General features: G+C 68.7%; 52 protein-coding genes and 1 pseudogene (2 of these 53 only partly in view). 18 read left to right on the forward strand and 35 right to left on the reverse strand.

Going from position 1 to position 57671, the window contains the following annotated elements; all coding sequences use genetic code 11:
- The 3 genes from K5L49_RS10780 to K5L49_RS10790 form a co-directional block, all read left to right on the forward strand.
- Positions 1-744, forward strand: partial view of an ABC transporter ATP-binding protein gene (locus K5L49_RS10780; RefSeq protein ID WP_223692650.1) — the 3' portion only. The gene continues 123 nt to the left of window position 1, outside the view; only the last 744 of its 867 coding nucleotides appear in the window; its start codon lies off the left edge, out of view; the stop codon is at positions 742-744.
- A 94-nt stretch (positions 745-838) separates the two neighbouring features.
- The gene (locus tag K5L49_RS10785) at positions 839-1870 is read left to right on the forward strand and encodes an aliphatic sulfonate ABC transporter substrate-binding protein (protein ID WP_223692651.1); all 1032 of its coding nucleotides are present in this window, start codon (positions 839-841) and stop codon (positions 1868-1870) included.
- Positions 1871-1955: 85 nt separating this feature from the next.
- On the forward strand, positions 1956-2774 hold the full coding sequence (locus tag K5L49_RS10790; RefSeq protein WP_223695285.1) for an ABC transporter permease: 819 nt from the start codon (positions 1956-1958) through the stop codon (positions 2772-2774).
- 40 nt (positions 2775-2814) lie between these two features.
- Here K5L49_RS10790 and K5L49_RS10795 read toward each other — a convergent pair whose 3' ends face one another.
- A complete protein-coding gene (locus K5L49_RS10795; RefSeq protein ID WP_223692653.1) occupies positions 2815-3714 on the reverse strand; it encodes an SDR family NAD(P)-dependent oxidoreductase in 900 nt (299 codons plus the stop codon).
- A gap of 48 nt (positions 3715-3762) precedes the next feature.
- Positions 3763-4536 (reverse strand): DNA alkylation repair protein, encoded by a 774-nt coding sequence (locus K5L49_RS10800; protein WP_223692655.1) that lies wholly within the window; start codon positions 4534-4536, stop codon positions 3763-3765.
- Between the two features lie 221 nt (positions 4537-4757).
- On the opposite strand from K5L49_RS10800, the gene K5L49_RS10805 reads away from it, so the two are divergent.
- From K5L49_RS10805 to K5L49_RS10825, 5 genes are all read left to right on the forward strand, one after another.
- On the forward strand, positions 4758-6203 hold the full coding sequence (locus K5L49_RS10805; protein ID WP_223692657.1) for a DUF6421 family protein: 1446 nt from the start codon (positions 4758-4760) through the stop codon (positions 6201-6203).
- Entirely contained in the window at positions 6200-6940 is a 741-nt protein-coding gene (locus K5L49_RS10810; RefSeq protein ID WP_374107683.1) for an SDR family NAD(P)-dependent oxidoreductase, read from the forward strand. The genes K5L49_RS10805 and K5L49_RS10810 overlap by 4 nt, the downstream gene beginning before the upstream one ends.
- Positions 6937-8007 carry a threonine aldolase family protein gene (locus tag K5L49_RS10815; RefSeq protein WP_223692659.1) on the forward strand — a complete coding sequence of 357 codons (1071 nt, stop codon included), beginning with the start codon at positions 6937-6939 and terminating at the stop codon, positions 8005-8007. The genes K5L49_RS10810 and K5L49_RS10815 overlap by 4 nt, the downstream gene beginning before the upstream one ends.
- A 322-nt stretch (positions 8008-8329) precedes the next feature.
- On the forward strand, positions 8330-9229 hold the full coding sequence (locus tag K5L49_RS10820) for an alpha/beta hydrolase family esterase (RefSeq protein ID WP_223692661.1): 900 nt from the start codon (positions 8330-8332) through the stop codon (positions 9227-9229).
- A gap of 36 nt (positions 9230-9265) precedes the next feature.
- Complete coding sequence (locus tag K5L49_RS10825; protein ID WP_223692662.1) at positions 9266-9775, forward strand: Lrp/AsnC family transcriptional regulator; 510 nt, start codon at positions 9266-9268, stop codon at positions 9773-9775.
- A gap of 25 nt (positions 9776-9800) precedes the next feature.
- Here the strand turns inward: K5L49_RS10825 and K5L49_RS10830 are convergent, their stop codons facing one another.
- The 12 genes from K5L49_RS10830 to K5L49_RS10885 all read right to left on the reverse strand — a co-directional run bounded on the left by K5L49_RS10830 (position 9801) and on the right by K5L49_RS10885 (position 22453).
- The gene (locus K5L49_RS10830) at positions 9801-10265 is read right to left on the reverse strand and encodes an Lrp/AsnC family transcriptional regulator (RefSeq protein ID WP_223692664.1); all 465 of its coding nucleotides are present in this window, start codon (positions 10263-10265) and stop codon (positions 9801-9803) included.
- Between the two features lie 33 nt (positions 10266-10298).
- Complete coding sequence (locus tag K5L49_RS10835; RefSeq protein WP_223692666.1) at positions 10299-11057, reverse strand: 3-keto-5-aminohexanoate cleavage protein; 759 nt, start codon at positions 11055-11057, stop codon at positions 10299-10301.
- A 58-nt stretch (positions 11058-11115) separates the two neighbouring features.
- Entirely contained in the window at positions 11116-11790 is a 675-nt protein-coding gene (locus tag K5L49_RS10840) for an RraA family protein (RefSeq protein ID WP_223692668.1), read from the reverse strand.
- A 51-nt stretch (positions 11791-11841) separates the two neighbouring features.
- Positions 11842-12636, reverse strand: coding sequence for a carbon-nitrogen hydrolase family protein (locus tag K5L49_RS10845; RefSeq protein ID WP_223692670.1), 795 nt, complete (start codon positions 12634-12636; stop codon positions 11842-11844).
- Positions 12637-12675: 39 nt separating this feature from the next.
- Positions 12676-13791: an ABC transporter ATP-binding protein gene (locus K5L49_RS10850; protein ID WP_223692672.1), complete on the reverse strand. Its 1116-nt coding sequence runs from the start codon at positions 13789-13791 to the stop codon at positions 12676-12678.
- Between the two features lie 29 nt (positions 13792-13820).
- On the reverse strand, positions 13821-14891 hold the full coding sequence (locus K5L49_RS10855; protein WP_223692673.1) for an ABC transporter substrate-binding protein: 1071 nt from the start codon (positions 14889-14891) through the stop codon (positions 13821-13823).
- A 46-nt stretch (positions 14892-14937) separates the two neighbouring features.
- Positions 14938-15741 carry an ABC transporter permease gene (locus K5L49_RS10860; RefSeq protein ID WP_223692674.1) on the reverse strand — a complete coding sequence of 268 codons (804 nt, stop codon included), beginning with the start codon at positions 15739-15741 and terminating at the stop codon, positions 14938-14940.
- On the reverse strand, positions 15741-16715 hold the full coding sequence (locus K5L49_RS10865; protein WP_223692675.1) for an ABC transporter permease: 975 nt from the start codon (positions 16713-16715) through the stop codon (positions 15741-15743). Before K5L49_RS10865 ends, K5L49_RS10860 begins: the two co-directional genes overlap by 1 nt.
- 244 nt (positions 16716-16959) lie before the next feature.
- A complete protein-coding gene (locus K5L49_RS10870; RefSeq protein ID WP_223692676.1) occupies positions 16960-17970 on the reverse strand; it encodes a UTP--glucose-1-phosphate uridylyltransferase in 1011 nt (336 codons plus the stop codon).
- Positions 17971-18035: 65 nt separating this feature from the next.
- Complete coding sequence (locus tag K5L49_RS10875) at positions 18036-19427, reverse strand: UDP-glucose dehydrogenase family protein (protein ID WP_223692677.1); 1392 nt, start codon at positions 19425-19427, stop codon at positions 18036-18038.
- 25 nt (positions 19428-19452) lie between these two features.
- Positions 19453-20898, reverse strand: coding sequence for a glycoside hydrolase family 26 protein (locus K5L49_RS10880; protein ID WP_223692678.1), 1446 nt, complete (start codon positions 20896-20898; stop codon positions 19453-19455).
- Positions 20891-22453, reverse strand: coding sequence for a glycosyltransferase family 2 protein (locus K5L49_RS10885; protein WP_223692679.1), 1563 nt, complete (start codon positions 22451-22453; stop codon positions 20891-20893). The genes K5L49_RS10880 and K5L49_RS10885 overlap by 8 nt, the downstream gene beginning before the upstream one ends.
- A 553-nt stretch (positions 22454-23006) precedes the next feature.
- On the opposite strand from K5L49_RS10885, the gene K5L49_RS10890 reads away from it, so the two are divergent.
- The gene (locus K5L49_RS10890; RefSeq protein ID WP_223692680.1) at positions 23007-23594 is read left to right on the forward strand and encodes a nitroreductase family protein; all 588 of its coding nucleotides are present in this window, start codon (positions 23007-23009) and stop codon (positions 23592-23594) included.
- Between the two features lie 42 nt (positions 23595-23636).
- On the opposite strand, the gene K5L49_RS10895 is transcribed toward K5L49_RS10890, so the two are convergent.
- Together K5L49_RS10895 and K5L49_RS10900 are read right to left on the reverse strand one after the other, a co-directional pair.
- Positions 23637-24686 (reverse strand): zinc-dependent alcohol dehydrogenase family protein, encoded by a 1050-nt coding sequence (locus K5L49_RS10895; RefSeq protein ID WP_223692681.1) that lies wholly within the window; start codon positions 24684-24686, stop codon positions 23637-23639.
- A gap of 51 nt (positions 24687-24737) precedes the next feature.
- On the reverse strand, positions 24738-28610 hold the full coding sequence (locus K5L49_RS10900; protein WP_223692683.1) for a beta strand repeat-containing protein: 3873 nt from the start codon (positions 28608-28610) through the stop codon (positions 24738-24740).
- Between the two features lie 193 nt (positions 28611-28803).
- Here K5L49_RS10900 and K5L49_RS10905 point away from each other — a divergent pair, with 193 nt between their 5' ends.
- From K5L49_RS10905 to K5L49_RS10930, 6 genes are read left to right on the forward strand one after another with little or no spacing between them, the layout of a single operon-like run.
- On the forward strand, positions 28804-29241 hold the full coding sequence (locus tag K5L49_RS10905; RefSeq protein ID WP_223692684.1) for a DUF6916 family protein: 438 nt from the start codon (positions 28804-28806) through the stop codon (positions 29239-29241).
- The gene (locus K5L49_RS10910) at positions 29238-29723 is read left to right on the forward strand and encodes a GNAT family N-acetyltransferase (RefSeq protein ID WP_223692686.1); all 486 of its coding nucleotides are present in this window, start codon (positions 29238-29240) and stop codon (positions 29721-29723) included. Before K5L49_RS10905 ends, K5L49_RS10910 begins: the two co-directional genes overlap by 4 nt.
- Entirely contained in the window at positions 29720-30037 is a 318-nt protein-coding gene (locus tag K5L49_RS10915; protein ID WP_223692688.1) for a DUF6916 family protein, read from the forward strand. Before K5L49_RS10910 ends, K5L49_RS10915 begins: the two co-directional genes overlap by 4 nt.
- The gene (locus tag K5L49_RS10920) at positions 30034-30543 is read left to right on the forward strand and encodes a phage tail protein (RefSeq protein WP_223692690.1); all 510 of its coding nucleotides are present in this window, start codon (positions 30034-30036) and stop codon (positions 30541-30543) included. The genes K5L49_RS10915 and K5L49_RS10920 overlap by 4 nt, the downstream gene beginning before the upstream one ends.
- 16 nt (positions 30544-30559) lie before the next feature.
- A complete protein-coding gene (locus K5L49_RS10925; protein WP_223692693.1) occupies positions 30560-31054 on the forward strand; it encodes a phage tail protein in 495 nt (164 codons plus the stop codon).
- A 17-nt stretch (positions 31055-31071) separates the two neighbouring features.
- Entirely contained in the window at positions 31072-31608 is a 537-nt protein-coding gene (locus tag K5L49_RS10930; RefSeq protein WP_223692695.1) for a phage tail protein, read from the forward strand.
- 50 nt (positions 31609-31658) lie between these two features.
- Here K5L49_RS10930 and K5L49_RS10935 read toward each other — a convergent pair whose 3' ends face one another.
- From K5L49_RS10935 to K5L49_RS10955, 5 genes are all read right to left on the reverse strand, one after another.
- On the reverse strand, positions 31659-33809 hold the full coding sequence (locus tag K5L49_RS10935; RefSeq protein WP_445158948.1) for an ATP-dependent Clp protease ATP-binding subunit: 2151 nt from the start codon (positions 33807-33809) through the stop codon (positions 31659-31661).
- A gap of 170 nt (positions 33810-33979) precedes the next feature.
- On the reverse strand, positions 33980-37822 hold the full coding sequence (locus K5L49_RS10940) for a DUF7927 domain-containing protein (protein WP_223692698.1): 3843 nt from the start codon (positions 37820-37822) through the stop codon (positions 33980-33982).
- A 153-nt stretch (positions 37823-37975) separates the two neighbouring features.
- The gene (locus K5L49_RS10945; protein WP_223692700.1) at positions 37976-38641 is read right to left on the reverse strand and encodes a hypothetical protein; all 666 of its coding nucleotides are present in this window, start codon (positions 38639-38641) and stop codon (positions 37976-37978) included.
- Between the two features lie 6 nt (positions 38642-38647).
- Complete coding sequence (locus tag K5L49_RS20450) at positions 38648-40270, reverse strand: helix-turn-helix transcriptional regulator (protein WP_223692701.1); 1623 nt, start codon at positions 40268-40270, stop codon at positions 38648-38650.
- A gap of 140 nt (positions 40271-40410) precedes the next feature.
- Entirely contained in the window at positions 40411-41295 is an 885-nt protein-coding gene (locus K5L49_RS10955) for an SDR family oxidoreductase (protein WP_223692703.1), read from the reverse strand.
- A gap of 118 nt (positions 41296-41413) precedes the next feature.
- On the opposite strand from K5L49_RS10955, the gene K5L49_RS10960 reads away from it, so the two are divergent.
- On the forward strand, positions 41414-41977 hold the full coding sequence (locus K5L49_RS10960; protein ID WP_223692704.1) for a TetR family transcriptional regulator: 564 nt from the start codon (positions 41414-41416) through the stop codon (positions 41975-41977).
- Between the two features lie 21 nt (positions 41978-41998).
- Here K5L49_RS10960 and K5L49_RS10965 read toward each other — a convergent pair whose 3' ends face one another.
- From K5L49_RS10965 to kdpF, 6 genes and pseudogenes are all read right to left on the reverse strand, one after another.
- Positions 41999-42706, reverse strand: a complete 708-nt coding sequence (locus K5L49_RS10965; RefSeq protein WP_223692706.1) for a response regulator — start codon at positions 42704-42706, stop codon at positions 41999-42001.
- Positions 42703-45192, reverse strand: a complete 2490-nt coding sequence (locus K5L49_RS10970) for a DUF4118 domain-containing protein (protein WP_223692708.1) — start codon at positions 45190-45192, stop codon at positions 42703-42705. The genes K5L49_RS10965 and K5L49_RS10970 overlap by 4 nt, the downstream gene beginning before the upstream one ends.
- Before the next feature lie 8 nt (positions 45193-45200).
- Positions 45201-45824 carry a K(+)-transporting ATPase subunit C gene (gene kdpC / locus K5L49_RS10975; RefSeq protein WP_223692709.1) on the reverse strand — a complete coding sequence of 208 codons (624 nt, stop codon included), beginning with the start codon at positions 45822-45824 and terminating at the stop codon, positions 45201-45203.
- A gap of 32 nt (positions 45825-45856) precedes the next feature.
- Positions 45857-48009 (reverse strand): annotated as a pseudogene (gene kdpB, locus K5L49_RS10980) (potassium-transporting ATPase subunit KdpB).
- Positions 48010-48011: 2 nt separating this feature from the next.
- A complete protein-coding gene (kdpA, locus tag K5L49_RS10985) occupies positions 48012-49703 on the reverse strand; it encodes a potassium-transporting ATPase subunit KdpA (RefSeq protein WP_223692711.1) in 1692 nt (563 codons plus the stop codon).
- Between the two features lies 1 nt (position 49704).
- The gene (gene kdpF / locus K5L49_RS10990; protein ID WP_223692713.1) at positions 49705-49794 is read right to left on the reverse strand and encodes a K(+)-transporting ATPase subunit F; all 90 of its coding nucleotides are present in this window, start codon (positions 49792-49794) and stop codon (positions 49705-49707) included.
- A gap of 346 nt (positions 49795-50140) precedes the next feature.
- Here kdpF and K5L49_RS10995 point away from each other — a divergent pair, with 346 nt between their 5' ends.
- A complete protein-coding gene (locus K5L49_RS10995) occupies positions 50141-50701 on the forward strand; it encodes a VWA domain-containing protein (RefSeq protein WP_223692715.1) in 561 nt (186 codons plus the stop codon).
- A 140-nt stretch (positions 50702-50841) separates the two neighbouring features.
- Positions 50842-51363 carry a DUF6611 family protein gene (locus tag K5L49_RS11000; RefSeq protein ID WP_223692716.1) on the forward strand — a complete coding sequence of 174 codons (522 nt, stop codon included), beginning with the start codon at positions 50842-50844 and terminating at the stop codon, positions 51361-51363.
- A 96-nt stretch (positions 51364-51459) separates the two neighbouring features.
- Here K5L49_RS11000 and K5L49_RS11005 read toward each other — a convergent pair whose 3' ends face one another.
- The 8 genes from K5L49_RS11005 to K5L49_RS11040 form a co-directional block, all read right to left on the reverse strand.
- Positions 51460-52791, reverse strand: coding sequence for a S1C family serine protease (locus K5L49_RS11005; protein WP_223692718.1), 1332 nt, complete (start codon positions 52789-52791; stop codon positions 51460-51462).
- A 192-nt stretch (positions 52792-52983) separates the two neighbouring features.
- Complete coding sequence (locus tag K5L49_RS11010; protein WP_223692720.1) at positions 52984-53748, reverse strand: ABC transporter permease; 765 nt, start codon at positions 53746-53748, stop codon at positions 52984-52986.
- Positions 53745-54575, reverse strand: coding sequence for an ABC transporter ATP-binding protein (locus K5L49_RS11015; RefSeq protein ID WP_223692721.1), 831 nt, complete (start codon positions 54573-54575; stop codon positions 53745-53747). Before K5L49_RS11015 ends, K5L49_RS11010 begins: the two co-directional genes overlap by 4 nt.
- Positions 54572-54940: a DUF1048 domain-containing protein gene (locus K5L49_RS11020; protein WP_223692723.1), complete on the reverse strand. Its 369-nt coding sequence runs from the start codon at positions 54938-54940 to the stop codon at positions 54572-54574. The genes K5L49_RS11015 and K5L49_RS11020 overlap by 4 nt, the downstream gene beginning before the upstream one ends.
- Before the next feature lie 2 nt (positions 54941-54942).
- Positions 54943-55293: a PadR family transcriptional regulator gene (locus K5L49_RS11025; protein ID WP_223692725.1), complete on the reverse strand. Its 351-nt coding sequence runs from the start codon at positions 55291-55293 to the stop codon at positions 54943-54945.
- A gap of 101 nt (positions 55294-55394) precedes the next feature.
- Complete coding sequence (locus K5L49_RS11030) at positions 55395-56999, reverse strand: carboxylesterase/lipase family protein (RefSeq protein WP_223692727.1); 1605 nt, start codon at positions 56997-56999, stop codon at positions 55395-55397.
- A gap of 18 nt (positions 57000-57017) precedes the next feature.
- Positions 57018-57263, reverse strand: coding sequence for a hypothetical protein (locus tag K5L49_RS11035; RefSeq protein WP_223692729.1), 246 nt, complete (start codon positions 57261-57263; stop codon positions 57018-57020).
- A gap of 24 nt (positions 57264-57287) precedes the next feature.
- On the reverse strand, positions 57288-57671 hold the end of the coding sequence (locus tag K5L49_RS11040) for a fatty acid desaturase family protein (protein WP_223692731.1). Its footprint extends 708 nt past the window's final position; the window shows 384 of its 1092 coding nt (coding positions 709-1092); its start codon lies off the right edge, out of view — the gene reads right to left on this strand; its stop codon occupies positions 57288-57290.

Consider the following 57671-nt stretch of genomic DNA (forward strand, 5'->3'; position numbering starts at 1 on the left):
CGCGATGTCTCGCTCGACGTGCAGGCCGGCGAGGTCGTGGCCATCCTCGGCGCGAGCGGATGCGGGAAGTCAACGCTGCTGCGCATCGCGGGCGGCCTCGACACCCCCACAGCGGGGTCCGCCCGCATCGACGGAACCACGGTGACCGGTGTCGACGCGCGCTGCGCCGTCGGGTTCCAAGAACCGCGCCTGCTCCCCTGGAGGACACTCGCGGCCAACGTCGCCCTCGGCCTCCCGCGCGGACTCGGCCGTCGCGAGGGCGCCGACCGCGTCGCTCGGCTGCTCGACCTCGTCGCCCTCTCGTCGTCGGCGGCGCTGCGCCCCCGCGAAGTGTCCGGCGGGATGGCCCAACGCGCCTCCCTGGCCCGTGCCCTGGCCCGCAATCCGGGCGTGCTCCTGCTCGACGAGCCCTTCGGCGCCCTGGATGCGCTCACCCGCCTCAAAATGCAAGACCTCCTGCTCGACGTTCACCGCGCCGCGCCCACGACGATCCTCCTCGTCACCCACGACGTGGACGAGGCTCTTCAGCTCGCCGACCGCATCATCCTGCTGGGCGCCGAGGAGGGACGACCCGGCGCGACGATCCAGCGCGTCGTCACCGTGCCGGGCAGTCGACCGCGCGACCGGGGTTCGGCCGAACTCGCACAGTTGCGGGCCGAACTCCTCGACGGCCTCGGCATCGACCGCCACGGCCACGCACACGGCGTCTCGGTCTCCTCCACGATTCCTGCCTTCCCCTACTAATCCACAGCTTCGTCAGCGGCCGGGCTTCGGGCCCGGCCGACGGCGAGGCTGGAATCACCACAGCACACCGACCACAGCATCTCTGAGAGGCACCATGCGTAAACCCACACTCGTCACCGCCGCCATCGCGATCGCCGCAGCCGCCGGCCTGATGCTCTCCGGCTGCGTCGCCGGAGAGGGAGCCGACGCGGCCGGCAGCTCGTCCGGCGTCACGAAAGGCGGAACGCTCAACATCGACTTCGCGACCTACAACCCGCTGAGTCTCGTCATCAAGAAAGAGGGCTGGCTCGAGAAGGCGCTCAAGAAGCAGGACATCACGGTCAACTGGGTGCAGTCCGCCGGCTCGAACAAGGCGAACGAGGCACTGCGCTCCGGGGCGATCGACGTCGGCTCCACGGCCGGCTCGGCCGCTCTGCTCGCCCGCTCGAACGGTTCACCGATCCAGGCCATCGACATCTTCTCCCAGCCCGAGTGGTCGGCGATCGTAGTCGGCGCGAACTCGCCCATCACCTCGGTGAAGCAGCTCAAGGGCAAGCAGATCGCCGCCACCAAGGGAACCGACCCCTACTTCTTCCTGCTGCAGGCGCTCGAAGCCAACGGTCTGTCGGCCGACGATGTCACCATCCAGAACCTGCAGCACGCCGACGGGTGGGCCGCACTTCAGAACGGCTCGGTGGATGCGTGGAGCGGCCTCGACCCGATCATGGCGAACGCCGAGAAGAGCGGCGCGAAGCTCATCTACCGCAACGTGGCCTTCAACACCTACGGCTTCTTGAACGCCACCGAGTCCTTCCTCAAGGCGAAGCCCGATGTGGCACAGACCGTGGTGAACACATATGAGTATGCCCGCGCCTGGGCTCAGAAGCACCCCGACCAGACTGCGACGATCCTCTCCGACGTCGCCGGCATCGATCCGGCAGTGGCCTCCACGGTCATCTCCGAGCGCACCAACCTCGACGTCTCGCCGATCCCCGGCGAAGCCCAGCTCGCGGTGCTCAAGAAGGTCGGGCCGATCTTCGTGGCCTCGGGCGACGTGAAGACCCAGTCAGACATCGACACCGCACTGAAGACGCTGCTCAACCCGACCTTCGTCAAGAAGGCCGACCCGAGCGCCATCGGAGGCTGACCGGTACATGAGCTCACAGAACGCACCGGAGGGCGACGGCCCGCTGATCGTGGTCGGCGGGCCTGGGCTCGACTTCGGCTCGGCGATGTCGGTGGCGGGCGAGCGACCCCGTTCGGCAGCGCCGTCGCGCGACGGCCGCATCCCGTTCCTGTCGCGGCGCTGGGTGCGGATCGTCGGCGGCTTCGTGCTGCCGCTGGTCCTGCTCGCCACCTGGCAGATCGCCTCCACCTCCGGTGCGTTCACCGCCTCCCAGCTGCCATCGCCGCAGATGGTGGTCGAGGCGGCCGTCGACCTGGCCCAGAGGGGCCTGCTCGGCCTCTACATCGCCATCTCGACGCAGCGGGTGCTCATCGGTTTCCTCTGCGGCGCCGCGCTCGGGCTCCTCTTCGGTGCGCTCGTCGGCCTGTCCCGCCTGTCAGACATCCTGTTCAGCCCGACGCTGAGCGCTGTTCGAGCCGTGCCCTCGCTCGCCTGGGTGCCGCTCCTGATCCTCTGGTTCAAGATCGGCGAAGACTCCAAAGTGATCCTGATCGCCATCGGCGCGTTCTTCCCCGTCTACACGATGGTCGCGGCCGCACTGAAACACGTCGACCGCCACCTCATCGAGGCCGGGCGGGCGTTCGGGCTGAACGGAGTGCGCCTCTTCACCACCGTGCAGCTGCCCGCGGTGCTCCCGTCGGTCATCTCCGGCCTGCGGCTCGCCCTCGCCCAATCGTGGCTGTTCCTGGTGGCCGCCGAGCTCATCGCCTCGTCGATGGGCCTCGGATTCCTGCTCAGCGACTCCTCGAACAACGGCCGCACCGACCGGCTCTTCCTCGCGATCATCCTGCTGGCCGTGCTGGGCAAGCTCACCGACTCGTTGCTCGGCCTGTTCGAACGCTGGTCGGCCCGCCGCTGGGGATAGCGCCCGGAACGAACCGGCGGCGAGTCACCGGCACGGCGACTCAGCGCTGGCGGCCGGTGAAGTCGTCCATCGAGTTGTAGACGCCGAAGACCCGGTCGGCGAGCACATCCCAGGCCCGAGTGGGCAGAATGCCTTTCAGGGTCTTGGCCAGTGCGACCGACCAGGGGAGCATCAGCATCGGGCGGCCGGCGAGCATGGCCCGCCAGACCCTGTCGACCACCCGCTCCGGAGCAAGCACCGGTGTGAGCAGCGGACCGCGGGCGCCCTCGAACATCCCCGTATCGATATAGCTCGGCACCACCGTCGTGACACGAACATGACCGAAGCCCTGCTGCACCAGCTCGATCCGCAGGCTGTCGCTCCACCCGATCACCGCCCATTTGGAGGCGGCGTAGACGCTCATCCGAGGGTTGGCGACCGTACCGGCCGCCGAGGCGATATTGACGACACGGGCCTCCCGGGCGCTCTCGATCATGCCGGGCAGGAACTCCCGGGTGATGTACATCGGCGCGAGCGCGTTGACCTGCATCGTCGGCCGGGTGTCCTCGCCGTTGTCGTGCTCCCAGAAGTATTTGCCCCGAACGATACCGGCGTTGTTGATGAGCACATCCACACCGCCGATCTCTTTGCGAACAGCCTGAGCCGTCTGGGCGATCGCCCCCAGCTCGCCGAGATCGAGCACGAAGGGATGCACGGTCGTCGCGGGACGGCCGGCGGCCGAACTCGGCGAACGATCAGGGGCACCCCAGGCCGTGACCTCCCGGTCATCCATCACGATCGATCGCAGCCCGGCGACCACCTCGCGCAGTGCCTCCTCGTCGCGATCCCACACGACGACGGCCCGCGCACCCTCCCGCACCGCGCGCTCGGCGTAGAGCCTCCCCATGCCCGCCGCCGCGCCCGTGATCAGCACCCGCGCGCCCCGCACCGTTCTCGTCATGTGTCCATCATCGCAACCCCACCCGGAATCCGCGTTCGCGGTCTGGGCTCAGCGGCGACGACGGTACTCGGCGCGCTCCTCAGTGGTGAGGTGCTCGGTGGCGTAGCTCAGCATCGTGCGGGGCATGGCGGCGGCATTGGCGTCGAGAAAGGCGAGCAGCTCAGACCGGTCGACGCGTTTGCCCACCTCGCGCAACATCCACCCCACCGCCTTGTGCATGAGGTCTTCAGGGTCGCCGAGCAGGCGTTCTGCGAGGGCGAGGGTGGTGGAGGCGTCGCCGTGCTTGATGAACGCGAACGAGGAGAGCACCGCCACCCGACGCTGCCAGAGGTCGCCGCTCGATGCCAGCTCGAACAACAGGTCGCGCGGCCGCTGCCAGAGATACTCGCCGAGAACGAACTCCGCCGAAGCGTCGACCAGATCCCAGTTGTTCACGCATCCACGGCGCACGGCATCCAGATAGAAGTCGGCCAGCCCGTCGACCGCGGCTGTCGCGGTGGCCACCATGGACACACCTCGCGCGGGCCGATTCGCCACCTCGAACAGCCGATTCAGAATGATGAGGCCGGCCAGGCGATGCTCGTGCACCCCGCTGTCGAGCAGCAGCCGGATCTGAGCGAGCTCGAGGCCGGCGAACCGCTTCGCGATCACGCGGGTACGCGGCACTCGCACGCCGATGAAGACGTCACCCTCGCCGTACTGCCCGGGGCCGGTCTTGAAGAAGCGCTGCAAAAAGAGGGCGTCATCGGCGTCGGCCTCCTCGGCGAGCGCGCTCATCACTTCGGCGGCGGTGCCGGCGGGGGCTGGTTCGGCAGCGGTCATGCGGCGAGCCTAGCGGCGCCACGCCCCTCCACAGGAGACGGATTCACGCGTCTCTGCACAGATCGACGAAACAATAGCGCGCGTTTCGATCGATCACGCAAGAATTCCCTCTAGCGAGCAAGAAAAATTCGAAAGGTTCTCGTTAGGCTCGAAGAGGGTGCGCGACGTGCGCCCGACCGAAGCTGCCGCAACCGCGGCCGATCAACGACGGGAGGTTCGTCATGTCTCAATTCGTCTCTCACTTTGAAAAGAACGCGATTGTCGGAGAACCCGAGGTCGTCGAAGACTTCCCCACCGTGCGTTCGCTCGCGTCGCATCCAGCCTGGCTCCGCCTGAAAGATGCGGCGGTGGCCGTTCAAGCCGTCCAGATCAAAGACGGCTCGGTGCCCGACGAGGCCGACAAACCGGCCGCAGTGCAGCACATCGGCCGGATCCTCTCTTCGATCGAGGAGCTCTCCCCGCACTTCCCCCACGATGCGACGTATCTGGCTGCCCTCGCCGACGATTTCCGGCGGTGGGTCTCGGAAGACCTCGGCGTTCCCGACTTCCTCGACTCGCTGGCCGCCTTCCAGCCGCAGCAGCACCGCGTCGACGGGCTCGGCCACCTCGTCGTCTTCCCGATGTACACGCAGAACGGCAGCACGAACCGGCTTGTGGAGGCGGTTCTCGTCGAGGTCATCTGGCCGGAGTTCGTCGCCGAGCTGGAGGCCGGAGAATACGGCAACAAGCTTTTCGTGCCGCTGAGATTCGTCGACTTCACCCCCGGCTACGACACCAACTCGGCGGTGCTGTTCCCCGAGACGGTGGCGATGCGCGAGATCCCGACCTTCACCTGGGGAGCCATCTTCCAAGACCGCGAGGCCGCTCGCTACCGCCGCGTGGTGCGGGCGGCGAGCGAGATCACCAAGATCGCGCTTCCGGCCGACGCGTCCGCGATGCTAGACGACCAGAAGCTCACGGAGGAGACCTTCGTGATGTGGGATCTCATCCACGATCGCAGCCACATGCGCGGCGACCTGCCGTTCGATCCGTTCATGATCAAACAGCGCATGCCCTTCTTCCTCTACTCCCTCGAAGAGCTGCGCTGCGATCTGACGGCGTTCCGCGAATCGGTGCGGCTCGAGCGCGAGCTCGGCGCCCTGCCGGAGGCAGAGCTGTCAGACGCGCAACGGCAGATCCGCGACCACGCCCACCTCGTGCAATACGCGGTGATCTTCGATCGCATCTTCCGGTTCGCGATCACCGGCGGCCGCGTGCGCAACTACGACGGTCTGGGCGGCCAGCTGTTGTTCGCCTGGATGCACCAGCACGACGTTCTGCACTGGACCGACACACAGCTCACCATCGACTGGCAGAACGTCCCCGACGTGGTGGTCGCCCTGAGCGATCAGATCAATGAGCTCTACTGGCGTTCCATCGACCGGCCGAAGGTGGCTCACTGGCTGGCGGCATACGAGATGCTCACGAAGACGCTCACGCCGAACCCGGCATCGCAGTGGGCCCGAGGACTGCCCGACGAGATCCTGGCCGGCGTGCCGAAGGGCTACACGGATGCCGTCCTCGACGACGAGTTCCCGCTCTCGATGTTCTATGAGGCGCTGAATAAGAAGATGGCCGCGGTCATCGAGTCGACAGCGGGCATCACCGGGGAGTCGGAGGGCCGGTGAGCAGCGAGCACGTCGCGACGGCCCGGGCGGAGACGCCCGGGCCGCTCGCGGAGAGAACCGTCCTCATCGCCGGCGCGACGAGCGCGAGCGGCGAAGCCGTCGCGCGTGCCCTCGTCGCGGCGGGCGCCACGGTGCTCGCCGTCGGAACCCGCCCGCAGGCGCTGGACGCGCTCGCGGCGGCGGTGCCAGGCGTCGACACCCGGGTCTGCGACCTCGCCGACCGTTCGGCCGTCGCTGAACTGGCGATGCGCATCCACCTCAAGTTCGGCGACATCGACGGTCTCGTGCACCTCGTCGGCGGCTGGCGCGGTGGCGGCGGGATCGCCGGCCAGAGCGACGACGACTGGGCCTTCCTCGAGCGCTCGTTCGCGACCCTGCGCAACACGTCGCGGGTGTTCTACGACGACCTCGTCGCCTCCCCCGCGGGCCGGCTCGCGATCGTCTCGTCGACCGCGGTCGACCGGCCCGCCGCCGGCGGCGCGAACTACGCGGCGGCCAAAGCGGCAGCGGATGCGTGGACCCGCGCGATCGCGCAGGGCTTCGCCAAGACGGCACCGAATGCTGCGGCGGCCATCTTCGTCGTCACCACGCTCGCCGGGCTGGAGGACGAGCTCGCCCGCCGCATCGTCGACCTGTGGTCGGTCGAGCCCACGACCGTCAACGGCGTGCGTCAGGTGCTCACCGCACCGCCGTCGCAACCCGACGGGTCCGCCGATCCTGCGAGGATAGTGACGTGACGCTACAACTCCACGACCTCGCCCTCCGCGGCTTCGCCTCCGACAACTACGCGGGTGTGCACCCCGAGATCCTCGACGCCATCGCGGCGGCCAATGAGGGCCACCAGATCGCCTACGGCGAAGACGTCTACACCGCTCGCCTGCACGAGGTGTTCGCCGAACATTTCGGCGAAGGCGTGCAGGTGTTCCCGGTGTTCAACGGAACCGGTGCCAATGTGGTCGGACTGCAATCGATGATCCCCCGCTGGGGTGCGGTCGTCTGCGCGAAGACCGCCCACATCAACACCGACGAAGCCGGCGCACCCGAACGCGTAGCCGGCATGAAGCTGCTCCCGGTCGAGACACCGGACGGCAAACTGACACCCGAACTCATCGATCGCGAAGCCTGGGGCTGGGGAGACGAGCACCGCGCGCAACCGCTCGTCGTCTCGATCACGCAGACCACCGAGGTCGGCACGGCGTATACGGTCGAGGAGATCAGGGCCATCGCCGATCATGCGCACTCGCTCGGCATGAAGCTCCACATGGACGGCGCCCGCATCTCCAACGCCGCCGCCGCACTCGGTCTTCCGCTTCGCGCGTTCACCACCGACGCCGGCGTCGACGTGCTCAGCTTCGGCGGCACCAAGAACGGCATGCTCTACGGCGAGGCTGTCGTCGTGCTCAATCCCGACGCCTCCGAGGGCCTCCTCTACCTGCGCAAGCTGAACATGCAGCTCGCCTCCAAGATGCGCTTCATCTCGGCCCAGCTGATCGCGATGCTCACCGACGAGCTGTGGCTGCGCTCGGCCTCGCACGCCAATGCGATGGCGGCCCGCCTGCGCGCGGCAATCGAAACGGGGATCGCCGACGGCAGCATCCCGGGCGTGGGCTTCAGCCAGGCGACCGAGTCGAACGGCGTGTTCGCCACCCTGCCGGCCGGCGTCGCCGACCGGCTGCGTGAGCATTTCCGCTTCTACGACTGGAATGCTGCGAACAACGAAGTGCGCTGGATGTGCTCGTTCGACACCACCGAGCACGACATCGACGCCTTCGTCGCGGCCTTGCGCGAAGAGCTCGCAGTCTGACTCGACCGCACCGGGAGCGGTTACACTGGACCGATCGCCCTACTGGACCATTCCTTCTACTGGAATGACACTCCTACTGGGGTACAAATCGTGTCCTCATTTTGACCCACACGGCGCTCTTTTCGGTTAGAGTTCAAGAGTCGACAGAGGAACCCGAATATCCTCCGCCGATAACCCCGAAACGTATGCCGGGCGCGTGAACCATCCCTAGGGTTCATGCACCCGGCATCGTGGTTTAACGGCACCCTCGAGTGGGCGCGACCCGTCCGCAGGTATTCACACGGTTCGAGACGCGCAATGGCCGGGCGCGTACGCTCGAGGCATGGATGTCAGCCCTCCGGTCACCGAGCGGCGCACCGTCACGGTGGATGCGCGCGAACGGACACTCCTCCTTGTTCGCGACGAGCATCCCGCTGAGCATCCCGCCCTCGTCTTGCTCTTCCACGGGTCGAACCAGACCGGGGAGCGTCTGCGCGAGTTCGCGGGCCGGGCGTTCGACGGCTTCACCACGAACGGCTCGGCGATCGTCGCATACCTGGACGGTTACGGCAAACACTGGAACGACGCCCGCACTGCCATCGACTTCGCGGCCCGCCGCGACGATGTCGACGATGCGGGGTTCGCAGCGGCGGTGATCGACTTCGCGGTCGCCCGGTTCGGGGTCGACCGCGGGAGGGTCTTCGCGGTCGGCTATTCGAACGGAGGGCAGCTGGTCGAACGACTGCTGCTCGAGACACCCGAGCGGCTGGCCGGCGCGGCGCTGATCGCGGCCACGCTTCCGGCGGCCGAGAACCTCGCGGTGCACCCCGTGGACGGGCCGGCTGTGCCGACCGTCCTCTTTCACGGCACGAAGGATCCTCTGGTCCCCTACGACGGCGGGATGGCGAGCCTGTGGGGTTTCCGCCCGCGCGGGCTCGGCGTCTCCGCTCTCGCCACCGCGGCGTTCTTCGCGAAGCGCAACGGGATCACCGCCGTGCCGACCACCGCGCCGCTGCGGCACCGTGTCGAATCCGGACCCACCCGGGTCGAGCGCACCGACTATCGCCAGAACGGCCACGCTCCGGTGACGCTGTACACGATCGTGGGCGGCGGTCACACCATCCCCGGCTCCCAGAATGCGCCCAGGACTCTCGGCGCGACCGCGCACGACATCGACGCCGCCGCCCTCATCGCCGACTTCTTCGCCCTCACCCGCGCCGCCCCCACCCGACCGCTCCGTTGAGGGACGAGAGTGGGCGGGGGTCAGTAGGGTTAAGGGGTGGACATCGATTCGATCGACCGGAAGATCATCGACCAGCTGCGCATGGACGGACGGCGCTCGTTCGCCGTCATCGGACGCAACGTCGGCCTCTCGGAGGCGAGCGTCCGCGCGCGGTACCGGCGGCTGTCGAAGGCCGGCATCGTTCAGGTCGTCGGAATGGCGGACGCTCCGAAACTGGGCGACATCGAGGTGCACGTCGCCATCCGGGTGCGCGGGGTGACGGTCGCGAGCGTGGCGAAACAGCTCGTCGCCATCCCGGAGATCAAGTTCGTGGCGAGCGCGGTCGGCGCGTACGACCTGATCGTCGACCTGCGCTGCGAGAGCGTGGTGCACCTGTCCGGCATCCTCAGCGAACGCATCCGCCGGGTCAACGGCGTGCACGTGGTGGAGACGCTGACCGTGCTGGAGGTCATGAAAGACACCTACCTCTGGGCCGGCTTCCGCGAAGACTCGACGCCGTACACACAGCAGGTCATCCGGCGCCGGACGGGCGCTGTCGCCCGGTGACCGTGCGACCCACCGGCGGGCCGGGTCAGGTGGGGTTCTGGCCGGCGCTCTGCTGCAGGCCGACCCAGGAGTAGTCCTTGAACAGTTCAAGGAGCACGAGCTCGTCGATGTCCGCGACCCCCGGCAGCCGGCGCACGTCGTCGAGCAGGGTGACCAGCTGGTCGAGGTCGCGACAGGTCGCCTCGATGTAGATGTCCCGCGCGCCCGTGCCGAGGGCGACATGGTTGACCATGGCCATCTCGGCGAGGTTCTTGGCCACCGCCCGCGGCGAATGGTCGCGCACGCTGATCATGAGGCGCACCGATTGGTGGCCGAGGGTCAGCGGGTTGCACAGGGCGACGATGCGCAGGATGTCCAGCTCCTGCAGGCGAGCGACCCGCGTTCGCACCGTCGCCTCACTCACCTCGAGCTGCTGGGCGATCTCCGTGTACGGACGGCGGCCGTCTCGGGTGAGCAGCTCGATGAGCTTGCGGTCGGTGTCGTCGATCATGGTCTGCCTCGGGTCGTCGGGTCGAGCAGAAGACTAACCCGCGAGGCTGGGAGCGTCCGCGAGTCGGGCCGCCGCCACGAGGGATCGGGTCGCCTCGATGAGCTCCCGGTTGCCGGCGGCCGGCGAGCCGTCGGGCAGGGTGAGGCCGTCCTCCAGCCCGATGCGAAGTTCGCAGCCGTCTTCGATCGCCGCGTTGACGACGGGCCAGACCGTCTGATCGAACCCGTGGTAGAGCAGCGGTGCGACGACACCCGCCTCGCGAAGCGCGGCAGCCATGCTGCGGCAGTGCGCCACGGCGACGACCGGGTCGACGTCTTCAGGTTCGATCAGGATGCGCACATTCCGGTGGAGCGTCGACGAGGCGAGGAGGGCGGGCACGTCGGCCAGCGACCACACCGCGCTCTCCAGCACCATTCCCCTGCTGACGACCAGTTCGGCGGCCTCAGCGGCGCCCTCCTCGCTGAAGGCGACGGACGCGAAGTCGGGCAGCGCATCCTCGGGCCAGCCGGCGATCAGGCGTTGTCGTTCCTCGTGACCCGAGCAGGTCCAGAGACCGGTGGTCGTCCCGATAGCGGCACCGGGCGCCGCCGCGCGGAACGCCCGCACCATCGCACCGATCTCGTTCGGGTGGATGGTCTGGTCGCCCGAGCCGGTGCGCGCATGGGCGTGCACGACGGTGGCGCCGGCGGCGATGGCTTCGGCCCCGCTGCGAGCGATCTGCTCGGCGGTGAGGGGCACGGTCGCGATGTCGGACGGACGTCGTCCGCCGTTGATGGCGGCCTTGAGGAGCATGAGGAACCTTTCGAAACGGGTGGTCGGTGGTGCGTGGGGCGGTGCCGCCGGCGGCGGATCAGCGCGCGGAGAGGAATCTCTCGATCGCGGCGGTCGCCCCGGTGAGCTCGCCCAGGCGGCCACCGGCCTCGAGCTCGCGGATGAGGTCGGGCTCTTCCGCGTCGTCTTCGAGCGCGGTGTCGATGAGCGCCTGGAGCGTCGCCACGGAGGCGAACAGCACGCCGTTGGAGTCGGCGAGGACGACATCGCCGGGGTTCACCGTGACGCCTCCGCAGGTCACCGGGACGTTCAGCGCCCCGCTGTCGATGTCGTGGAGTTTCGTGGTGAGCACGCTGAGGCCGCGCGCGTAGACCGGAAGGCCGAGGGCGCGGATCTCATCGATGTCGGTGGCGGCGCCGTCGACGATCGCACCGGCGGCGCCCCTCAGGCTGAGCGCCGTGGCGACGACCTGGCCGAGCGGCGCATGCCGCGTATCCCCGCCGGTGTCGATCACCGCGACGTCGCCGGGGCGGATCAGCCCGGCGGCGTGATGGAGCATCGTCGAGTCGGTGGCGGTGGTCCGCACGGTCACAGCGCGGCCGACCACCCGAGCGGTTCCGGCGAACCGTTGAAGCCCGGGCTCGGCGAAACCCTCCTCCAGGTAGTGGCCGAGGGTGGGGAACGAGACGCGGTGCAGCTTCTCGACGAGTTCCGGAGGCAGGGTGGGCGAGTCGGCGCCGATGCGGATGGGCATGGGTCTCCTAGGGTGTCGGGGTACGGATTCGATGACGGTCGTTCGGGGCGGTCAGAGGCTGATCGTCGTGTTCAGTCGCCGGTTCTCCAGCACGGGGAGGATCGCGCGCGCCTCATCGGTGCGCGCCTGAGAGATCGTGGCGATGGCAAGCCCATACGACTCGTCGCCCAACGCCGAACGGACGACGCCCAGAGGATCGACGATCATGCTGGAGCCGATGCAGTCGGGCGAGGCCGAGCCCGCCGCGACCAGCCAGGAGGTGCTCTCGATGGCCCGGGCTCGGAGCAGCGTGCGCCAGTGGTCCTCCTTCAGCGCGCCGCCCACCCACGCCGCCGACACCGATATGAGGTCGGCGCCGAGGTCGATGAGGCTGCGCGTCAGCTCAGGGAACCGCAGGTCGTAGCAGTTCACGAGGCCGATCAGGAAGCCACCGAGCTCGACGACGACGGGGTTGGCGTCGCCGGGCGTGACGTAGTCCGACTCGCGATAGGCGAAGGCGTCGTAGAGGTGCAGTTTGCGGTAGGAGGCGAGCTGTGCGCCCGACGCGTCGAAGACGACGATGGTGTTGAACGGCCGTTCGGTGTCGCTTCCCTCGTACCCGGCGGCGATGATCGCGATGCGATGCTCCCTCGCCAGCCCCGCGACGAAGTCGACGAACACCGGCCACTCCCGGCGGGCGAGATCGCCCAGGTCTTCGTCGACACCATCGGCCAGGAGCATCGCCTCTTCGGGGAGCACCAGGAGATCGACCCCCTCGCTCGCCGCTTCGGCCGCCAGGGCGGCGATGGTCGCACGGTTGGCGGCGGGATCGGTGGTCGGGGCGAGCTGCCCGGCTGCGACCTTCATGGGTGACCTTTCGGGGAGGGGTGAGTGGTGGGGAGACGCTCAGGAGCTGAGCACGCGGGCGTCGGCCACAGCCCAGGAAGCCCAGACGGGTGAGCCCGGTGCGAGCGTCGAGAGGCCGTCATCCGGCTCCCCGCTCGATCGCGTCGCCTTGAGCTCGGCCCCGCCGTCGGTGCGGATGCGGTACCGCCACTCGTCGCCGAGGAACACGGCGTCGAGCAACCGGGCGGAGACGGCGCCGACACGCTCGGTGCCCGCCTCGACTCGGATATCCGGCCCGTCCGCCGACAGGGACACGCGCTCGGGCCGGATCGCGAGGCTGACCGCCTGGCCGGCCCCCGCATCCGGCACCGGGTTCACCGGCACCGGCCCGAGACCGGCGACCTCGACCGAGGCGCCAGCGGGGGTGGAGTGGTAGACGGCGTCGAGCAGGTTGCAGTTGCCGATGAACCCGGCGACGAACCGGTTGGCGGGTTCGTCATAGATCGCGCGCGGCGTGTCCACCTGGAGGACACGGCCGTCCGACATCACGGCGATGCGATCCGACATGGTGAGCGCCTCCTCCTGGTCGTGTGTCACGTAGACGAACGTGATGCCGACCTCGCGCTGCATCCGCTTGAGCTCAGTCTGCATTTCCTTGCGGAGCTGCTGGTCGAGCGCGCCGAGCGGCTCGTCGAGCAGCACCACCGAAGGCCGGGAGACGATCGCCCGGGCGAGGGCGACCCGCTGGCGCTGACCGCCGGAGAGCTCGTTCGGCTTGCGGCCGGCGAACTTCTCCATGCGCACCAGCGCCAGCGCCTCGGCGATCGACTCGTCGGGTCGCGGGAACTTCTTGCGCCCGCGCACCTTGAGCTCGAACCCGATGTTGTCGCGCACCGACAGGTGCGGGAACAAGGCGTAACTCTGGAACAGCATGTTCAGGTCGCGCTTGCGCGTCGGCAGCTTCTCCACAGACTGCCCGGCCAGCTCGATCCGGCCGGCGGTCGGCGTCTCGAACCCGGTGATCATCCGCATCAACGTCGTCTTGCCGCAACCCGACGGCCCGAGGATCGAGAAGAACTCGTTGTCGCGGATGCGCAGGTCGAGCGGCTGCACCACGGTGGTGGTGCCGAACGTCTTGGTGACGCCGGTGAGCTGAATGGCTGTCGTGTCGGTCATGTCATCTGTTCCCTTGCAGAGTCGGTCGGCTACGAGGCTTTGACCTTGGTCCAGCCCTGCTGGAAGAAGGTCAGCGCCTTGCCGGGGTCGACGATGAACTCGCTGTTCTTCAGCTGCTCGGCCGACGGGTAGACCGCGACGCTGTCGAGCGAGGCTTTGTCGGTGATCTCCTTCTTCGCCGCCTCGTTCGCGCTGGCGCTCCCACCGTCGTCGGTCGCCATCGCGGCGATTTTCGGTTCGAGCGTGAAGTTCAGCCACTTGTATGCGGCGTCGGCGTGCGGCGCATCCTTGGCGATGGAGAAGCCGTCGACCCAGAGCGTGCCGCCCTCCTTCGGGATGACGAACTTCACGTCAGGGTTGTCGGCGACGACCTTCGCGATCGCACTGCCGCCGTAGGATTCGGCGACGCAGGCATCACCGGAGGCGAGGAGGTCGGCGTAGTTGGAGGAGTTGTATCCGGCCAGCAGCGGCTTCTGGTCGAGCAGGGACTGCGTCGCTTTCGCGATGTCCTTCTCGCTGGTCGAGGTCGCCTTGAGGCCGTTGACCTGCAGCGCGGGGATGTACGCGCTGAGCATGTTGTCGAGCATGTAGATCTTGCCCTTGTACGCCGGGTCCCACAGCGCATCCCAGCTGGTGAGCTCCTTGCCGCCGGTGCATTTGGTGTTGTAGGCCAGGCCGGTGGTGCCCCAGATCCACGGGACGCTGTACTCGTTGCCCTTGTCGTAGCTCGGGTCGGCGAACTTGGCGGCCAGGTTGTCGAGGCCCGTGATCTTGGAGTGGTCGAGCTTCTGCACGAGCTCCTGGCCGACGAGCTGCTGCACCGCGTACTGGCTGGGCTCGACGATGTCGTAGCCGGAGCCACCGGCCGCGAGCTTGGAGATCATCGTCTCGTTGGCGTCGAACGTGTCGACGGTGACGGTGATGCCCGTCTCTTTCTCGAATGCGGCGATGACGCTCTTGGGGATCTCGTCGGCCCAGGCGTAGATGTTGAGCTGTTTGGAGGCGGGCGATGAACCGCCCGCGTTTCCGGAACCGCTTGAACACGCGGTCAGGCCGATGGCTGCGACCGCGGCGACCGCGATCAGTGCTGTGCGTTTCATGGAGCCTTCTCTTTCGAGGGTGGGGTGGGGGTCGAATTGCGGGGGTTTACTCGGGCGGTGCAGTGGCGGGGCCGGATGGGCTCGCCAGGATCCGGCGCATCTGTTGGATGCCCACGGAGAGGACGATGACGAAGGTCAGGACGATCAGCAGCGTTCCCAGAGCGTTGAGCTCGGGCGTGAGCCCGGTCTTCAGCAGGGAGTACACGCGCAGCGGCATCGTGGTGGAGCCGACGCCGTTGACGAACGTCGAGATCACGATGTTGCCGAGCGAGACGGTGAAGGCGAGCAGCCAGGAGGCGACGATCGAGGAGCGAAGCAGGGGGAACAGCACCCGGGTGAACGTCTGCCAGGGCGTACAGCCGAGATCGGCGGCCGCCTCGATGAGGCTCGGGTCGAGGGTGCGGAAGGCACCGATCATGATCAGGGTGGTGAGCGGCAGCGTGATGATGAGGTGCCCGAGCACCAGGGTGAGGATGCCGAGCGGCACATGCAGAAAGCTGAAGACGCTGAGCAGCGCGACGCCGAGCACGATCTCGGGCACGATCAGCGGGAGGACGATCGCCCCGAGGATGAGCCGCGAGCCCTTCAGGTTGTAGCGGACCAATCCGATCGAGGCGAGCAATCCGATGACGGTGGCGACGGAGGCCGCAAGCACACCGACCACGACGCTGATGAGCAGGGTCTGCAACAGGGCGTCGTCGGCGAACAGCTCCCCGTACCAGCGCAGGCTGAAGCCCTCCCAGCGGTAGCTGGCCGACGAGGCGTTGAACGAGTAGACGATCACGGCCACGATCGGGATGTAGAGGAAGACGAGCACGAGGCGGGCGATCCACGAGGTCACGCGTTCCATCAGGCGGCCTTCCTCTCTCGACGTCCGCGGCGGGCGATGAGACCGGCGACGACCATCGCGAGGAGCATGAGGCCGAGCAGCACCATCGACATGGCCGCGCCCATCGGCTGGTTGCGGAACTCCGTGTACAGCGTCACGATCATGTTGCCGACCAGCTGGTTCTTTCCCCCGCCGAGCAGCACCGGGATGACGAAGACGCCGAGCGTGGGGATGAACGTGAGCATCGCCGCGGCGACGATACCGGTGGAGCTCAGGGGGACGAGCACGCGGAAGTGGGTCTGCCACCACCCGCATCCGAGGTCGGCCGCAGCCTCTTTGACCGACGGGTCGATGCTGCGCATGCTCGCATAGATGGGGAAGATCGCGGTGGGGAGGAACGCGTAGAGCAGACCCATCACGACCGCACCCTGGCTCGGGATGAGGCTGAGGTTCGCCGTGTCGACCCCTGCCGCCTCGAGGATGCCGAACACCGGTCCGCCGCGGCCGAGCAGGGTGATCCAGGAGAAGGTGCGGACCAGGAAGTCCGTCCAGAACGGGACGATGATCAGCAGGAGCAGCAGGGACTGTCGCGACGGCGGCCGCGAGACGATGTAGTACGAGACGATGTAGCCGACGACGAGACAGACGACGGTGTTGAGGAGCGCCATCCCGAGGCTGTAGCCGAGAACCTTCGCGTAGACCGGGTCGAGCAAATGCGCGTAGTTGTCGAGGGTGAACCCGCCGGTCACACCGCCGTAGACGTTGCTCTCCGCGAACGAGTTGCGGGCGACGAGAAGGATGGGCACGATCGCCAGACCGAGCACAGCGACGATCGCCGGTGCGAGCAGCAGCCAGCCTCCGAGAGTTCTCGGCCGTCGGCGGGGTGCCGGCCGCAGCGTCTCCCGGCCCCCGGCTTCCTGCCCCGTCGGCGCGGAAGCGTCGGGTGTGCCCGGCTTCCGGGTCTCGGCTTGCAGCCGCAACGTTTGTCCGCTCATGCGCTGTCACGCACCTCCATCAATCGATCCGATTGTTGATCCATTGTTGGGCGCGCGTTCACCGTTCAGATACGGGTGGCCGCCACGAGATCAGTGGAGCAAGCGTTACATGCTGACGCATTTCGAAGCGACCGCTCCCGAACCGACCCACCCCGGACGGCAGCGAAAAGCGGCACAAGCATCGATATGGAGCTGCTTTCGATGCGTGTGCCGCTTCTCAACGGAGAGCCGGGGTGAGCAGGGGTCAGACGAGGGCGGGTTCGGGAGTGGGGGACTTCTTGGGGCGGCGGGTGGGGGGCTCGGTGGGAGTGGGTTCCGTTGCGGGGGTGGCGATGGGAGCACCGGCGGGAGCCGGAGCACCGGGGGCGACACGGGCGACGAACTCCTCCAGCCAGGGGACGAGGTCCGGGCCGAGGTCGGGACGGTCGGCGGCCAGCTGCACGATGGCTTTGATGTAGTCGAGGCGGTCACCAGTGTCGTAGCGGCGGCCTCTGAAGATGACGCCGTGCACCCCACCCGTCCAATCCGGGGCGCAGGCGAGGCCCTGGAGGGCGTCGGTCAGCTGGATCTCGCCGCCCTTGCCCGGCTCGGTCTTCTCGAGGATGTCGAAGATCTCGGGGCGCAGCACGTAACGGCCGATCACCGCGTAACAGGAGGGGGCGTTGTCGCGGTCCGGCTTCTCGACCAGGCCCGTGATGCGCACCACATCCGGTTCGTCGGTGGCCACGACAGCGGCAGCGCCGTAGAGGTGGATCTGGCTCGGGTCCACCTCCATCAGGGCGACGACGGTGGTGTTCCGTTCGCGCTGCACGTCGAGCATCCGGGTGAGCAAGGGGTCTCGGGCGTCGATGATGTCGTCGCCGAGCAGCACGGCGAACGGCTCGTGCCCGATGTGCATCTTGGCGCGCAGCACGGCGTGGCCGAGGCCTTTGGGGTCGCCCTGGCGCACGTAGTGCATATCGGCGAGGCCGGTGGAGTGGTTCACCTTCTGCAGACGGTCGGTGTCGCCTTTGCGGGCGAGCGTGTCCTCCAGTTCGGTGGCGCGATCGAAGTGGTTCTCGAGCGCATTCTTATTGCGCCCGGTGACGAGCAGCACATCGTGGAGTCCGGAGCTGACGGCCTCCTCCACCACGTACTGAATGGCCGGCTTGTCGACGACGGGCAGCATCTCCTTCGGCATCGCCTTGGTGGCGGGCAGGAAGCGGGTTCCGAGTCCGGCGGCGGGGATGACGGCTTTTGTCACATAGTGGGTCACGGTGTACTCCTGAACGGTCGACGGTCGAGACGGTAAAGAGGGAAGTGGAAGACGGATGCGGCGGCTCAGCGCACCGCGAGCTCGGCGAGGTCGTCGGCGAGCGGCGCCGCCTCAGGAACACGGCCCATCGACTGCACGCTCCAGCCGGCCCGGCTCCAGGCGGTCGCGTCGAGGCAGTTGCGGGCGTCGATGACGCTGCGGTGCTTGACCTTCTCACCGACGATGACCGGGTCGAGGTCGACGAACTCGGGCCACTCCGTGAGTACGACGGTCACATCGGCTCCGGCCACCGCTTCGTCGACCGAGGCGGCGTAGCCGAGGGTCGGGAACATGCGTTGGGCGGTGCCGCCGGCCTGGGGGTCGTAGACGACCACCTGCGCCCCGCGAAGGTGCAGAGCGGCCGCCACATTGAGCGCCGGCGAGTCGCGCACATCGTCGGTGTGCGGTTTGAATGCCGCGCCGAGAACGCCGATGCGGCGGTTGAGAACGGAGCCTCCGCAGGCTTTCAGGGCGAGGTCGATCACCCGTTGGCGACGCCCCATGTTGATCTCGTCCACCTGCTGAAGCAGCCCGACGGCCGCGAAAGCGCCGAGTTCGCTCGACCGGTGCATCAGCGCGCGGATGTCTTTGGGCAGGCAGCCGCCACCGAAGCCGAGGCCCGCGTTGAGGAACTGGCGGCCGATGCGCTTGTCGTGGCCGAGCGCATCCGCCAGCAGAGCGACATCCGCTCCGGCGGCGTCGCAGATCTCGGAGATGGCGTTGATGAACGAGATCTTCGTGGCGAGGAACGCGTTCGCGCTCACTTTCACGAGCTCGGCGGTGGGCAGGTCGGCCGTGAGAACCGGCGTGCCGCCGGCGATCGGCTGTGCGTACACCTGCCGCAGCACGGCTTCGGCGTGTGCGGACGCGCCGCCGAAGACGAGCCGGTCGGGTGCGAGCGTGTCTTCGACCGCCTTGCCCTCCCGCAGGAATTCGGGATTCCAGACGACCTCCGCCTGGAGCCCGCGCGGGGCGGCGTCGGCCACGATCGCGCGCAGACGCGCGGCCGTGCCGACGGGGACCGTCGACTTGCCGACGATCAGCCCGTCGTGGGTGAGGTTCTCCGCGATCGACCGTGCCGCCGACTCGACGTAGCTCAGGTTTGCGGCGAAACTCCCGGACTGCTGCGGCGTACCGACGCAGATGAAGTGCACATCCGACGCCGCGGTCGCCTCGGCGATGTCGATGGTGAACCGCAGCCGCCCGGAGGCGGCATGCCGTTTGATGAGCTCGGGCAGACCCGGCTCGAAGAATGGGACGCGGCCCTCGCTCAGCTCGTCGACCTTGTGCTGATCGGTGTCGACGCCGATCACCTCGAACCCGAGTTCGGCCATCGCAGCCGCGTGGGTCGCCCCGAGGTAGCCGGTGCCGATCACGCTGATACGGGGAACGGGGAGGTCTTTCGTGGTCTTCTTCATGGTGCTGTCCTTTCGCGGGGTGCGGCTAGCGCGCCGGGGTGAGCGTGAAGCGGTCTTCGGGTCTGGTGAGGCCCGCGATGAACGCCGACAATGAGTCGGCCCGGGAGTCGATACGCCAGTCGTTCGTCGCTCGGACGCCCTCCACATAGCTGGTGACGGCGAGGTTGAACCAGGAGAACCCGACGATGTCGGCGTTCTCGGGTTTGCCCATCGCGTCGAAGAACGAGGTGATCCAAGCGGGTTTGTGGCCGTCGGTCTCCGAGGCCCCGACCTCCGAGAGCATGATCGGTTTCGTGGTCAGGGCGCGCAGCGCCTTGAGACTCGGCCCGAACGTGTAGTCGAAGGTGAAGTTGTTGTCGGCCTTGTACGGCGGGCGCAGGTAGCCGGAGAGACCGACCCAGTCGACGTAGGCGTCACCCGGGTAGAGCGAGTCGAGGTAGCCGGCGACCTTGTGGCTCGCGGGGAGGTTGTTCACGATGTTCGGCGACCACACCCACATCACAAGGGAGTTGGCCCCCTCCTGCTGGAAGATGTCGTGCACGTGCCGCCACATCTTCACGTAGTCGCCGGCGCTGTTCCCGTTGATCGACTTGCCTGAGCCGTCGGTCTCGGCCCAGGGATACCAGATGCCGTTCATTTCGTGGTCGAGACGGATGGCGAGCGGCAGCCCTGTGGCGACGATGTCTTTCGCGTACGTGTGCAGGTAGGCATCGAAGTCGCCTCCGATGATCTTCGGGAGGGAGTACGCCGGTGCGTCCACAGTGTCGTTGCCATCGGTGATCGGGCGGGACTCCCAGGTCATCATCGGCAGTCGGCCGTTCTGCCACGCACGGGTGACCGCGTTGGCCCGGAAGCTCTCATCCCATCCGCTGAAGTAGCCGACGACGTTCGGCTGCACGCCGATCTTCGCGCTCGTGGCGTCGAAGGTCGCCCAGTTGAAGGGCGCCTGCTCCGTGTACATGCCGAAGTAGCGCGAGGCCGGCGTGAGGAGCTGCGCCTTGGCCGGGGCGGTGATCGGAGTCGGCGGCGTGGCTCCCGACCCCTTTCCGGGCGAGGGTTTGGCACCGGATGCGGTCCCCGTCTTCGTTCCGGCGACCGCCCCGACCGCGGCCTTCGCCTGGGCGAGGGCATTCTCGGCGATGGTGGCGCGTTGCTGTGCCTGGGCGAGCTGTTTGGCCGTGCTGGCCTGGGCGGCGAGAGCCTTCGCCTGCACGGCGGAGAGCTTGCCCTTCTGGGAGGCGATGGTGGCCGTGGCGCTTGCCAGGCTCTTCTTGAGCTTGGTGTTCTCGCCGGCGAGCGGGTTCACCGCTTCGACGGCGGCGTTCACCACGCTGCGAACCGGGCTGGTCGGGGAGGACCAGACGAAGTAGGAGATGCCGCTGAGCACGACTGCAAGCACGAGGAACGCCGCGGCGGTGGCTTGTGAGCGGGATTTGCTTTGCGCCCACCAGGTGACGGTGTTGTCAGACAAGGAACAGAGCCTCCAGGGTCAGGATCGCGATACCGATCACGTAGGGGATGGCGGCGAGGGGGTTGAGCCGGCGGCGTTCGGCGCGCGTGTTCGACGGCGCGGCAGCACTCTGAGCGGCGGCCTTGCGCGTCTCGGCACGGGTGGCGAGCGCGGTCGAGGTGGTGAGCCCGCCGACCGCGTCAGGCAGCGACGGCGAGGTCGTCGGACCGGAGGCACCGGAGGCACCGGAGGCACCGGTGGAGTCGTCGGCCGAGTCGATCGCCGCATCGGACGCGTCGATCTCGTGGTCGGCCGTGATCTCGTTCGGACCGCCCGCATAGGCCCCGGCCCGGGTGCCCCACCCGCTGGCGTGCGCCATGCGGAAGAACCCGAGCAACCGGATCGGCATGAGGAAGAACGTCGAGACGATGATGAACACGGGCAGCCGGAAGAAGTCGGTCGGCTTCTCGGAGAGGTGACGGATCTGCCGGATGGACATGCTGATCACCGAGGAGACGACCATCAGCGCGATCACCGCCAGCACGCCCGTCTGCACGCCGTAGGCGTTGAGGAACCCCTCGTAGAGGTTGTAGCCCTGCCCGGTGATCGACCGGTAGATCCAGCCGAGGAGCACGCCGAACAGCACGAACGGCAGGATGATGTCGGTGATGAAGAAGAACGCCAGCAGCGGCGCGTGACCGAGCATCCACGGCAGCATCCGCAGCGTGTTGTACTGGCTGCCGCGGGCCCAGCGCAGCTGCTGCTTGAACAGCTTCTTCACCTTGAGCGGCGCATCCGTGTAGACGAGGCTGGTGTGCTGGTAGACGGTGCGATAGCCCTCTTTGAGTGTGAGGTTGGTGAGGGTTCGGTCGTCGGAGACTTCAAGGAAGACGCCGAGGAACTTCTCGGTCATGAACTTGTCCATGACGCGCATCAGGATCGAACGGCGGAAGGCGATCGTGCGCCCGGGGAGGCAGCCGATCTGGCCGACCACACTCTGAGCGGGCATCGAGTACAGCGCCCGCGAGTTCTCGAGCCAGTCGGCCCAGCGGGTGATCCAGCTGCGCTCGGGCTCCAGGATGCGCTGCTTCGTCGTCACCCCGCCAACGCGTTCGTCGGCGAACGGCTTGACGAGTTCCCGGAGTGCGTCGGGCATCCACACGGTGTCGGAGTCGACGAGCACGGTGATGTCTCCCGTGGACATCCGCGTGCCGATCATCACGGCGTTGCGCTTGCCCGGGATGGGCGTGTGCACCCAGCGCACCAGCGGCGCGAACTCCTCGCACACCTCGACGAGCCCGGGGTTCGGCGCACCGTTGATGACGACGATGATCTCGCCCGGCTTCTGCTCGACCATGCGGCCGAGCACATCCCGGAACAGGTCGAGCGGCTCGTCGACGACCGGCACGACGACGCTCGTGGAGATGTCCACGTCGTCGACGTACGGCCGGTAGCGGCGCGAGATGATCACCTTGAGGAGCCAGATGAACCAGATGAGGGCGGAGTACACCGCGAAGAGATAGAGGTCGGGATGTCCGTCGAGCATGTGACGGATCTGCAGGATGAAAATGAACACGAAGGAGACCTTTCGTGGTCGAGGCGTCGATGTCCGCGGCGTCGGGGACCTGGTCAGGATTCGGTTGATCTCGTTTCTAGCGGCACCCGTTCGGGGCGCGCAAGGCGCGGATTTCGACGGTCGGGTCGCCGTGGGAGGGTGCGGACGGTGCCGCCGGAGGAGGGTGCGCCGCACCCGATGTCCGTCGGGAAGGGGACACGGGATCCGTGTCGGCACTCTGGGGGACACCCCCTCGATCGGGGGTCAGGGAACGGCCGGTCAGGCGACCATTCCACAACGGCGACGACGACCGGTCGATTTCGGTCGCCCGATCGAGTTGTCCCCCGGCTTGTACCCCGGTTCGAGGGGCGGAAATCGACCAGAAATGCGCCCCTGAATGCCGCCTGAACTCTCTGAGAATTTACACATTTGTAACAAACCGTTCAGGCTCGGTGCACTCCGGCTGTCGGCGTTTCGGGGGACATGAGCCGGGCGGGAATACCGTCCGGATTGATGTGTTTACATAGATTGGCAATGGAGCCGCACCCATTATCCGTTCGACCCCAGGAGTCCCATGTCCATCGCCGATCTCACGTCCCGCACGGCCGATACGACCGTCACCCTCCTCCCCGCTCTCGCCGAACGATGGAGCCCCCGCTCCTTCGACGGTTCGACGATCGACGAGACGAAGCTGACCGCCGCCCTCGAGGCCGCCCGCTGGTCACCGTCGGCGGCCAACACCCAGCCGTGGCGGTTCATCGTCGCCCGCCGCGGCACCGCAGCCTTCGACGCGGTGGTGGCGAACCTGATGGGGTTCAACCAGGCGTGGGCGGGCGCAGCGAGTGCGCTGATCGTCGCCATCACCGAAGACGTCGACGCCGAGGGCGCCGAGCGCCGCTGGGCCAGCTACGACGTGGGCCAGGCCGTCGCGCACCTCAGCGTGCAGGCTCACCACGATGGTCTGCACGTGCACCAGATGGGCGGCTTCGTCGCCGACGGGCTGCGTGAGGCCTTCGGCATCGACGAGCGCTTCACGCCCGTCTCCGTCACCGCGCTCGGCACCGTCGGCGACCCGGACGCGCTGCCCGAGCCGCTGCGCTCCCGCGAGATCGCGCCGCGCACCCGGGTTCCGCTCGACGACATCATCCTCGTCAACGAATAGCGGACCCTCGACCCGGCCGAAGCCCGAGGTCGCCGAGACCGCTCAGGGACGAACGAGGACCTTGATCGCGCGGCGCTCATCCATGGCCGCGTATGCCTCGGCGATCTCGGCGAGCGGCAGTTCGAGATCGAACACCCGGCCGGGATCGATGGCGCCCGACAGCACATCGGGCAGCAGCTCCTCCACATAGTTGCGCACCGGCGCGACCCCGCCGTTGACCCCGATGTTGCTGTTGAAGAGCGGCCGAACGGGCAGTTCCGGGCCGCCGTTCGGCGCTCCGACATAGCCGACCATGCCGCCGGGGCGCGCGGAGCGGATGGCCTGATCCATCGACTCCTTGGTGCCGACCGCCTCGAGCACGCAGTCGGCGCCGACACCGTCGAGCAGCGCTTTCACGGCGGCCACGCCCTCGTCGCCTCGCGCGGCGATGATGTCGGTGGCGCCGAACTCGCGGGCGAGCTCCTGCCGCGCCTCGTGGCGTGACATGACGACGATACGCGAAGCGCCCAGCCGCGACGATGCCAGCACGGCGCAGAGCCCCACCGCACCGTCGCCGACCACGACGACGGTGCTGCCACGGGTGACGCCGGCCGAGACAGCGGCGTGGTGACCCGTGCCCATCACATCCGCAAGGGTGAGCAGGCTGGGGATGAGTTCTTCACGCGGGTACTCGGGTGTCGCGACGAGTGACCCGTCGGCGTGCGGAACGCGCACCCGCTCACCCTGACCACCGTCGGCGAAGCCGCCCAGCCGGTCGTTCGAGCCCCACCAGCCGCCGTGCAGGCACGAGGTGCTGACGCCGTTGCGGCAGTTCACACAGGTCATGTCGCAGTCGTAGAACGGCGCGATGACGAAGTCGCCGGGGAGGAGCGTCGTCACCTCCGGGCCGACCTCCTCGACGACGCCGACGAACTCGTGGCCGATGCGGTGCGGCTCCTTGGTGGGGGTGATCCCGCGGTACGGCCAGAGGTCGGACCCGCAGACACAGGCGGCGACGACGCGCACGATGGCGTCGCCGCCGGTCGAGAGCACCGGGTCGGGAACCTGTTCGATCCGCACATCCCGTTCACCGTGAATCACTGTCGCAAGCATGCACTGAGCCTACGCTCCGCGCCGCTGCCCGATGTCCTCGGGACGGCGCGGTCAGCCGTTGCGCGGTCGGCGGCGCAACGCGACTGCTGCACCCGCGGCGAGCAGCAGCAGGGCGAGCAGGGCGAGCCCGGAGACGTCGAGGCCCGTGTCCGGCAGCTCCCCGCCGTTCGTTCCGGCTGTGCCCGACCCCGTGCCGCCGGAGGCCGTACCGCCCGTGCCGCCCGGCGTGACCGGGGCTGACGGCAGGGTGATGTCGGTCCGCAGGTAACGCACCGAGCCGTCCGGAGCGATCCCGGCAGCGACGAGCGAGTGCGCGCCGGTGAATCCGGCCGGGATCGTGACGGTCGCCGTGGCCGTGCCGGTCGCATCCGCGTTGACGACGGTGAGCAGAGTGGGCGCCGAGTAAATGCCGAAACTCACGGGCGCGTCGGGGGCGAACCCGGCGGCCGTCAGCGTGAGCGTGTCGCCCGGCTTCACCGCTCCCGGGACCCCGGCGAGGGGACCGGATGCGGTGGGCGTGATCAGCGGCAGCGGCACGGTCTGCGCGTCTTCGACCACCAGCATGAAGGGCTGCGTGACATCGGGTCGACCCGAGGCCGATGCGATGAGAACGAGCGGCGTCGTGGCGACCGGGGCGACGGTGGTGCCGCCGATCGTCGCCGTTCCGTCGCCGTTGTCAGTGAAGGTCAGCCCGGCGGGCAATGCGCCGGCCACGGCGATGCCCGACACCGCCGGATAGGCCGCCCCCGTCGTCACCGCGAAGTCGACACCGACGCCGCGGGTGACCGTGAGGGTTGCTGGGCTCGTGAACGCCACTGCCTCCACGACGGTGAGCCTGAGGGTCTGCACGGCGTTCGTCGCGACACCGTTCGACGCCGTCAGGGTGAGCGTGTAGACGCCGCCCGTGCCGGAGCGCGGCGTTCCGGCGATCATCGCCGAGCCATCGCCGTTATCGGTGTACGTCACCCCGGTGGGAAGCGATCCCGTCTCCGTGATCGTCGTCGCCGCCGGGAAGCCCGCCGTCGTCGTCACAGCGAAGGAGCCGGCCGCGCCCGCGGACAGCGTGGCCGCCGAGGCGCTCGTGAACGTCGGCGGGGCGCTGACGGTGAGCACGAACGACTGGCTGGCAGCGGGAGAGAAGCCATTCGTCGCCGCGATCGTGAATGGGTACTGGCCACTGGAGCCCACTGGGGGCGTGCCGGCGAGCGTCGCTGTTCCGTCGCCGTTGTCGGTGAAGCTCAGCCAGGCCGGTCGGGTTCCCGACAGGCTCAGTGCCGCATCGGGGATGCCGGAGGTCGTGACGGCGAAGCTCTGCGCGCCGCCCCCGGCGGCGAACCGGGCCGCCGCCGCGCTGCTGATGGTGGGCGCGGTCCCCACCGAGAGCGCCGCATGCGTCGAGGCGAAGCCGGCGGCGTTCGTGAACCCGGCGAGATAGAGGCGGCGGTTGTCGCTCTGCGCAGCCGTGAACGAGTATGTGGCCGACGTGGCGCCGGGTATGGCAGTGTAGGTGCTTCCGCCGTTCGTCGAGACGTACCACTGCACGCCGGGTGCAGGGTATCCGCTCGCGCCCGCGGTGAAGCTGACGGTGTTACCGGCATTCACCGTCTGGGCGGCCGCGGGCAGAGTGATCGCCGGAGCCTGGTTGATCAGGAAGTGGACGGTCTGCGAGGCGTCGGGCGAGACGCCGTTCGACGCGGACAGTGCGACATCGGTATCGCCGCCGGTTCCTGTCGGCGTGCCGCTGATGGTCGCCGTTCCGTCGCCGTTGTCGGCGAGCGTCAGACCAGTCGGCAGGGCGCCCGAGGCGATCGTGATCGTCGTGACGGCCGGATACGCATGACCGGTGGTCACCGTCTCGCTGAACGGAACCCCGATCGTGCCGGAGACCGAGGTCGGGCCGGTGAAGCTGGGCGCCTCGGTCACCGTGAGAGTGAACGACTGCGAGGCCGCGGTGCCGACGGCGTTGTCCGCCGTCAGGGTCAGAGGGTACGCGCCGCCTGTTCCCGCCGTCGGCGTGCCGCTGATGGTCGCCGTGCCGTTTCCGTTGTCGAGGAAGGTGACGCCGGCCGGAAGCGTGCCGGTCTCGCTGATCGGCGTCGGCGTCGGGCGGCCGGATGCGGTGACCACGAAGGAGCCCGCGCTGCCGGCCACGAAGGCGGCCGAGCCGGCGCTTGTGAACGACGGGCTCTGCCGCACGTTCAGGGTCAGGGTCTGGGTCGTGGTGCTGACGACGTTCTGCGCTGTGATCACGAACGAGTAGCTGCCGCCCGTTCCGGCGGCCGGGGCGCCGGTGATCGTCGCAGTGCCATTGCCCTTGTCGGTGAAGGTCAGCCCGGTCGGCAGAACGGCGGGCGAGATCGTGAGGGTCGGCGCCGGGAAGCCGGTAGTCGTGACGGTGACCGTTCCCGTGGTTCCGACGATCGCGGAGGCGGTCGCCGGCGAGGTGATCAGCGGCGCCACCGCCGTCGCGACAGCCGCGACGGCTGTTCCGCTGTCGAGCTTCGCGGTGAGGGAACCCTGCCCGGTCGTGCCCTGCGAGTGGTATGTGGTCGTCGCCACCCCCAGCGCGAGCGCGCTGGTGCTCGGCGAGGATCCCGCTCCCGCCGGCGCCGCACCAGACCAGACGATCGGCAGCCCGTCGAATGCGTCGAGCGAGGCCGGGTCGACGGCTCCCCCAGCCGAGTCCGTGAGCAGTCCGGCGGTGACCGTGGAGCTGGTCGACGGCGGCAGGATGAGCGTGGGCGACGCCGTCGCGGTCAATTTCAGATACGGCGAAGCGGTCAAGCCGGAGACGTTGTCGCACCCGGATGCGCCGGGCCCGCCCGAGCATCCCCACCAGTTCTGAGTGGCGTTGGCCGTTGCCCCTCCGGTGACGGCGACCGCCGCCCCACCGACGTTCCCCGCGATGCGGTTGAAGTGCGCCGTGAGGGATCCGCCGGCCACGTCGATCGCCGCGGCACCCGTCCCGCCCCCGCTGACCGTGTTGGCGGTGAACGTCGAGCCGATCACGCCGAGGGCACCGGACTCGAGCCAGATCGCACCGCCGCGAGCGGTGTTCCCTGCGGAGCCGACCGCACCGTTCTGGTCGAACGTGCTGGTGTCGATGCCGAGCGGCGTGCCGCCGGCCGGGTCGGCGATCCAGATCGCGGCACCGCCGTTGTCGACCCCACCGACTGTCTTCGTGCTGTTCTTGCTGAACGTGCTGCCGCTGACCGTGAGCGCCTGGCTCGCCATCCCGGGAACGGACTGGTAGGCGATGGCGCCGCCCGCGCTGCTTCCGGAGGAGTTCTGAGAGAAGGTCGAGCCGGTCACCGTGAGGGAGCCGCCCACGAACTGGATGGCGCCGCCGGCCTGGTTGGTGGGGTCGGCGACGGTGTTCGCGGCGTTGCCCGAGAACGTGGAGTTGCGCACGACGAGCGAATCCGGCTGCATCCCGGGCGAAGCGGACCCTCCGATGAGCGCGCCGCCGCCGTAGACGTTGTCGACGCCACCGGTCACGGTGAGCCCGTCGATCGTCGCGGCCATTCCGCCCAGCTGGCCGGGGTCGAGGGTGAAGACCTGATCCGTGCCGTCACCGGTCACGGTCGGGGTCGCCCCCGGGGCCGCCTGCACGGTGATGTCGGAACCGGGCAGCGTACCGACCGCGAGAGGACCGGTCGTCAGCGTGTAGCTCCCATCGGGAACCTGAACCGTCTGGCCCCCACCGAGGTTGTTCGCCACGCAGAGCGCGTTGCGCAGCGTGGTCGGAGAAGCAACCACCGTGATCGAAGCGGTCGTGCACGCATGGTTCGCATCGCTGTCGGCGGTCGAGGTGACCACGAGCGTCCCCGCTGCGGCGGCCGGCCCGGCGACGGCGAGAAGACCGCCGACCACGAGAAGCGAACTGAGGAGAACGGCGGTGGCACGAGCGATTCTGGGGGTCATTGGCTGACACGGCTCCTTCTGCCATACCGGGTCGCCGGCTCCGAAATAATTGCATTCCGAGCGTAGTGGGTGGCGACATTCTCCCGCTCGACCCCCATCTAGGGGGATCCCGTCGAACAGTCACGATCCCCTAAGCTCACACTCAGGCTGCGCTCTTCCCGAATGGACGCACCAACGCCTTCGAGGAGGAGCCGTGCCCCAGGTCTCACGCCGCACGATCGTCGCGGCCGGTGTCGCCGGAACGGCCGTCCTCGCCGCGCAGGCCGCGCCCGCGTTCGGATGGTCTTCGAGACCGGGTACGACCGCATCCGCCAAGGCCGCATCCGCCAAGGCCGGCACGGTACCGGGACGATCCGTCTTCGCCGCCGCGCTCGGTGAGACGTTCCAGGCCGCAGTCGGCGGCAGCCCCGCAACTCTCCGGCTCGAAGCGATCGACGATCTCGTTCCCGAGTCCGAACCCGGAACCGAGAACCGTTTCAGCCTGCTCTTCTCCGCCGCACTGCCGACCACAGGCGAGGGCATCTACATCCTGCGACGCCCGGGAACGCCGACGGCGACGCTCTTCCTCACCCCAGTCGGCTCCCCGGAGGGCACGCGCACTCTGCAGGCCATCATCAACCGACTCGCATGACCCCCACATCCACCACCCGAACGCGCACAGCCGAGGCCGGCGACGCCGCCCTTCTCCGTGCGCTCTTCGCGGAGACCCGCGGAGCGGAGCTCGCCGCGGCCGGGCTCGACCGGGCCGCCCTCGACCAGCTCGTGGAGATCCAGCACCGCTCGCACACCGCCCAGGTGGCGGCCTCCCACCCGGGAGCGACGGCCACCGTGATCGAGATCGACGGCGAGGCGGCCGGGATGCTGCTTGTCGACCGATCGTCCGAGGCCATGCACATCGTCGATTTCACCGTCGCCGCGGCGCACCGCGGACGCGGCGCCGGCACGGCAGCGCTCGCAGACCTCACGACAGAGGCCGATGCGGCCCACCGGGCGATCACCCTCGAGGTGTGGGCGTTGAACTCCGGGGCCATCGGGCTCTACGAACGTGCCGGCTTCGCGGTGATCGGCGAACGGTCCGGCTCCCTGGAGCTGCGTCGGGAGCCGAACGGATGAACGCCCCGAGCCACACCGACCGCCTCGCGGCCGTCGGCACCGACTACCGGGCGATCGACGAATCCGGTGCTCCTCACAGCCTGAGACTCGACGGCTGCAGCCCGCTCGTCGCCTCGGGCGGTTGGGCGTCCTACTCTCTGCGCTACCTCGCGGAGCCCGGCACCGCCTCGGACCAGGGGACGTACCTGCTGACCCCCGTGGAGGCACAGCCGGAGGCCGAACCCGAAGCGATCTTCCTGGTGCCGATCGCCCAGCGCAGCGACGGCATCGAGTTCGAGGCCGTTTTCACCTTTCCGAGCGAGGAGACCGAATGAGCAGCCCCTACCTCGGAGAGATCCGGATGTTCGGCGGAAACTTCGCGCCATCCGGATGGGCGTACTGCAACGGCGCTACCCTCCAGATCTCCCAGTTCGATGCCCTGTTCGAACTCATTGGAACGAGCTACGGCGGTGACGGCGAGTCCACGTTCAATCTTCCCGATCTGGGCGGACGGTTCCCGGTCCACCAGGGCCGCGGCACGACTCTGGCGCAGACCGGCGGGCAGGAGGTCGTCATGCTGTCGACGGCTCAGCTCCCGCCACACACCCACACGCCGGTGGCCGCGACGACTCCGATCACGGCGAGCACCTCCAACACCGTGTTCTCTGCCTGGGCCGACACTCCATACGCGCCCTACGTCGCCGGAACGACCCCGAGCGTTCCCCTGGCACCGAACGCCCTGACGCAGGCCGGTGGCAACCAGCCGCACGACAACATGTCGCCGTACCTCGTGATCGGCTACATCATCTCGCTCTACGGCATTTTCCCCTCCCAGAGCTGACGAGAACAGGAACGCGATGTCCAATCCGTATCTCGGCGAGATCCGCCTCACGTCCTTCGGCTTTGCGCCGAAGGGCTGGGCGCTCTGCAACGGTCAGACCCTGCCGATCAACCAGAACCAGGCGCTCTTCGCCCTGCTCGGCACCACCTACGGCGGAGACGGTCAGACGACGTTCCTGCTGCCCGACCTGCAGGGGCGCATCCCGCTCGGCGCGAGCGGCGCCCACCCGCTCGGCCAGACGGGCGGGGAGACTGCCCATGTCCTGACTTCGTCGGAGCTGCCCCAGCACACCCACCTCGCTTCGACGACAGCAGTGGGCACAAGATCCGCCCCATCGGGTGCGTACTTCGCCGGCCCGGGAAAGCTCGCTTTCGGGGGGACGGGCACCGTGCCGTTCGCCCCAGGCACCGTCTCCAACGTCGGATCGGGCCAGCCCCATGAGAACCAGGCGCCGTTCCTCACCATCTCGTTCGCCATCGCCCTCCAGGGCATCTTCCCCTCACGGAACTGACCCAATGCGGAGCAACCATGTCTGACCAGTTCGTCGCGGAGATCCGCCTCGTCGCTTTCACCTTCGCGCCGTTGGGCTGGGCGTTCTGCAACGGCCAGTTGCTGCCCATCAGCCAGAACACCGCGCTCTTCTCTCTACTCGGCACCTACTACGGCGGGGACGGCAAGTCGACATTCGCCCTGCCCGATCTGCAGGGGGCGACGGCACTGGGCCAGAATCCGGGCGGCACGAACCCTCTGACGCCGAACTTCCTCGGCGATTCGGGAGGCACCGAGACCGTCACGCTCTCGACGATGGGGATTCCGAACCACTCGCATCCGGTCAACGCGATCAACGCGCCGGGCACGACGAACTCGCCCGCAGGAGCCACCTTCGCCATCCCCCGGTTCGGCCGCGGAACCGAGTCGGTGTACGCGGCCGCCGCCGGGCCCAACACGCTCGCACCGCAAGCGTTCAGCTTCACCGGCGGCAATGCCCCGCACAACAATATGCAGCCCTACCTCACGCTCAACTACGTGATCGCGCTGAACGGCATCTTCCCCCCTCGCGGCTGACCGCGGCCGCGGCCGAACGCAGCCGCGGCCGAACGCAGCCGCGGCCGAACCTACTCCCGCACCGGCACGACCGTGAGGGAGTCGCCGTCGGGTGCGATGTCGACCCGCACCAGGTCGCCGTCGCGGATCTCGCCCGCGAGGAGCCCGGTGGCGAGCCTGTCGTCGATCTCTCGCTGCATCAGCCGGCGTAGCGGACGGGCCCCGTAGATGGGGTCGTAGCCGCGCTCGGCGAGCCAGGCGCGCGCATCCGGAGTCACCGCCAGTTCGAGGCGGCGCTCCTGCAGCCGGCGCATGAGCCGATCGATGTTGAGTTCGACGATCTCGCCGAGCTCGTCCTTGCTGAGGGCCGAGAACACCACGATGTCGTCGAGTCGGTTCACGAACTCGGGCTTGAAAGCCTGCCGCACCATCTGCAGCACCGCCTCCTCCTTCTCGACGTCGGTGAGGCTCTGGTCGACCAGGAACTGGCTGCCCAGGTTGGAGGTCAGGATGAGGATCGCGTTGCGGAAGTCGACCGTGCGACCCTGCCCGTCGGTGAGGCGCCCGTCGTCGAGCACCTGCAGCAGCACGTCGAACACTTCCGGGTGAGCCTTCTCGACCTCATCGAGCAGGATGACGGAGTACGGCCGCCGCCGCACGGCCTCCGTGAGCTGACCGCCCTGTTCGTACCCGACGTAGCCCGGAGGGGCGCCGACGAGCCGCGACACGGAGAACTTCTCCCCGTACTCGCTCATGTCGATGCGGACCATGGCCTTCTCGTCGTCGAACAGGAACGCCGCCAGGGCTTTCGCGAGCTCGGTCTTCCCGACGCCGGTCGGGCCGAGGAAGAGGAACGATCCGGTGGGCCGGTCGGGGTCGGAGATGCCGGCGCGCGTGCGGCGCACAGCATCCGCCACGGCGGAGACCGCCTTCCGCTGGCCGATGATCCGGCGGGCGAGCTCGTGCTCGAGATGCAGCAGCTTCTCGGTCTCCCCCTGGGTCAGGCGGTCGACCGGGATGCCCGTCCACGCGGCAACGACGGCGGCGATGTCATCGCTCGTGACCTGTTCGTTCACCATGCGCTGCTGGTCGGGGTTCCGTTCGGCCCGCTCGGCCTCGGCGAGCTCCCGCTCGATGGCCGGGATCGTCTCGTACTCGATCTTCGAGGCCTCCTGGTAGCGGCCGTCGCGCAGCGCGACATCCCGCTTGGTCTTCGCCTCATCGAGCTGCGACCGCAGTTCGCCGACCCGGTTGAGCGAGGCCTTCTCGAGGCGCCAGCGCTCTTGCAGGGTCTCCAGCTCGTCCTCGCTCTCGCGCAGCCGCGCCTGCAGCTGGCCGAGACGCTCTTTGCTCGCCTCGTCTTTCTCCTTCTTCAGGGCGAATTCTTCGAGCTTCATCCGCTCCACCACGCGCTGCAGCGTGTCGATCTCCACGGGGGCCGAGTCGATCTCCATCTTGAGTCGGCTGGCGGCCTCGTCGATCAGGTCGATCGCCTTATCGGGCAGTTGGCGTGCGGTTATGTAGCGGTTGGAGAGGGATGCGGCCGCGACCAGCGCCGAGTCCTCGATCGTGACCCCATGGTGCGCCTCGTACCGCCCTTTCAGGCCACGAAGGATCGCAACCGTGTCTTCGACGGTGGGCTCGCCGACGTACACCTGCTGGAAACGGCGTTCGAGCGCGGCGTCCTTCTCGATGAACTCGCGGTACTCGTTGAGTGTCGTCGCGCCGATCAGCCGCAATTCGCCGCGGGCCAGCATCGGCTTGAGCATGTTGGAGGCCGCGACGGACCCCTCGCCCCCGCCGGCGCCCATCAGGATGTGCAGTTCGTCGACGAATGTGATGATCTGTCCGTCGGCGTCGTTGATCTCTTTGAGCACGGCCTTCAGCCGCTCCTCGAACTGGCCGCGGTACATCGCACCGGCGACGAGCGCGGAGAGGTCGAGCGACACCAGCTGCTTGCCTTTGAGCGAGTCGGCGACGTCGCCGGCGACGATGCGCTGGGCGAGCCCCTCGACGACGGCCGTCTTGCCGACGCCGGGTTCGCCGATGAGCACCGGGTTGTTCTTGGTTCGCCGGGTCAGCACCTGACTGATGCGCCGGATCTCGGCATCCCGACCGATGACCGGGTCGAGCTTGCCGCTCTTCGCGATCTCCGTGAGGTTCACGCCGTACTGTTCGAGTGCGCTCTTCTGTTCCTCCTGCGTGGAGGGAGCGCCTTGCATGTTGGCCATAGTGTCCTTTCCTCCCGTGGACAAAGTTGAGTGTACTAGACTCAACTTTAAAGCGCACCCCTCTATTCCACAGCACCCCTCTAATCCACAACGGAGCAGCGCGAAGCGGCCCCACCGGTGAGACCCGGTGGGGCCGCTTCAGGTTTCTCCGTCGGGTGCTGCTAGGCGTGGCGGCGACGGCGGAGGACGAGAGCCGCGATTCCGGCGCCGGTCACGCCGAGCGCTGCAAGCAACCAGCCGGCGACATCGAGACCGGTGTCGGCCAGACCCACCGCAGGCGGATCGACGAGATGACTCGTGCGGCAGTCGGGGTTCGCGTCGGCGGCCGGAACGCACACCGCGTCCGCGTCGGGGCTGGTGACCACATTGGTGATCGTCTTGTCGCCGTCGCCGGTGACGGTCACCGAGTAGGTGATGGTGACGATCTGCCCGACCGCGAGATTCCCCGTCCAGGTCAGCGCGTTCCCGGAGCGGGTCACGGTGCCAGAGGTCGCCTTCTCGTCACCGGTCCAGGCGGCGTCGTCGAGCACGCCACTCAGATCGTCGACGACCGTTCCCGAGGTGGGGGCGTCGCCGGTCTGCGCGACAGTGACCGTGTACACGATCCGGTCGCCCGGTTTCACGATCGCGCCCGGCGCCGGATCGGAGGTCTTCGAGAAGGTGTAATTGCCGTAGGTGTGCACGGTCTCGCAGTCCGAGACCGGAGCGCAACCGGCCGAGGTCACGACGTTGTCGAGCCGCCCGTCGCCCATTGCTCTCGCCGCTTTGACGGTGACCGAGTATGTGACCTTCGCCACGGCGCCGACACCGAGTGTGCCCGACCAGGCGATCGATGGCCCGGTGACGGATGCGCTGCCGAGGTCGGCCGCGATGTCGCCGTTGTACGTCGCATCGTCGGCGACCTTCGCCAGGCTGTCGACGAACGATGCCGCGGCGGCGACCGTCCCGCGCTGGGTGACCGTCACCGTGTAGTGGATGACGTCACCGGGATGCACAACGCTCCCCGGTGCCGGATCAGACGTTTTGACGACGGAGTATCCGACGACGTCGATCCCGGCAGGGTCGCAGGGGATCGTCGGCGCCACCCCGGAATCCGCGGGGGTCGCCGCCGAGGCGCACGCCGTATTCACGATGCTGCCGCCGACCGAGGTGTCGAGCACCATCGAGTACTCGTGCGACTGGCTCGCGCCCGACGCCAGCGAGGCGATGTGGAAAGCACCGGCCGCCGGATTCTTGTCGTCGGTCACGTTCACGTCCGTCAGGGTTCCCTGCCCGGTGTTCGTCACCGTGATCCGGTATTTGACCGTGTCGCCGTAGTGGAAGACGGGGTAGTCGACCGCATCGTTCGCGTCGTGCCAGACGCCGTCGACCCCCTGCACCTCCTTCTTGAGCGCGGCCGAGTAGTAGTTCGCGACGCTGAGGGGGGCGGAGGTGCGCATCACCAGGCCGGTGTGCCCCGCGCGCCCCTGCGCCCGGTTCACGAACGTGTCGCCGCCGTGCGCCCCATCCGTGGTGATGTGCACCCCGAACTGCTGGTTCGCGCCCGGGGCGAGCGTGCCGCCGATCACCCGCACGGCGGTCGCATCCGGGGTGAAGGCCGTCGTCCAGCCGACCGTGTTGCCCGCGATCGTTCCCGCGGCGCCGTTGGCCGCCGCGGCCGGATCGTCGGTCAGGGTCGCAGGGTCGGCGGTGGTGTAGTACACCTGCGCGCCGAGGGCGGCGGTCACCGATGCGAGCGTGTACGTGCCGGAGAACGCGGTTCCGCGCCCGTCGCCGACATACGGCAAGATATCGATCGTGTCGGTGAACGGTTGCGCCACCGGGTCGTAGGAGCGCACGGTGACCGTCCAGGAGCCGGACCCTTTGCCGTCACCGGCGAGGTTCGGGATGAACGGAGCGTCCGCGGTCTTCGCGATCGTCGTGTAGCCGTCGGTGGCCACCGTCACCTGCGCACTCGCGGATTTGGTGATGGCGCCGTAGGTGGCGGTGATCGAGTTGGTCAGCGCCGCGCCCGGCGTCGCGCTCGCGTCGACGACGGCCTGGTAGGTGAGCGCATGGTCGGCGTTCGTCGCCACACCGTCGAGCGTCCAGGTGAGCACCTGCCGCCCCGAGCCGTCGGTCGTCACCAACGGTTCCGGCGTCGCCGATCCGGCGACGTAGCCGGAGCCGAGGGGAAGCGTGTCCACGAGCTGGAACCCGTCGACGGTCGCGGGGATGGCCCCCGCGCCGTTCGCGGAGTAGGTGAGCGTGTACGTCGCCGGAACGCCCGGAGTGACGACACTGCGGTCCACCGACTTGGCGATCGCCGGTGTGGCGCTGACGACGCGCAGCACATCCCGGAACCCGGTGGTGCACGGGTAGCGCGAGCCGGCCGTCGGCGTGATGCAGCCGGTGCCGTTCCACCAGTTGTTCGCGGGCACATCGACGACGCCGGAGAAGAACGACCAGACGTCCGTTCCGGCGGGAGTCGACGGCTTGATCACCTGGTTGACCACCGCGGTGATGTTCGAATAGCTGGAGAACGCGTTGAACTGGGCCTGAGTGCCGGTGATGCGCATGGCCTTCACCGTGCTGAGATCCGCCGGCTGCGTCGTGGTCCAGCCGCTGCCGGTCCCGCAGTCGAAGGCGTTCGGGTCGTAGGAGGCGCTGGCCGGGTCGAGTGTCGGGTCGGCACCGACGTAGAACTCGGTCGTGGTGCCGACTCCGGCGGCGCCGGGCTGCGCCCATCCCCATCCGGCGTAGGTCACGTAGCGGGTGTCGAGCGCGGTGCACATGCCCACCAGACGGTCGGCCGGTCGATCGGTGTGGAGCTGCATGGCGGTGTCCATGTACTGCCCGACCTGGGTTCCGGCGGAGACCCGGTAGGTGTCGTCCCAGGTGGTTCCACCGCTGCCGGTGTAGCCGCGCCCCCAGCCGGAGGAGTAGAGGCCGGGGGTCGTCCACGCCTTCGACTCCGAGTTGTTCGACGGGTCGTCCTGCGCGGTCTGCCCGCTCGTCGACGTGTAGGTCGGAGCGTTCGAGGTGAGAACAGCCGATCCCGTCGCCGCCGTGTTCACACGCAGCCAGATCGAACCCGAGGCGAGGGCGACCTGGTCGACAGGCAGGCGGTTTCCGGCCGAATCCAGGGTGGGCGGCGCCGTCGGCGCATAGTCGATGCCGGAGATCGTCAGCCGGAAGGTCGTCGGGCCGATCTGGGTGATCGTGCAGGTTCCCGCGGCCGCCGTCAGCTGATCGGCCGGATGCGCACCCCCGGACCATGGATGCCCATCGGCCGCGCTCGGCCCCACGAACGGCGTGCATCCCTGCGGGTCGACCGAGATGGGTGCGCCCTGCGGGGAGACGATGGCGAGGTCGTATGCGACGGTCTGAGGACCGGCTTCGCTCCCCTTCCCTTTGCTCAGGGTCCACTCATAGTCGATCAGGAAACCGCCCGTGCCGGACGAGTAGTTCGGCGTTCCCGTGCCCCAGCGCATATCCATGCTGAACGGATTGGTGATGGCCAGGGGGTCGAGCCCGGCGGTCGCGCCGCCGATGGCACCGGATGCCGACACGGCATCACCCGTCGTACCCCGCACTTCGATGGGAGCCTGGAGCACGGCAGCGGTGCCCTCATTCCTGGTTCCGAGATTGCACGTCAGGGTCGTGCCGTCGGCCGAGATGCTGGACGGTGTGGTCACGCCGGTCGCCTTGCAGAGACCGGGCAGCGCTGTGAAGACGCCGTGCTGGGCCTGAATCGTCACGGTCACGTCGTCCACCGGAGCGTTGCCCGGTGCCGGTGCATCGTCGTTCACATTCACCCGCCAGACGCCGGTGACGACATCACCGGATTTCACCTGTGCCGGCGTCGATGGCGCCCACTCGGCCGCGATCTCGAAGACGGGCGCGGCGACCGCGGGAGAGGCGGCGAACACCCCCGAAGCGATAAGCAGGGCGGCGAGACCGCCGCCGAGCCACTGCCGGGCCTTCCGCCGGCCCCTCGACGAGTTCCCTCCGGTATGGCTCACCACAGCGTTCTTCCCCACTCCCACCGCCCGAGGCGGCACCCTGAGACCGACGGCCCCCGAGACCGGAGGACCGGTGAACGCCGACATGCGGACAGCCGGCGGCCGATGTCAGCGTTCACATCCCGCAGACGCTTCCGTCTGCTCGGCGACAGGCTATGGGCCGAGGGGAGACCGCCTCCTCGTTTTCACCCTGCGATCACCCTCGGGCGGCGGAGGCCGCCGGTCGCTGGACCGTTCGCGGAGCGCCCGATCCAGCCCGGCACGCCGCAGCCGTTCGGCCAGAGCGCCGGCGACCGACGAGGCCGCGATCTGGCCGAGGAGACGGCCGAAGAGTGTTGCGAGAAGAATCGGCGCGATCAGGTGCTCGGGCGACATCACGGGCAGCGACACGAGGAACAGGGCGACCCCGGAAAGCGCGGCCGCGACGAGCAGGGCGGTGCGGCCCGCCGCCCGACCCCGGCCGCGGCGCGCCAGGGAGAGGTCGTAGACGAGCCCCGACACAGCGAGCGGCACGACGACCAGAAAGGAGATCGGGGTGAACGGCCCGGCGAGTAGCCCGACGAAGCAGGCGACCGTCGTCGCGGCGAACCGGAAACCGAGAACGCGACCCGCCAGAAACGGAAGGACGCTGTGCATCCCCGCAACGACCGCGTACAGCGGTGGGGCGAACGCGGCGAGCGCTCCGGTCGCCGGCGAGATCACGGCGAGCAGGATCGCACCGAGGGCGCCGAAGGCGGCGCAGGTGAGGAGCGCCCGGGTCGTCGGCCCCGACCGGATGCGGCGGGCGGGCGACACAGCGGACGATTCGGTCTCGGGCATCCCGCGTCAGCCGTCCCGCCGGGCGAGGAGGTGCTGGTCGAGGGCGACGGCGATGGCGCCGTCGCGGCTGGACACCCCGAGTTTGCGGTAGATGCTGCGCAGTTGGGTCTTGACCGTGTTGACCGACACGGTCAGTTCGTCGGCGATCCGTGACGCGGAGCCGGTCTCCATGAGCAGCGCCAGCACCGCGACCTCGCGTTCGCTCAGCAGCACCTGGGGATCGTACCCGGGGATCACCGACCGCAACGGAATGCCGGCGGTCAGCTCCGCGTGGCCTCGCTCGGCCAGTGCGGACACAAGACCATCGAGGTCGGGAGGCGGCACGAGCGCCAAGGCTGCGCGCTGTCCCGAATGCCGCAGCGCACCCGCCAGCTGGTCGATCACGGCTTCGGCCCGGGTGCTGCGCGAGAACCGCAGCAGTGCCGCCGCCTCGACCGTGAGGGCTTCCGCGTGGGAGCGCGCATCCTGTCGCACGCCGGCGATGCTGCGCAGTTCCCGCAGGGCTTCGCCGTTGCGTCCGAGCGTCAGCGCCACCCGGGCCAGGCCGACCTGACGGCGTGGTCCCGCCGGTGCGTCGCGGCGCAGGATCGCCGTCGCGGCATCCAGGTTCCCCATGGCCAGCTGCAACAGCGCACGGGTCGGGGCCAGCGCAGCACGCGCCGCTGCCGACCGGCCCTCCGCCCCGCGCAGGGCGGCGAGCGCGTCGAGCCCCGACAGGCCGTCGCCCGGGCGGCCTCCGAAGAGTTCGATGTTCGCTTCCGTTGTGCCGATCGCCACCCAGTGCTCGATGGTCCGGCGGTCGTGCACCATCGCATCCAGCTGGGCTCGGGCCCCCGGCGGGTCGATCCGTTCGAGCGCGACCACCGCTTCCGCGACGCGGTAGAACGTGCCCGGGTACATCGAGCGCTGCTCGTCGGACCAGACATCGGCCCGCGCAAGGCCGAGGTATTCGTTCGCGCGATCGAGGCGACCGTCGAGCGCGTGGATCCCGGCCGACATCGACAGGTTGGCGAACCCCGACGACGGTGCGCCTTCCGGTGACTCCGCCAGGCCGACGGCGAAGGCGTCGAGGGCCTCATCGGTGCGACCGCCGTAGTAGAGGCTGATCCCGGCCTGGGCATACACGCGGGGCAGCTGGTCGACGGCCCGGCGATCCTCCTCCGCCAGCGCGTCCAACGCGGCGAGGGCGGCGCGCGCGGCGCCGACCCCCATCGCCGGCCGGCCGACGAGGCGGTACGCCGCACTCTCGCTGACGAGGATCAGCGCGCGATCGACCGCATCGACCTCCCGCCGGCCGCTGCGGGCGGCGCGAACGGCGGTCGCGAAGTGCCGGAGCGCCTTCACTCGGCGATGGGGGACGCCGTTGTAGCAGATGCCCAGCATCATCGTCAGCAGCGGGTACATCCGCAGCGCCGACGGGGGGATGCTGTCCAGCTGTCTGCGCAGCAGGTCGCCGTGGGAGCGGAGCAGCGGGAACCATCCGTCGCGGACCACCCGTGAGAGCGTTCCGTAGTCTGCCGCCTGCACGGCCGCCGCGACTTTTCGCGCGATCTCGGCGTCACGGGATGCCGCCGGCCTGCCGGGGCGCGAGCCATCGGCGGGCGGCGAGCTGTCGGGGGACACGCTCACGAGACCTCCACGGAGGCGGCGAGGGAGACGGGGGCTCACCGCGGGATTCGAGGAGATCCTATCGATTACGGTCGTCTCGCGGGACCCTTTGGCCGCATCCGCTCCGCGAACCGTCGGCGGCCGCCGCCATGCCCGGCCCGCTACTGCCGGAAGTAGTGGCCCTGCTCGAGGTCGTCGATCAGGCCCGGATGCGTCGGCTGCCAGCCGAGAAGTTCGCGGGTGAGCGTGCTGCTGGCGCGGCCACCGAGCGCGAGGATCGGGCCGAGCCAGCCGAAGTGCTCCGCGGCATCCTCGGGCGCGACGCTGAGCAGCGGCACGTCCAGGTGTCGTCCGATGACCTCCGCGATCTCGCGGAGCGGAACCGCTTCATCTCCGACAGCGTGCAGCACCGAGCCCGCCGGCGCGTTTTCCAGCGCCAGGCAGAACAGGTGCGCCGCATCCAGCCGGTGGACCGCGGGCCAGACGTTGCTCCCGTCGCCGACATAGCCGGCGCTTCCCTTCTCGCGGTCGATGCGGATCAGTGCCGCGATGAAGCCGTGGTCACCGTCGCCGTGGACGGTGGGCGCGAGACGGATCGCCGACGAGCGGATGCCACGGTCGGCGAACCCGAGCAGGATGGCCTCGGTGCCGATGCGGGGAGACCAGGCTGTCGCCGGGTCGGGCTTGTCATTCTCGGTCGGCCCGGTGCCGAGCAGACCGGAGGCGATGACGAGCGGGCGGTTCGACCCGGCGAACAGGTCGCCGAACAGTTCCACCGCGGCTCGGTCGACGTCGGCGGCGGCGGCGTGCGCCGTGAAGTCGTGGATGAACGCGGTGTGGATGACACCGTCCGCCCCTTCCGCCCCGGCGCGCAGACTGTCCAGGTCGGTGATGTCGCCTCGCTGCACCTCGGCGCCGGATGCGGCGACCGCGGCGGCCGACGCATCCGATCGGGCGAGACCGACGACCTGATGGCCGGCGGCGATCAGCTCGGCGGTGACGGCGGAACCGATCCACCCCGACGCACCGGTGACGAAAACACGCATGATGACCCTCCGTTGACCGAGGGATGCTTCGCGCCGTCTGCGCGGGCCCCTCTGATGTCAGTTGCTGTCATCAACGCTACACCTGATGTCAGCTTCTGTCATCATGTATCATCGGGGAATGGGCAGATGGGAACCGGACGCGCGTGGCCGGCTCCAGCTCGCCGCGATGGAGCTCGCCGTCGAGCGCGGCTTCGAACAGACCACCGTGGCCGACATCGCCGAACGCGCCGGGTTGACTGAACGCACCTTCTTCCGCCACTTCGCCGACAAACGCGAGGTGCTGTTCGCCGGGCAAGACGAGCTCCTCGATCTGTTCGTCGACGCCGTCGCCGGGGCTCCGTCCGACGCCACCCCGCTGGAAGCGGTCGACGCCGCGCTTCAGGCCGCCGCCCTGACCTTCGAACCGCGCCGCCCCTGGTCCCGAGAACGCGGACGCATCGTCGCGGCGAACCCGGCCCTGCAGGAGCGCGAGCTGATCAAGCTGGCCAGGATGGCGGATGCCGTGGCGGGCGCACTGCGCGCACGCGGCGTCGCCGAGCCGGCCGCCAGCCTCGCCGCCCAGACCGGTATCGCCGTGTTCCACGTCGGATTCGCCGAATGGATCGACGACGGCAACACGCGCGAGTTCGCACAGTTCATCGACTCGGCACTCGCCGCCCTGAAGGTCGTCGCCGCGGGATGACCGAGCCCTCCGCGCCGACGCTCACACCTCCCCGTCGAGCTCGGTGTCCGGTTGGAAGCGGTAACCCATGCCCGGCTCGGTGAGCAGGTAGCGGGGTCGGGCCGGATCCGGTTCGAGCTTCTTGCGCAGCTGCGCGATGTACAGGCGCAGATAGCCGGTGTCGCCGACATGCTGCGGGCCGCGGATCTCGGTCAGGATCGTGCGCTGCGTGATCAGCTTGCGAGGGTTCCGGAGCAGCAGCTCCAGAATCTGCCACTCGGTCGGAGTCAGGCGCACCGGTTCCTCGCCCCCCTCGCGGCGGAGGAGCGCGATCTTGTCGCCGAGGTCGACCGCGACGGCGCCGAAACGCACGATCGGCTTCTCGAGCGCACCGACGCTCCGGCGGGTCAGCGCACGGATGCGCGCGAGGAGCTCGTCGGCCGAGAAGGGTTTCGCCACGAAGTCGTCGGCCCCCGAATCCAGCACGCCCACCTTGTCGGCGGAGTCGGAGCGACCCGAGATGACGAGGATGGGCACGCGGCTCCAGCCCCGGATCGCCCTGATCACCTCCACACCGCTCAGCCGCGGCATCCCCAGGTCGAGCACCACGAGATCCGGATGTTCGTCGACGATCGCGTCGAGCGCCTCCTTCCCCGTGCGGGCGCGCACCACCTCGTAGCCGTGCGAGCCGAGGAGGATCCGCAAGGCGCCGAGCATCTGCGGGTCGTCGTCGGCGACGACGATCTTCACGGCGCCACCCGCTCCACCGGGAGCGACAGGACCATCGTCAGGCCGCCCGCCGGAGTGTCCTCGGCCGCGAGCTCGCCGCCCATCCCCTCCACGAACCCCTTGGTCAGGGCGAGCCCCAGACCGATGCCCGCGCTGTTGTCGGTGTCGCCGACGCGCTGGAACGGGTGGAAGATCTCCTCCTTGCGGTCGTCGGGCACGCCGGGCCCGCAATCGGAGACCCGGATCTCGACGTTGCCACCGAACGCACTGGCTCCGACGCGGGGAGGCCGCCCCTCGGGCGAATAGCGCAGAGCGTTGCTCAGCAGGTTGACGAGAGCCCGGCGCAACAGGATCGCATCCGCCGACACCGGCGGAAGATCGTGCGGCACATCGATGACGACCTCCCCCGGCCGAACAGCGAGCTCGTCGAGCACCGGAGGGAGCACGTCTTCGAGGTCGACCGTCTCCAGCGAGATCGCCAGCACCCCCGCCTGCACCCGGCTCACATCGAGCAGGTTCGTCAGCAGATCGGCCAGACCCTGGAGGCTCACCTCGGCGGTCTCCAGCAGCTCGGACTTGTCGCGCGCCGACAGCCGGCCGGCCGCCGAGCGGAGGCTCGTCACGGCCGCGGTCGCCGCTGCGAGCGGACGCCTCAGGTCGTGGCCGACGGCCGCCAGCAACGCGGTGCGCACCCGGTCGGTCGCCTCCAGCGGGCCGACCTCCTGGGCGACCGAGCTGAGGTCGAGATGCTCGAGGGCGGCATCCAGCTGTGTGACGATCACCGCGAGCAGCCGGCGATCCGCCGCCTGCAGATCGTCGCCGAACAGCTCGAGCGTGCCCCGCGAGCCGACAGGGACCGTCGTCGGAACATCGGCGGGATCGACCTCGCCGTCGACCGTCTGAACGTCATCGCCCGCGGTGAACCGCACCGCCCGCAGCCCGAACGCCTCGCGTGTGCGAGAGACGAGGGCCTGCACGGCGTCGCCGCCCCGGATCACCCCGCCCGCGATCGTCGCCAACAGCTCCGACTCGGCGGCGGCACGCGCGGCGCTGCGGGTGCGCCGTGCCGCCTGGTCGACGACGACGCTGACCAGCACCGCGATCACCACATAGAGCCCGAGCGCGAGAAGATGCGTCGGCCGGCCGATCGTCAGGGTGAAATACGGACTGACGAAGATGAAGTCGAGAGTCAGACCCGACAGCACGGCCGCGAAGAGCGCCGGCCAGATGCCGCCGACGAGGGCGACGACCACGACGAGCAATTGGTAGCTGAGCGCGTCGGTCGTGAGCGAATCGGCACTGCGGATGGGCAGGAGCACCAGAGTGAGCAGCGGCCCGGCCAGCAGCGCGAGCAGGAACCCGTACACGCGGCGACGCACACTGAGCGCGCCCGTGCGCCGGAACTTCGGCAGGTGCCGCCCGCCCGCCGCGGCGTGCGAGACGATATGCACATCGATGTCCCCCGACTCGCGGATGACCGTCGACCCCACCCCCGACCCTGTCAGGAGGGCGGTGAGCCTGCTGCGTCGTGAGACACCGATCACGAGCTGGGTGGCGTTGCTCGCGCGGGCGAACGCGACGAGCGCATCTGGGGTGTTCGTGCCGACGACCTGGTGATAGGTGCCGCCGAGCTCCTCGACGAGTTTGCGCTGCGCCGCCAGCGCCGCCGGGTCGGTCTCGCGCAACCCGTCCTGGCTCGCGACGTGCACGGCGAGCAGTTCGCCGCTGCCGGAGCGGGCCGCGACTCGGGCGCCGCGCCGCAGCAGGGTCTCGCCCTCCGGCCCGCCGGTGAGGGCGACGACGACCCGCTCGCGCGCCTCCCACTTCTGTTCGATGCCGTGCTCGGCCCGATACCGCTGCAGAGAGCTGTCGACCTCATCCGCCAGCCAGAGCAAGGTCAGCTCACGGAGCGCCGTCAGGTTGCCGAGCCGGAAGTAGTTCGAGAGCGCGGCGTCGATGCGGGCGGCGGGGTACACCTGCCCCTCGGCCAACCGGTCGCGCAGCGACTGAGGTGTCAGGTCGACGACCTCGATCTGTGCGGCACTGCGCACGATCGAGTCGGGGATCGTCTCGCGCTGCGGCACCCCGGTGATCTGCTCGACCACGTCGTTCAGCGATTCGATGTGCTGCACGTTCACCGTCGAGATCACGTCGATCCCGGCGTCGAGGATGACCCCCACGTCGTGCCAGCGCTTCTCGTTCGCCGATCCGGGGGCGTTGGTGTGGGCGAGCTCGTCGACGAGGGCGATCTGCGGATGCCGGGCGAGCACCGCGTCGAGGTCGAGCTCGGTCAGCGTGATGCCGCGGTGTTCGACGGCTTTGCGCGGCACGAGCTCGAGGCCGTCAAGAATGGCGGCGGTGGCCGCGCGTTCGTGGGTCTCCACGACCGCCACGACCACGTCTTTGCCCAGGTCGCGCAGCCGATGCCCCTCTTCGAGCATCAGATAGGTCTTGCCGACTCCGGGTGCTGCACCGAGCAGCACCCGGAGTCGGCCTCGGCTGGTCAAGGCAGCGCCTACTTGTTCCCGGCCGGATCCAGCGCGGCCAATGCGATGTTGAGCTGCAGCACATTGACGGTGGGCTCTCCCAGATACCCGAGATCCCGGACCTGCGTGTGCTCCTCGACGAGCTTCTTCACCTCGGCGGTGCCGATGCCCCGGGCCCGGGCCACGGCGTCGACCTGCAGCAGTGCGTAGGCCGGCGAGATGTGCGGGTCGAGACCCGACCCGGATGCTGTCACCGCATCCGCCGGGATCTGCGAGGCGCTGACACCGTCGACCTTCTCGATGACCGCTTTGCGCTCATCGATCGCCTTCACCAGGTCCGGGTTGTTCGGCCCGAGGTTGCTGCCGGACGAGTTCGCACCGTCGTAGCCCGTTCCCGCCGCCGACGGCCGGGACTGGAACCACTGGGGAAGCGGGATCCCCTTCTTGTCGGTGAAGGACTGCCCGATCAGGCTGGAGCCGACGACCTTCCCCTGGGAGGTGATGAGAGATCCATCGGACTGCGCGGGAAGAGCCAGCTGGCCGATCCCGGTGACGGCCAGCGGGTAGGCGATGCCGAGCACGACCGTGAAGAGGAGCACGGCCCGCAGGGCCACCCCGTACTGTCGTCCGGTGCCGCGGAGTGATGCGTTCATGATGTCTTGTCTTTCCGTTTTCTCTCGGGTCTCTAGAATCCGGGGATCAGACCGACGACCAGGTCGATCAATTTGATGCCGATGAAGGGGGCGATGATCCCGCCGACGCCGTAGATCAGCAGATTGCTGCTGAGCAGCGACGACGCCGAACGCGGCCGGTACCGCACGCCGCGCAGCGCCAGGGGGATGAGGATCACGATGATGATCGCGTTGAAGATCACGGCGGAGAGGATGGCCGACGACGACGAGTGCAGCTGCATGATGTTGAGCGCCTGCAGCCCGGGGAACACCCCACGAACATCGCCGGGATGATGGCGAAGTACTTCGCCACATCATTGGCGATCGAGAACGTGGTGAGCGCACCGCGGGTGATCAGGAGCTGCTTGCCGATGCGCACGATGTCGATCAGCTTCGTGGGGTCGGAGTCGAGGTCGACCATGTTGCCGGCCTCCTTCGCGGCCGAGGTCCCGGTGTTCATCGCGACCCCCACATCCGCCTGGGCGAGCGCCGGGGCATCGTTCGTGCCGTCACCGGTCATCGCCACGAGATTGCCGCCCTGCTGCTCCTTGCGGATCAGCGCCAGCTTGTCCTCCGGCGTCGCCTCGGCGAGGAAATCGTCGACTCCGGCCTCCGCCGCGATCGCCTTCGCGGTGACCGGGTTGTCGCCGGTGATCATCACGGTGCGGATCCCCATCCGGCGCAGGTCGGCGAACCGGTCGGCGAGACCGGCCTTGACGATGTCTTTGAGGTAGATGGCCCCGAGGATGGTCGCCTCACCCGTCGCGGACTTGACCGCGACCGCCAGCGGCGTTCCACCGGACTCGGAGATGCGCTGCACCTTCTCGTCCAGGTCGCTGAGAATCGAAGACGGAACGCGGGTCGTCTCCTGAGCCCAGGCGATGAGCATCGAGGTGGCGCCCTTGCGAACCTGGGTTCCGTCGGCGAAGTCCACCCCGCTCATCCGGGTCTGCGCGGTGAACGGAACCACCTCGCCGGCCAGGTCGCCCTCGTGCACATATCCGAGCTTCTCGGCCAGAGCCACCACGGAGGCGCCTTCCGGCGTCGGGTCGCTGAGCGACGCCAGGGCCGCGGCCTTCACAAGCTCGATCGGCTCGACACCCTCGACCGCCGCGAACTCGGCCGCCTGTCGGTTGCCGTAGGTGATGGTACCGGTCTTGTCGAGCAGCAGCGTCGTCACATCGCCCGCCGCCTCGACGGCGCGACCCGACATCGCGAGCACATTGTGCTGCACGAGCCGGTCCATGCCGGCGATGCCGATCGCCGAGAGCAGGGCGCCGATGGTCGTCGGGATGAGGCACACCAGCAGGGCGACGAGCACCGGCACCGTCGGAGCCGCGTTCGCGAATCCGGCGGTCGGGCCCAGGATGAGCACCACGACCACGAAGATGATCGTCAGGCTGGCGAGAAGGATGTTCAGCGCGATCTCGTTCGGAGTCTTCTGCCGGGCCGCCCCTTCGACGAGCTTGATCATGCGGTCGACGAACGTCTCACCGGGCTTGCTGGTGATGCGCACGACGATGCGGTCGGAGAGCACCCGCGTTCCGCCGGTGACCGCACTCCGGTCGCCGCCGGACTCCCGCACGACGGGAGCGGACTCTCCGGTGATCGCCGACTCGTCGACCGAGGCGATGCCCCAGACGATGTCGCCGTCGCCCGGGATCAGCTCGCCGGCCGTGACGACGACGACGTCACCGAGACGGAGGTCGGCCGAGGCCACCTGCGTCATCGCGGCGCCGGTCCCGGGGGCGTCGACCGCGGGGTCGTAGTCGGCGATCAGGTTGGCGACGGTCGTCGTGCGTGTCTTGCGCAGGCTCGCCGCCTGCGCCTTGCCACGGCCTTCGGCGACCGACTCGGCGAGGGTGGCGAAGAGCACGGTCAACCAGAGCCAGACGGCGATCGCCCAGGTGAAGGCGAGCGTGGCGGCCGAGCCGCCCGACGTCTGCTCTCCGAGGAACGGCTGGGCGATAGCGAGCACGGTCGTGAGCGCCGCTCCGACCTCCACGATGAACATGACGGGGTTGTGCCACATGTCCTTCGGGTTGAGCTTGCGGAAGGCGCCCGGCAGACCGGTGAGGAGTTGGCGGGCGTTGAACGCCCCCTTGGGCGCCTTCTCCTCCGGCTGATGCTGTTCGCGGCCGGCCGCGGTGGTGGTGAGTGTGGACATGATCAGTGAAGCCCTTCCGCCAGGGGACCCAGCGCGAGTACGGGGAAGTAGGTGAGTGCGGCGACGATGACGATCGTCCCCACGACGAGCGCGGCGAACTGCGGCCGATGCGTGGGCAACGTTCCGGCGGTCGCGGGGATCTTGTCCTGCCCCGACAGCGAGCCGGCGAGCGCCAGCACGAACACGATGGGGACGAATCTGCCGAGGAACATCGCCGCGCCGAGTGCGGCGTTCAGCCACGGCGTGTTCGCGGTGAGCCCGGCGAACGCCGAACCGTTGTTGTTCGCGGCCGAGGTGAACGCGTACAGCACCTCCGAGAAGCCGTGCTGCCCCGGATTGAGGATCGACACTTTCTCGATGTCGTTCCTGATCGCCGGGATGGCGAAGCTCAGCCCGGTGCCGGCGAGCACGAGCGTCGGGGTCATCAGGATGTAGAGGCTCGCAAGCTTGATCTCGCGCGACCCGATCTTCTTGCCGAGGTACTCGGGTGTGCGCCCGACCATCAATCCGGCCAGGAACACGGCGATGATCGCGATGACGAGGATGCCGTAGAGCCCGGCGCCGATCCCACCCGGAGCGACCTCGCCGGTCATCATGTTGAGCATCGTCATCATGCCGCCGAGCGGGGTGTAGCTGTCGTGCATCGAGTTGACCGCGCCGGTCGAGGTGAGCGTGCTCGTGGTGCCGAACAGCGTCGAACCGAGGATGCCGAACCGCTGCTCCTTTCCTTCCATCGCGCCCCCGGCGGCGTGCGTCGCGGCGCCGCCGCCCTGCAGCTCGAACAGGGTGAGCGCAACGAGGGACACGACGAAGATCGAGGCCATCGCCCCGAGGATCGCGTACCCCTGGCGGTTGTCGCCCACCATCGTGCCGAAGGTGCGCGGCAGCGCGAACGGGATGAGCAGCATCAGGAAGATCTCGACGAGGTTCGTCCACGCAGTCGGGTTCTCGAACGGATGCGCCGAGTTGGCATTGAAGAAGCCGCCGCCGTTGTTGCCGAGCAGCTTGATGACCTCTTGGGACGCCGCCGGTCCGCCTGGCACGGTGACGGTGCCGCCGGTGAGCGAGGTGACGTGCTCGAAGCCGTTGAAGTTCTGCACGACACCGCCCACGATGAGGATCACGGCGAAGACGACGGAGAGCGGCAACAGGATGCGCATGACCGCGCGGGTCACGTCCACCCACATGTTGCCGATCGTGCCCGAGCGGTGCGCAGCGAATCCGCGCACCAGCGCGATCGCGACCGCGATGCCGACGGCGGCGGAGAGGAAGTTCTGCACCGCCAGGCCCGCGATCTGCACCGTGTAGCCGACCGTCGCCTCGGGCGAGTACGACTGCCAGTTGGTGTTCGTCACGAAGGAGATCGCCGTGTTGAACGACAGGCCTTCCGGCACAGCCGGGAGCCCGAGCGAGTACGGCAGGATCGCCTGCGCCCGCTGCAGCAGGTAGACCAGCAGGATGCCGATGACCGAGAACGCGAGAACACTGCGCAGGTACACGGGCCAGCTCTGCTCGACCCGGGAGTCGACGCCGATCAGCCGGTAGAACCCGCGTTCGACCTTCAGGTCTTTGCGCGAGGTGAAGGTGGCGGCCATGTAGTCGCCGAGCGGACGGTAGGTGAGCCCGAGCAGGAGCACGAGCGTCGCCAGCTGGGCGACGAACAGCCAGGCTGTGACCGAGAAATCTTGGTGCATCCTAGAATTTCTCCGGCTTCAGGAGGGCGTACACGAGATACGCGATCGCGGCGACGGCGAGCGCCGCCGCCAGCAGGTTGAAGAAGATCACAGCTTCTCCACCCCTTTTCCGATCAGGGCGACGATCGCGGCGAGCGCGAGGATCCCCACAACACAAACGATGTCCAACACGGGAACTTCTCCATCCGGATGCCACGCCAGGTCGGGTGACCGGCGATCGGTCCCGGCGCTCTGCCGGAACCACGGACCCATACAACTCGGCGCGGGAGCGCCGGAACGCCGTCCTAACGGAATCCATACAGGGTCGGCCCGACTCCTAACGGTTTCCGATCGGAACGGCACCTCCGGCGTCTCGGAAGCGTTGGGATCCGGGCTCTGGGCGTCGGAGTTCCGTTAGCACCGGCCCGCGCCCACGCGGGGCGGCCTAGAACGGTGTCGTGACCATCACCCATCTGCTCCCTTCCCTCCGTCGCTCCCTCCCCACCCCGCTCGATCGGGACGCCTGGCCGGAGTTCACGACGGCCGGCCTCGACGATGTGACCGTCGCCGGCGTCTCGCTCACTCGCCTCGCGGATTGGTGCGGCACACCGTGTGCACACACGGCGGCCGCCGTCATCCCGCACACCGGCGGCATCCCGTCGCCGACCGAGCTCGCCTCCGTCGTCGTCACGCGCGTGCTCTCCGTGAGCACCGCCGATGACGGCACCATCGACGCCTGGGTCGACGCCCGCCTGGCCGGCTGCACCGCCGACGTCGCCGAGACCCGGCTGATCGGACGGATCTCGACGGCCCACGACACCGAAGTGCGTCTGCGTTCGGCGGGTGGACCCTCGAAACCGTCGGCCGTGCCGCAACTGGGCGGCGACCTCCGCGCCGGTGATCTGCTCGCCATACCCTGCGTCGGGGCAGCGACACTGCGCGGGATCGACCCCGAGCGTCACCGCTTCTCGCGCGACGACGACCCCGCGGCCCCATGGCCGGCGGTATGCGGGCGCTGACCGGCACGCGACGAAGCGGTGCGGCCGGCGGCGGTGCGTCAGGTGGCAATGTGTCAGGGACGCGTTAGTTTTGCGGCGGCCGACGTAAGGACTTCGCAAGGATCGGCGCCGGGCCGCGGCGACCGGCGCATCCTGAAGCCGTGAACGAGTTCTGGAGAAGGCTGGCCGAGGGCGGAGCGCCCTGGGGAACCGTCGACGTCACCCCCGCGAGCCGAGGTCTGTGGCGCCGGGTTCGACTGATCGTCTACCCGCCGGGCACGACCCGCGCGGAGCGGCGTGCCCTGCGCTTCGCGCACTCGTGGCCGATCGCCGGAGCGCTGACCGCTCTGGTCGCGATGGTGCTGCTGGCCGGTGCGTGGCCGCCGGTCCTCGGGTTGTGCGTGCTGCTGCTGCTCTACCTCGCAGGCTTCTGGGTCGGGGCCCGGCTCACCCGCCTGCTGCGCGGACGGGTCAAGAGCATCATCGTCTCCACCGTCTCGGTGGGAGGCGAACTGAAGGTGTACGGCGACGGCGACCTGCTCCGCTCGACGATGGAGCGGCTGGATGCACTCGAGAAGCGTCGCCTCGCCGGCCGCGTCGACCCGGTGGCCTATGAGGCGGAGTGGGCCGAGGTGTACGACGCGCTCCCCGGCGGCACCCCTGTCGCGGTGCGGCGCCGGTGAGCCCAGAACACTGTTCCGAGATCCGAGAACGGTGGTCCGAGAATCGAGAACGGCCGCGGAGGCGTATCCCCCGCGGCCGTTCTCCGTCGCGCAGGCCTAAGCGGCCGGCCCCTGGGTGAGCGTCACCGTCGCCGTCTGCGACTGGCCGGCGGAGTCGGTCCAGGTGATCGAGACAGACTGTCCGGGCTTGTCGTTCTTCAGCGCGGCGGTCAGATCGCTCGCGGAGGTGATCGCAGCGCCGTCGACAGCGGTGATCGTGTCCCCTGCGACGAGACCGGCGGCTTCGGCCGGCCCTCCGGAGACCACATCGGCGATCGGTGCACCGGCGATGGAGGCCGTGCCGGTCGAGCCGCCGAGCTGGCCGAGGCCGGAGGCGGTGCCACTTCCGGTTTCACCGGTGGGGGTGGCGGCCACCTCCACCCCGAGGAAGGCGGGGTAGCCGATGGTGACCGTGCTGCTGGCCGCGCCCGCCTCGATCTGCTGGGCGATGCCCAGCGCCGAGTTGATCGGGATGGCGAAGCCGGCCGTCTGCGACCCTCCGCTGGAGGCCGCGGTGTCGATGCCGATGATCCCGCCGTTCGCGTCGTAGAGCGGACCGCCCGAGTCGCCGGCCAGGATGTCGGCGTTCGTCTCAATGAGACCGTTCAGGGTCTCGGAGACGGCGGTCGCCTCGGACTGGGTGGTGATCGTCTGATCGAGTGCCGCCACAGTTCCGGTCGCGGCGGTCAGGGAACCTGTGCCACCTGCGTTGCCGACGGCCGTGACGCCGTCTCCCGTGGCAACCGTGTTGCCGGTGTCGATCTTCGCGGTCGTGAGCCCGGAGGCGTTCGAGAGCTGGAGCACCGCGATGTCATCGGTGAGGTCGGTCCCGACCACGGTGGCGCTGTACGACTGTCCTGTCGAGACGACGGTGACCGTCAGCGACGTCGAATCCTCGACGACGTGGTTGTTGGTGAGGATCTCGCCGGAACTCGTGAGCACCATGCCCGTTCCGGCGCCCTCCTCGCCCTGGTACGGCATCTGCGAGGTGATCGTGACGATGCCGGCCGACTGCGCCGCCGTCGCACTGGTCCCGGAGGCGGCACCGCTGGCCGAACCGCTGCCGTCGGAACTCTGGCCGCTCTGCGCACGCTGCTGGGCGAGCGCCTTTTCGAGCGCGTTGCGCTCCTTCTCGGCCAGTGCGTTGCTGCTGGCCTGCGCCTGCAGGCTCGTCAGGGTCGAGGTCAGCGCCCAGGTGCCGCCGACCGATCCGATGCACAGGGCCGCGGCCGCGGTCACGCCGATCGCGATCAGCGCCCGCTTCGACAGATGCCGGGTGGGACGGTTCGGCGGGGTGCCAGGGGCCGGCTGCGGGGCCGTGACATTCCGATTGGTCGTCGACGCGGACTCGTCTGCGTTCGGCTCGGGGATGACGCCGTGCTCGTCCATCGTTCTCGTCCTTCCGTGACCGTTCGGCTCCGAGCCGAACGTCGATCTGATGAGACGAGCTAACGCCGCGATCCCTCGGGAATCATTGGCGGACCTCATGAACCGGCTATGAATATTTGTGCTTGCTGAGTGTTTCCTTTGCCCAGGCGCACCTCGTCCCGCCGCCCGGTCGGCGGCGGGACGTGGCACGTCTCAGCTGATCTTCCGGCGGTAGATCACGATCGCGAAGGCGTACGCCACGATGAGGATGCCGACGAGCCAGGCCAGCGCGATCCAGATGTCCCCACCCACGGGCTGCTGGGCGAACAGCGCCCGGATGGTGTTCACGATGGAGGTGACCGGCTGGTTCTCCGCGAACCAGGCCACCGGGCCGGGCATCGATGCGGTCGGCACGAACGCCGAGCTGATGAACGGCAGGAAGATCAGCGGATAGCTGAACCCGCTCGCGCCGTCGACCGTCTTCGCCGACAGTCCGGCGATCACGGCGATCCACGTCAGGGCGAGAGTGAACAGGATGAGGATGCCGGCGACCGCGAGCCAGGCGCCGACGGAGGCCCCCGATCGGAATCCCATGATCAGGGCGACACCGATGACCACCGCCACCGAGACCAGGTTCGCCGCGAGGGAGGTGAGCACATGCCCCCAGAGCACGCTCGACCTCGCGATCGGCATCGACTGGAACCGCTCGAAGATGCCGCCCTGCAGGTCGAGGAACAACCGGTAGGCCGTGTAGGCGACGCCCGAGGCGATCGTGATGAGCAGGATGCCCGGCAGCATGTAGTCGACGTACGACTGGTCGGAGCCGGTGTGGATCGCGCCGCCGAGCACATAGACGAACAGCAGCATCAGGGCGATCGGGGTCACGACCGTCGTGATGATCGTGTCGGGACTGCGGAGGATGTGTCGCAGCGAACGGCCGGTCAGAACACCGGTGTCGCCGAGGACGTGGCTGGTCATCGTGCTTCCTTCCGTGCGGAGGCCGCGCCAGCGGCACGGTCGTCTTCGGTGTCGCTCTCGGTCTCGGTCTCGCCGGTGTCGCCGACGAGCGCCAGGAACACGTCCTCGAGCGAGGGCTGCTTCTCGATGTACTCCACCTTCGCGGGCGGTAGCAGCTGCTTGAGCTCGGCGAGGGTGCCGTTCCGGATGATCGTGCCCTTGTGCAGGATCGCGATGCGGTCGGCGAGCTGTTCGGCCTCGTCGAGGTACTGGGTCGTGAGCAGCACGGTCGTCCCCTGGCCGGCGAGACGCTTGACCGTCTGCCACACCTCGATGCGCGCCTGGGGGTCGAGCCCGGTCGTCGGCTCGTCGAGGAAGATGACCGGGGGGTTCCCGATCAGACTCATTGCGATGTCGAGCCGGCGGCGCATCCCGCCCGAGTAGGTGGCCGCCCTGCGACCGCCGGCGTCGGTGAGAGCGAAGCGGGCGAGGAGATCGTCGGCGATCGCGCCCGGGTTCTGCAGGTGGCGCAGCCGGGCGACGAGCACGAGGTTCTCGCGGCCGGTGAGCACTTCGTCGACCGCAGCGAACTGGCCGGTCAGACTGATCGACTCGCGCACGTCGCCGGAGTCGACGGCGACGTCGAAGCCGTGCACCGTCGCCGTTCCTGCGTCGGCTTTCAGCAGCGTCGACAGGATGCGCACCAGTGTCGTCTTGCCCGCTCCGTTCGAGCCGAGCAACGCGAAGATGCTGCCCTTGGCCACCTCGAAGTCGACCCCGCGGAGCACCTTCAGGTCTTTGAACGACTTCTCGACGCCCTGCACCCGGATGGCGGGTTCGGTGGTCATTTCCGTTCCTTTCGCTCGGCGTCCTCGATGGCCTTGGTCAAGCGAGCGCGTTCTTTGTCGATCCACTGCGTTCCCAGATAGGACTGCGCGAACGCTTCGGCGAACTCGACCGGGTCGTCGCCGACGATGTCGCGCACCGGCGTTCCATCGACGGCCGCGCGCTCCCACAGGTCGGCCAGGTCGCCGAACATCGTGATGAGGGTGTCACCGTCGGTGATCCCGCCGTAGTACATGAAGTACCGGTGCAGCGCCTTCGCGGCGGTGCTGTACGGCTCGGGGAGCGAGTCGATGCGGGCCTTGTCCTGTCGGTACTGCTTCTTCTGTTCGAGCGACCCGACGAGGGTCTCGATCCATTTCACTGCCATGATTACTCTCCGTCTCTGTGCGGGTGTTCGATGGTGCGGTGGAGCTGTTCGATCCGTTCGGCGAGGAAGTTCCAGGAGCCCCAGAACTCGTCGAGGTACTCGCCGCCGAGGGTGTTGATCGAGTAGACCTTGCGTGGCGGCCCCTTCTCGGACGGGACTTTCGTCACGTCGACGAGGCCGCGCTGCTCGATCCGGATCAGCAGCGCGTAGACGGTGCCCTCGACGATGTCGGAGAACCCCTGTTCGCGCAGCCGCGCCGTGATCTCGTAGCCGTATGCCGGCTGCAGGGTCAGGATCGCGAGGACGATGCCTTCGAGGGTGCCTTTGAGCATCTCGGTCATCTGTTTGGCCATGGAGCCCTTCCCGCCAGCTACTCAGTGTTGCTGACTACCACTAGATAGTAACACTGAATAGCGACGGCGCAAGGGGGCGATTCTGAAGGCTCGGCGGGAGGCTAGTGAGGGAGAGTCGCGGGGCGCGGCACAGCGGCTGCACGCCCCACCGGGCGCTGCACCTGCGGAAGGAACAGCATCCAAGCCCGTCGGCGCGCTCGCCGGGGATCGTTCTCCAGACGGTCCTGCCCGGCGATGATGAGCGTGCTGCGGGCGTGCTCGTCGTAGGTGGGCCAGTCGGCGGCGACACGGCCGTCCTCCGCGAAGGCGAGCCAGTGCTCCCGCATCCGCTCCCCTGCCGCCGCGTACGCCTCACGCCCTCCGAGCGACGTGATGGCACGGGCGAGCGGCACATCCATCCGATCGAAGAGCGCGAACATCTCGACACCGTGGGTCGCATCGAGGCCGACAAGCTTGAGCAGGCGCGGCGCGAAGTCGAACCGGTAGACGTGGACCGGGGCGAACGCCGAATGGAAGTCCGCGAGCCGGATGCTCGGAAACCAGAATCCGTAGTCGCCGCCGAAGTCGTCCGCAGACCGCCTGGCCGAGGGGAGGCCCGGGTAGGCCTGCCGCATCCGCTTGTGCGATCCGACCGGCGCCCGGGAGAACAATGCGGCGATGCGGCTGGCGGTGCGCGGCAGGATGTCCACACGGCCGTGGAAGATGGAGCCTTCACGCTCATTGGTGCCGATGATCAGCGGGATCCGGTGAGCCCGTCCATCGCGGAACGCCACGAGCGGATGCTCGGGCAGGAGGTCGCCGTCGACGACCGGCGCAAGACAGAACATCCCGGGATACTCGTCGGGCGTGCGCGCCTGCAGCACCAGTGAAGCGGCGAGCAAGGCGTCGACGGGCGCGTGGGTGAGCAGCCGAAGGTCGTCGCCCCCGCTCGCAACATCGTCGCCGAGCAGAGGACTCTTTCGGAGGATGCCGACGAACTCCTCCGCCCAGGCGGCGGTCAATTCCGGGCCGTAGACCGCACCCGGCGGTGCGCTCTGCGCGATCGCCCGCGCGAACAGCCCGCCGGCCGCCGGCGTGGCAAGCAGGGTCGTGACGGCATTCCCTCCGGCCGACTCCCCGAAGACGGTGACATTGGCGGGGTCGCCGCCGAACCGACCGATGTTCTCGTGCACCCACCGCAGCAGCGCGACCTGATCCCGCAGCCCCGGGTTGCCGTCCACGGGTCGCTCCCCCGTGCCGTATCGCCGGAAGTCGAGGTAGCCAAGCGGGCCCAGCCGGTAGTTGAAGCTCACGTAGACGGTTCGTCCGGTGAGCACGAAGCTCTGCCCCTGCCCCGAGAACTCGCGCGACGACCCCGCGCTGTAGCCGCCGCCGTGGATGAAGACCATCACGGGAAGCGCATGCTCCCCTACCGCCGGAGCCTGCACGTTCACGGTGAGACAGTCCTCATCGGCGGCGACGACCGCCGGAACCCCGCGCATCCGCCGTCGCAGCGTCTGGGGTGCGATCGACCCGAACCGGGAGGCGTCGAGCACACCCGACCACGGCACCACCGGCGCCGGCGCACGGAACCGCAGTTCCCCGAAGGGCGGCGCCGCATACGGGATGCCTCGCCACGCGCAGACCGCCCCCTCGCGGACGCCGAGCACCTCACCGCCGGTGACGGCTACGCGCAGAGGCCTCTCCCGCCGTAGTGTGCCGCTCATCCCACCACCGCCGTCCCGTCACCCTGAACGGGTGGGAGCGGCGGGGACGGTGCCGCGATAGACGTAGGTGACGAAGCGCGGTGCGTCCGACTGGTCGTACAGCGTGAACACATCGAGCGCCGGCGTCGCCTCGGAGGCCGAGGAGATCGCCAGAGTGGAGGGCGGTGAAGCGGTACCCGCCTTGAGCAGCACCGAGACGTCCGCGCCCTCGCGGCGGGGGTAGACGAGGAAAGCCACGAGCCTGGTCGGCCGGGGCCTTCTCACGCGGATGACGCGCCCACGTTCACGTCAGCGGAGCACGGCCGCCGCGGGGCAGTCGAACGGGTCGCGGGCGGAGAGGCCCACCCGGTTCAGATACTCGATGACGATCGCATACGAGTTGATCAGCGTGGTCTGCGTGTACGGGATGTTCTCGGCCGCGCAGTGCTCACGCACGATCGCCGCCGCCTTGCGCAGGTGGGGCCGGGGCATGCTTGGGAAAAGGTGGTGCTCCACCTGGTAGTTGAGCCCGCCCATGAACGCGGTGGTCCCGAAGCCCTCGATGTTGCGCGAGGTGAGAACCTGACGGCCGAGGAAGTCAACCTTGACGCCCGGCGCGATGAGGGGCATGCCCTTGTGGTTGGGGGCGAAGCTGGCGCCCATGTAGATGCCGAAGACGGCGAGCTGCACTCC

The sequence above is a fragment of the Leifsonia poae genome (assembly GCF_020009625.1).
GTDB classification, from domain to species: Bacteria; Actinomycetota; Actinomycetes; order Actinomycetales; family Microbacteriaceae; genus Leifsonia; species Leifsonia poae_A.

Excerpts from the sequence above, each read along its gene's own strand:
- K5L49_RS10785 (WP_223692651.1), top strand. The coding sequence starts at position 839 with ATGCGTAAACCCACACTCGTCACCGCCGCCATCGCGATCGCCGCAGCC.
- K5L49_RS10790 (WP_223695285.1), top strand. The coding sequence starts at position 1,956 with ATGTCGGTGGCGGGCGAGCGACCCCGTTCGGCAGCGCCGTCGCGCGAC.
- K5L49_RS10795 (WP_223692653.1), bottom strand. The coding sequence starts at position 3,714 with ATGACGAGAACGGTGCGGGGCGCGCGGGTGCTGATCACGGGCGCGGCG.
- K5L49_RS10800 (WP_223692655.1), bottom strand. The coding sequence starts at position 4,536 with ATGACCGCTGCCGAACCAGCCCCCGCCGGCACCGCCGCCGAAGTGATG.
- K5L49_RS10805 (WP_223692657.1), top strand. The coding sequence starts at position 4,758 with ATGTCTCAATTCGTCTCTCACTTTGAAAAGAACGCGATTGTCGGAGAA.
- K5L49_RS10820 (WP_223692661.1), top strand. The coding sequence starts at position 8,330 with ATGGATGTCAGCCCTCCGGTCACCGAGCGGCGCACCGTCACGGTGGAT.
- K5L49_RS10830 (WP_223692664.1), bottom strand. The coding sequence starts at position 10,265 with ATGATCGACGACACCGACCGCAAGCTCATCGAGCTGCTCACCCGAGAC.
- K5L49_RS10835 (WP_223692666.1), bottom strand. The coding sequence starts at position 11,057 with ATGCTCCTCAAGGCCGCCATCAACGGCGGACGACGTCCGTCCGACATC.
- K5L49_RS10840 (WP_223692668.1), bottom strand. The coding sequence starts at position 11,790 with ATGCCCATCCGCATCGGCGCCGACTCGCCCACCCTGCCTCCGGAACTC.
- K5L49_RS10845 (WP_223692670.1), bottom strand. The coding sequence starts at position 12,636 with ATGAAGGTCGCAGCCGGGCAGCTCGCCCCGACCACCGATCCCGCCGCC.
- K5L49_RS10850 (WP_223692672.1), bottom strand. The coding sequence starts at position 13,791 with ATGACCGACACGACAGCCATTCAGCTCACCGGCGTCACCAAGACGTTC.
- K5L49_RS10855 (WP_223692673.1), bottom strand. The coding sequence starts at position 14,891 with ATGAAACGCACAGCACTGATCGCGGTCGCCGCGGTCGCAGCCATCGGC.
- K5L49_RS10860 (WP_223692674.1), bottom strand. The coding sequence starts at position 15,741 with ATGGAACGCGTGACCTCGTGGATCGCCCGCCTCGTGCTCGTCTTCCTC.
- K5L49_RS10865 (WP_223692675.1), bottom strand. The coding sequence starts at position 16,715 with ATGAGCGGACAAACGTTGCGGCTGCAAGCCGAGACCCGGAAGCCGGGC.
- K5L49_RS10875 (WP_223692677.1), bottom strand. The coding sequence starts at position 19,427 with ATGAAGAAGACCACGAAAGACCTCCCCGTTCCCCGTATCAGCGTGATC.
- K5L49_RS10890 (WP_223692680.1), top strand. The coding sequence starts at position 23,007 with ATGTCCATCGCCGATCTCACGTCCCGCACGGCCGATACGACCGTCACC.
- K5L49_RS10895 (WP_223692681.1), bottom strand. The coding sequence starts at position 24,686 with ATGCTTGCGACAGTGATTCACGGTGAACGGGATGTGCGGATCGAACAG.
- K5L49_RS10900 (WP_223692683.1), bottom strand. The coding sequence starts at position 28,610 with ATGACCCCCAGAATCGCTCGTGCCACCGCCGTTCTCCTCAGTTCGCTT.
- K5L49_RS10910 (WP_223692686.1), top strand. The coding sequence starts at position 29,238 with ATGACCCCCACATCCACCACCCGAACGCGCACAGCCGAGGCCGGCGAC.
- K5L49_RS10915 (WP_223692688.1), top strand. The coding sequence starts at position 29,720 with ATGAACGCCCCGAGCCACACCGACCGCCTCGCGGCCGTCGGCACCGAC.
- K5L49_RS10920 (WP_223692690.1), top strand. The coding sequence starts at position 30,034 with ATGAGCAGCCCCTACCTCGGAGAGATCCGGATGTTCGGCGGAAACTTC.
- K5L49_RS10925 (WP_223692693.1), top strand. The coding sequence starts at position 30,560 with ATGTCCAATCCGTATCTCGGCGAGATCCGCCTCACGTCCTTCGGCTTT.
- K5L49_RS10930 (WP_223692695.1), top strand. The coding sequence starts at position 31,072 with ATGTCTGACCAGTTCGTCGCGGAGATCCGCCTCGTCGCTTTCACCTTC.
- K5L49_RS10935 (WP_445158948.1), bottom strand. The coding sequence starts at position 33,809 with ATGCAAGGCGCTCCCTCCACGCAGGAGGAACAGAAGAGCGCACTCGAA.
- K5L49_RS10945 (WP_223692700.1), bottom strand. The coding sequence starts at position 38,641 with ATGCCCGAGACCGAATCGTCCGCTGTGTCGCCCGCCCGCCGCATCCGG.
- K5L49_RS10955 (WP_223692703.1), bottom strand. The coding sequence starts at position 41,295 with ATGCGTGTTTTCGTCACCGGTGCGTCGGGGTGGATCGGTTCCGCCGTC.
- K5L49_RS10960 (WP_223692704.1), top strand. The coding sequence starts at position 41,414 with ATGGGCAGATGGGAACCGGACGCGCGTGGCCGGCTCCAGCTCGCCGCG.
- kdpC (WP_223692709.1), bottom strand. The coding sequence starts at position 45,824 with ATGAACGCATCACTCCGCGGCACCGGACGACAGTACGGGGTGGCCCTG.
- kdpA (WP_223692711.1), bottom strand. The coding sequence starts at position 49,703 with ATGCACCAAGATTTCTCGGTCACAGCCTGGCTGTTCGTCGCCCAGCTG.
- K5L49_RS11005 (WP_223692718.1), bottom strand. The coding sequence starts at position 52,791 with ATGGACGAGCACGGCGTCATCCCCGAGCCGAACGCAGACGAGTCCGCG.
- K5L49_RS11010 (WP_223692720.1), bottom strand. The coding sequence starts at position 53,748 with ATGACCAGCCACGTCCTCGGCGACACCGGTGTTCTGACCGGCCGTTCG.
- K5L49_RS11015 (WP_223692721.1), bottom strand. The coding sequence starts at position 54,575 with ATGACCACCGAACCCGCCATCCGGGTGCAGGGCGTCGAGAAGTCGTTC.
- K5L49_RS11020 (WP_223692723.1), bottom strand. The coding sequence starts at position 54,940 with ATGGCAGTGAAATGGATCGAGACCCTCGTCGGGTCGCTCGAACAGAAG.
- K5L49_RS11025 (WP_223692725.1), bottom strand. The coding sequence starts at position 55,293 with ATGGCCAAACAGATGACCGAGATGCTCAAAGGCACCCTCGAAGGCATC.
- K5L49_RS11030 (WP_223692727.1), bottom strand. The coding sequence starts at position 56,999 with ATGAGCGGCACACTACGGCGGGAGAGGCCTCTGCGCGTAGCCGTCACC.